The organism is Pseudomonas sp. P39-UII1, from assembly GCF_039672635.1.
GTDB lineage: Bacteria > Pseudomonadota > Gammaproteobacteria > Pseudomonadales > Pseudomonadaceae > Aquipseudomonas.
In genome coordinates, this window is record NZ_JBDFPP010000004.1 from 1 (window position 1) to 57,367 (window position 57,367).

Below are 57,367 nucleotides of genomic sequence, written 5' to 3' on the forward strand. Positions count from 1 at the left end.
GGTAGTGCAGCAATCGGGAGAGTTCATAGGCCAGAGCACTATCTCGCGCACAGGCGCCTCACGGCTACGTGCGGGCTTGTGGATGTCAGGCACTGTCTCGATCAGGCATAACCCTGTCGTGAAGGCCCTGGCAGAGCGGTTGAACAGCCGGCACAAAGCCTACAAACAGATCGTTTGCGCGGCGATGCGCAAGCTGCTGCACCTGGTTTACGGGGTGGTGAAGTCGGGGATACCGTTTGACCCCAAAATCGCTCTTGCAGGGTGAGGGTCAAGACGGTATCTACATTTGTTGCAACGTGCCATGGCCTGATAGGCCATAGTTGTCAGCCTTGTTGGCTCGACGAGATATTTCGGCTGGTACTGCTGCCGCCTCACCTGTCTTCAGTCATGCGCCAAGGCGAACAACCATGGCCTGACTGGAACGGCACGTTGCAACAAATGTAGGAGCGGCTTTAGCCGCGATGCGCCGCGCGGGCGGCGCTCGATTTCATCAGCGCCGAAGATCTCAAATCTTGAGCTAAAGTGGCGCGCCCCCAAAAAAAAGCCCAGGGTCCTCACCAGCCCCGGGCCTTTCTTCAGCCGCTAGCCACTATCAGTGGAACTGCTCTTCCTCGGTCGAACCGGTCAGGGCAGTCACCGACGAAGCGCCACCCTGGATCACGGTGGTCATGTCATCGAAGTAACCCGTGCCCACTTCCTGCTGGTGCGCCACGAAGGTGTAGCCTTTGCTGGCGTCAGCGAATTCCTGCTCTTGCAGCTTCACGTAGGCGGTCATGTCGTTGCGGGCGTAATCGTGCGCCAGGTTGAACATGCCGTGCCACATGTTGTGGATGCCCGCCAGGGTGATGAACTGGTGCTTGTAGCCCATGGCCGACAGTTCGCGCTGGAACTTGGCGATGGTCGCGTCGTCCAGGTTCTTCTTCCAGTTGAAGGAAGGCGAGCAGTTGTACGACAGGATCTGGTCCGGGTATTCCTTCTTGATCGCTTCGGCGAAGCGGCGCGCTTCGTCCAGGTCCGGCTTGGCGGTTTCGCACCAGATCAGGTCGGCGTACGGTGCGTAGGCCAGGCCACGGGAAATCGCCTGGTCAAGGCCAGCGCGCACTTTATAGAAGCCTTCACGGGTGCGCTCGCCAATCACGAACGGCTGGTCGTACGGGTCGCAGTCGCTGGTCAGCAGGTCGGCGGCGTTGGCGTCGGTACGGGCCAGGATGATGGTCGGCACGCCCGACACGTCAGCTGCCAGGCGTGCGGCAACCAGCTTCTGTACCGCTTCCTGGGTCGGTACCAGTACCTTGCCACCCATGTGGCCGCATTTTTTCACCGAGGCCAGCTGGTCCTCGAAGTGCACCCCGGCGGCGCCCGCTTCGATCATGTTCTTCATCAGTTCGTAGGCGTTCAGTACGCCCCCGAAGCCGGCTTCGGCGTCAGCCACGATGGGGGCGAAGTAGTCGATGTAGCCTTCGTCGCCTGGGTTCTTGCCGGCTTTCCACTGGATCTGGTCGGCGCGGCGGAACGAGTTGTTGATGCGCTTGACCACGGTCGGTACCGAGTCGACCGGGTACAGCGACTGGTCAGGATACATGGACTCGGCCGAGTTGTTGTCGGCGGCAACCTGCCAGCCGGACAGGTAGATGGCCTGGATACCGGCTTTTACCTGCTGCACTGCCTGGCCGCCGGTCAGGGCACCCATGCAGTTGACGAAATCTTTTTCGGGGCGGAAGGAGGGGTGGGCACCTTGGGTGACCAGCTTCCACAGTTTTTCTGCGCCCTGGCGGGCCAGGGTGTGCTCCGGCTGCAGGGAGCCACGCAGGCGAACGACATCAGCGGCGGTGTAGGTACGGGTCACGCCTTTCCAGCGCGGGTTTTCGGCCCAGTCTTTCTCGAGGGCTGCAATTTGCTGTTCGCGTGTCAGTGCCATGGAAATAAACCTCGTCGCATCGATCTTGGGGTAATTGTGCTGATGCTCGGGTACGAATCAGGGACCTGGCGGCTGTCCTGTCCGGGGGAAGGCGGCGGCGAACGCGAAGGCTCGAAGGGGGAAGGAGGTACAGGCCTGGCGCAGGAGTGCTCCGGCAGGTCGGCTCGTGGTTGCCTTGCTGCGGTGCTACGCGATTGCCAGAACTGCGGTGATGCGCTTCCGTCCCTCGGGACAACTTCTTCGTTGCAGTCGCAATCCCGTCGAACCGCCTTGTGGGCCGTATAGACACGAGGCGCCTCCAGGGGTGGGAGGAGCACGCCTCGAAGGCCCTTGCCAGGGCCCCTGATTAGCGGGAGCGAGGCCATCATGCCCTTGGTAAAAAGTGCCTGTCAAATGTTTTGTAGTGCTTTTTTTGGCTTACTACATCTTTGGTCTAATGCGACTCGGCGGTCAGTTTCAAGGCCTTGGGTCGAGGCCTTGAATTGCCTGGGATCAGTCGACAAGATCGACTTTGACACGCAATGTCATGTTTTCACCCCGTTGCGTGCTGTAGGTGTGGCTTGACGCGCTGCGGTCGGCTTGGCTCTGCTGGTTGAACCCTGCCAGGGTGATCCACTCGCCGAGCTTGCCGGTGATGGTCGTGTCGGTACTTTGCACTTTCACTACATCAGCACGTTCCTGGCTCATTCGGTCGTTATTGGTGCTTATTTGCAGACGAACCGTTTCGCCGCTAAGGCTTGGAGTTACGTAGAAACCCTGGGTCACATTGCGGTATTCGGTGTTGCTCTGGATGCGCCCATAACCATCGGTGCTACTGCTGGTGACCGGGATGCTCTGGCCAACCTGGATCAGCGCCGGCTGGCCCTCGCTGGCCTGAACCTGCTGCAGGCCGCCGTCACGGTTGCTGGTGCCGTAATGGATGACACGCGCGTTGCCGCGGTTGTCCTGGTAATTGCTGTCGTTGTTGTCGACGCTGATCAGCAGGCGCTTGGGGGCGGTGTCCAGTTGCTGCAGCAGGGCGCGAAGGTCGTCGATGCGCTCGGGGCTGGCATTGACGATCAGTTTGTTCTCGAAAGCGTTGACGCTGCCGTCCTTGCCGATGAAGGATTGCGCGGCAGGCAGCAGTTCGACGCTGCTGCGGTGCTGCAGGGGCAGCACTTCGGTAGCCGCCTGGGCGGCCAGGCTTGCAGCCAGCAGCAGTGAGGCGCAAAGGGGGCGTAGCGGCATGTCCATGATCTCCGCAGGTAGAATTTGCCATGATGTCAAAAGGGTTCAGCTTGCACTGGATGCACATCAAGGGCAGCTTTTTTATCCTGGCATTATCCGGCTAGCGACAAATTATAGTCAGCATGATGGTTGCGGATAATCGCAGGCCCGTTCCCGCAGCGCCGCGCACTCGATGGTGCTCGACATAGCCACGGGTGATTACCTCAAGCGGTGGCTGCTGTCAGACAAATTCCGTAACATCGCGCCCCTCGATTGTTGCCGTCCCTGTAGGATCTTGATGAAACCCGCTCGCCTTCGCGCCGACCTGCTTGCCGGCCTGACCACGTCCTTCGCCCTGGTGCCCGAGTGCATCGCCTTCGCCCTCGTGGCCCACCTCAACCCGCTGATGGGCCTGTATGGCGCCTTCATCATTTGTACCCTGACCGCGCTGTTCGGCGGCCGCCCGGGCATGATTTCCGGTGCCGCCGGTTCGATGGCCGTGGTGATCGTCGCGCTGGTGGTGCAGCACGGTGCGCAATACCTGCTGGCCACGGTGCTGCTGGGTGGCGGGGTGATGATCCTGTTCGGGCTGCTGCGCCTGGGCAAGCTGGTACGCCTGGTGCCTTACCCGGTGATGCTTGGCTTCGTCAACGGCCTGGCGATCGTCATCGCCCTAGCCCAGCTGGAGCACTTCAAACAGGGCGAGCACTGGCTCAGCGGCTCGCCGCTTTACCTCATGATCGGCCTGGTGGCACTGACCATGCTGGTGGTCTACGTGCTGCCGAAGCTGACCCGCGCCGTACCGCCTGCGCTGGTGGCGATCCTTGGCGTTGGCTTGCTGGTATACCTGCTCGACCTGCCGACCCGCACCCTCGGCGACATGGCGCACATCGCCGGTGGCCTGCCGGCGCTGGCCCTGCCGGATGTGCCTTGGGACCTGGAAACCCTGAAAATCGTCGCCCCCTATGCGCTGCTGATGGCCATGGTCGGGTTGCTGGAAACCCTGCTGACGCTCAACCTCACCGACGAAATCACCGAGAGCCGCGGTTACCCGGACCGTGAGTGCGTGGCCCTGGGCGCGGCCAATATGGTCTCGGGCCTGTGCGGCGGCATGGGTGGGTGCGCGATGATCGGCCAGACCGTGATCAACCTCAGTTCCAACGGTCGAGGCCGGCTCTCGGGTGTGGTGGCGGGGGTGATGATCCTGTTGTTCGTGCTGTTCCTGTCGCCGCTGATCGAGCGTATACCACTGGCGGCGTTGGTCGGGGTGATGTTCGTGGTCGCCCAACAGACGTTTGCCTGGGCGTCCCTGCGGGTGCTGCACAAGGTGCCTGCGAGCGATGTACTGGCGATCATTGCGGTCACGCTGGTTACGGTGTTTACCGACCTGGCCACGGCTGTGCTGTTCGGCATCGTCATCGCGGCGGTGAACTTTGCCTGGCAGCACGCGCGCGAGCTGTATGCCGACAGCCACGAGGATGGCGAAGGGGTCAAGCATTACCAGGTGCATGGCACGTTGTTCTTTGCGTCGGTCACACCGTTTCTCAACCAGTTCGATGCGGCAGGCGACCCGGCCAAGGTGACGCTGGACTGCAGGCACTTGAGCTTTGTCGATTACTCGGCAATTGCGGCTCTCAAGACCTTGCGCGAGCGCTATGCCAAGGCCGGCAAGCAGTTGCGGGTGGTGCACCTTTCCGAGCGCTGCAAGAAGCTGTTGAAGCGGGCGGGCGAGCAGCACTGATTTTTTTGTGGTCTGCAATGGCCCTATCGCCGGCAAGCCGGCTCTTACAGGTACAGCGCATGTTTCGAGGCATGCGCGTTAGCTGTGGGAGCCGGCTTGCCGGCGATCGAGGGCGCAGCCCTCGCTTGATCACTCCCCGCGGTTTTTCTTCACGATCCCATCGGCAATGCTCGCCGGCGCCTCGGCGTACCGGGTAAATTCCATGGTGTAGCTGGCGCGGCCCTGGGTCATGGAGCGCATTGAGGTGGCATAGCCGAACATCTCCCCCAGCGGCACTTCGGCGCGGATCACCTTGCCGGCAGGCGTCTCGTCACCATCCTGGATCATCCCGCGGCGGCGGCTCAGGTCGCCCATGATGTCGCCCTGGTACTCCTCGGGCGTGACCACCTCGACTTTCATCACCGGTTCCAGCAGCACGGCCCCCCCTTTCTGCGACAGCTGTTTGGTGGCCATTGAAGCGGCGATCTTGTAGGCCATTTCGTTGGAATCGACATCGTGGTAGGAGCCGTCGAACACCGCGGCCTTCAGGCTAATCAACGGGTAGCCGGCGAGCACGCCGTTTTTCATCTGCTCCTCGATGCCTTTCTGGATTGCCGGGATGTACTCGCGCGGCACCACGCCGCCGACAATTTCGTTGATGAACTCCAGGCCTTCCTTGCCCTCATCGCCAGGTGCGAAGCGGATCCAGCAGTGGCCGTACTGGCCGCGCCCGCCGGATTGGCGAACGAAACGGCCTTCGATTTCGCAGGTGTTGCGGATTTTTTCGCGGTAGGCCACCTGCGGCTTGCCAATGTTGGCCTCGACGTTGAATTCACGGCGCATGCGGTCGACGATGATGTCCAGGTGCAGCTCGCCCATGCCGGAGATGATGGTCTGGCCGGTTTCCTCGTCGGTGCGCACGCGGAACGATGGGTCTTCCTGGGCCAGCTTGCCCAGGGCGATGCCCATTTTCTCCTGGTCGGCTTTGGTTTTCGGCTCGACGGCTACGGAGATCACCGGGTCGGGGAAGTCCATGCGCTCGAGGATGATCGGCTTGTCGATGTCGCACAACGTGTCGCCGGTGGTGACATCCTTCATGCCGATCAGTGCGGCGATGTCGCCGGCGCACACGTCCTTGATCTCAGCGCGCTGGTTGGCGTGCATCTGCACCATGCGGCCGATGCGTTCCTTCTTGCCCTTGACCGAGTTGAGCACGGCATTGCCGGAACTGAGCACGCCGGAGTACACCCGGGCAAAGGTCAGGGTGCCGACGAACGGGTCGGTGGCAATCTTGAAAGCCAGGGCCGAGAAGGGCTCTTTGTCGTCGGCGTGGCGCTCCAGGTGCTTTTCTTCGTCGTCCGGGTGGGTGCCCTTGATAGCCGGGATTTCCGACGGCGCGGGCAGGTAGTCAATGACCGCGTCGAGCATCAGCGGTACGCCCTTGTTCTTGAACGACGAGCCGAGGATGGTCGGCACTATCTCGTTGGCGATGGTGCGCTGGCGCAGGGCGGCCTTGATTTCGTCGATGCTCAGCTCCTCGCCATCGAGAAACTTCATGGTCAGCTCATCATTGGCCTCGGCTGCAGCTTCGATCATGTGCGCGCGCCATTCATCGGCCAGCGCCTGGAGTTCGGCGGGGATCTCTTCTTCACGGTAACTGGTGCCGTTGTCGGCATCGTTCCAGTAGATGGCCTTCATCTTCACCAGGTCGATCTGGCCAATGAAGTTTTCTTCGCTGCCGATGGCCAGCTGGATGGGTACCGGGTGGTGCCCCAGGCGCTTGTCGATCTGTTTGACCACGCGCAGGAAATCGGCGCCCTGGCGGTCCATCTTGTTGATGTAGGCCAGGCGCGGCACGTGGTATTTGTTGGCCTGGCGCCACACCGTCTCAGATTGCGGCTCGACCCCGTCGGCGCCGCTGAACACCACCACCGCGCCATCGAGCACGCGCAAGGAGCGCTCCACCTCGATGGTGAAGTCGACGTGGCCGGGGGTGTCGATGATGTTGAAGCGGTACTTGTCGGCAAATTGCTTGGTGGAGCCTTGCCAGAAGGCCGTGGTCGCCGCCGAGGTGATGGTGATGCCGCGCTCCTGCTCCTGGGCCATCCAGTCCATGGTCGCGGCACCGTCGTGCACTTCGCCCATTTTGTGGTTGACGCCGGTATAGAACAGGATGCGCTCGGTGGTCGTGGTCTTGCCGGCGTCCACGTGGGCGACGATACCAATATTGCGGTACAGCTCGATGGGCGTTGTGCGGGCCATGACGGACTACCTGCGGCTGTGCGGATTCTCCCACGGTAGCAGAGCGGGAGAATCCTGCTTTACCGCCGAGCCGTCAGTCGGCCTGGGCTTGCAGCAACCACTGGTCGTCCACTTCGCGGGCCAGGCCGCTGGCCGGCAGCAGGGCCAGCAGGCGCTCGTGAAGGGTGGCATCGGTGAAGGTCTTGAGTGTGCTCAGGTCCAGCGCACCCATCAGGTTCAGGTCGGCTTTGGTGTAGGACAACCAGGCCTTTTTCAGCACCTGGGCGACATCGCTGCCGGCAGTGCTGGCGAAGCGGCGGTGCCATTGGCGCCCTTCGAACGTGAAGTTGTGCGCATGACTATAGGCACTCTGGTCGCTGCCTTCGGTGCAGCGGTGGCAACGGCACGGGCCTTCGCCGAAGGCATTGCGCAGGTAGCTGTTGAAGTCCACGACGGGCTTGAGGGTCAGGCGTTTATCGACCTCGAACAGGTCGGCGATCAGGGGTTCTTCGGCGCTCACTCGGTGTCCTCGTGTGGTGTGGCGTGCATCGGCGGGCACCCTAACAGATCGGGGCGGGGGAGGCCATGTGTTGTGGCGTGCCGCCCATAAGGCCAATAGAGACAAGTGCTGGCCGCTGCCGTACTCTACGCGCCCGCAGAACAAACCCTTCAACACCGAGGTAACCCGCTTGAGCAACAAGTACCCGTACACCGCCACCGTGACCATCAGCGCCGAAGACCGAGGCGGTGACACCGAGGCCTCGGAAAACCCCAAGATGCGCGTGGGCCTGGAAGCGGTGACCGAAACCCTGAAGAAGGTGCATTTCGTCGGTACGCTCGCGGCCCCCGAGAAATCGGCCACGCACATTTGCGTGACCCTGGAGAACGGCCTGACCTACTACGGCCCGATCGTCAACGGCCACGCCGAACTCGAAGGCGGCTGGATCGCCTTCGAGTCGGACATGCTCACCCCTGAAGAACTGGGCCTGTAAGCCTCAGTTCAACTCGGCCAGGCACTGCTCGAAGATATCCAACCCTTCTTCGAGCACCTCGGCCTCGATGGTCAGCGGTGCGAGCAGGCGGATGATGTGCCGCGCCTTGCCGCTGGGCATCAACAGCAAACCTTTGCCCCGCGCCGCGTCCATGACCTTGGCCAGGCGAGCTGGCGCCGGGCTGCCATCGGCATTGACGAACTCGACCCCGCGCATGGCACCCACGCCGGTCAGGCGGCCGATGAACGGGTATTGGCCTTGCCAGCGTTCAACACGGCTGATGATCGCCTGCTCCTGGCGTTCGCCCCAGGTGGCGACGTTTTCATCGGTCATCTGCGCCAGGCTCGCCAACGCTGCTGCACAGGCGATCGGGTTGCCCGAATAGGTGCCACCCAGGCCGCCCTTGGGCAGCGCCGCCATCAGTGCCTTGCGCCCGACCACTGCACCCAGCGGCATGCCGCCGGCAATGCTTTTTGCCAGCAGCAGCAGGTCCGGCTCGATGCCCAGCCGTGGGAAGGCGAAACGCTGGCCTGTGCGGCCGAAGCCGGACTGGATTTCATCAATGATGATCAGGATCCCACGCTCGTCACAGAAGCGGCGCAGGGCCTGGGCGAAGGCTGGGTCGAGGGCGAGGAAGCCGCCTTCGCCCTGCACGGGTTCCAAAATGAACGCCGCCACGTCCTCGACTGCCAGCTCGACGCTGAACAGGCGGTCCATGGCCTTGAGCGCCTGTTCGCAGGTCACGCCGGTATCGGCGCTGGGGTAGGGCAGGTGGTACACAGGCCCCGGCAGTTCACCCACCCGTTGCTTGTACGGGGCGACCTTGCCGTTCAGGTTCAGGGTTGCCAGGGTGCGGCCATGAAAGCCACCGTCGAAGGCGATGATCGCCCGTTTGCCGGTGGCGCCGCGGGCAACTTTCAGCGCGTTTTCCGCCGCTTCCGCACCGCTGTTGGTGAGCATGCCGGCCAGCGGGTAGCTGACCGGGACGAACTCGCTCAAGCGTTCCATCAGTTCCAGGTACGGGCCATGGGGCGCGGCGTTGAACGCGTAGTGGGTCAGGCGGGTGGCTTGAGCCTGGATCGCCTCGACCACGGCCGGGTTGCAGTGGCCCAGGTTGAGCACACCGATACCGCCGACAAAGTCAATATAACGTTTGCCATCGGTATCCCAAACTTCGGCATTACGGCCATGGGAAAGTGTTATCGGGTGAACGATGGCAATGGATTGGCTGATACTTTCCAGATTCATGGGCACGCGGACCTTGTTCGAGTTTTTTAATATCGAAGCGCGCCGACATGTTATTCCGCAAACGAATTATTCGATTGCGATCATTCCCACGATTCGTGAACTTGGTCAAATTCCCTCCGCCACCCGCTCGCGGATCCACTGCACGAAGGCCCTGACCTTCGGCACTTCGGCCGCGTGCTCGGCATGGGCGATGAAGTGCCGCCCGTTGCTAGCCACCGGGTGGTCCCAGGCCACCACCAGCTTGCCTTCGCTCAACTCCTCGGCCACCAGGTAGCGCGGAATCAAGGCGATACCGCAACCGGCGATGGCTGCGCGAATACACAGGTAAAACGTGTCGAACCGCGGGCCGTGGTAGCTGTTCTGGCTGTGCAGCCCCAGGCCCAGAAACCATTCGTGCCAGGCCTCCGGCCGCGACGCGCACTGCAGCAGGCGGTGCTCGGTAAGCGCCCCGGCACTGCCGAAGCTGTGCTTGGCCAGCAGCTGCGGGGCGCACACCGGCACCACCTCCTCACTGAACAGCTCGATGCAGGTTGCCCCAGGCCAGGTGCCTTGCCCGAAAAAGAAAGCGATGTCGGCCTTGGCCTGCACCAGGTCGAAGGGCTCCAGCTCGTTGCGGATGTCCAGGTGAATGCGCGGGTAGCGGTCGCCAAAGCCCTTGAGCCTGGGTACCAGCCAGCGGGCACCAAAGGTCGGCTGAGTGGCAATGCGCAGCACTTCGGTCTCGTCGCCGTAGCTGAGGATGTAGCGGCTGGAGATGTCGATCTGGGTGAGGATCTTGTTTACCTCGGTGAGGTACAGCGCGCCGGCCGGGGTCAGGTGCAGGCGCCGGCGAATGCGCTGGAACAGCGAGTGCGAGAGCATTTCCTCAAGTTGCGCGACCTGCTTGCTGACGGCGCTCTGGGTCAGGTGCAGCTCTTGGGCGGCCCGGGTGAAGCTCAGGTGCCGGGCGGCGGCTTCGAAGCACTGCAGGGCGGTGGTCGAGGGCATCAGGCGTTTGGACATGGCAGGCGCGTACCGAGCAAAAAAGGAAGAAGTTCATTCCATATCGGAATCATGTGCTTCGAAAAGGTCGTTTGTTGACCTCGCCCTATAGATTAATACTGACCTGAGTCAACGATTACAACCGGTACTGCGAAGAGGAGGCAAGTGCACCGCCGGCGACTTCACAACAAGAAAAAAGAGCACTACGACCTACAAGAATTCTGCTCCAACTTTCAGCCGTCCGCGCGGCGGCCGACCCATTCGAGGGTTCTCCATGGCTTCGCTAGAAAACAACAAACAGCGTTCCCTGCAGCACGGCCTGACGTCCCGTCAGGTGTCCATGATCTCCATCGCCGGCATCATCGGCGCCGGCCTGTTCATCGGTTCCTCCAACGCCATTGCCACGGCCGGCCCGGCCATTCTCATCTCCTATGCCATGACCGGCCTGCTGGTGCTGCTGGTGATGCGCATGCTCGGCGAAATGGCCATCGCCAACCCCAACAGCGGTTCGTTCTCGACTTACGCCTCCGAGGCCATCGGCCCTTGGGCCGGCTTCACCATCGGCTGGCTGTACTGGTGGTTCTGGGTGCTGATCATTCCGGTCGAAGCCATTGCCGGTGCCGACATCCTGCACGCGTATTTCCCGGGCGTACCGTCCTGGCTGTTCGCCTTCCTGATCATGCTGTTGCTGTCGTGCACCAACCTGATCAGCGTGAAGAACTTCGGTGCGTTCGAGTACTGGTTTGCCCTGGTCAAGGTCATCGCGATCGTCGCCTTCATCGCGGTCTGCAGCCTGGCCGTGTTCGGCTTCTGGCCGCTGGCCGAGGTTTCCGGGGTCAGCCGGCTGTGGAATAACGGCGGCTTCATGCCCAATGGTTTCGGCACGGTGCTGGGCGGTGTGCTGATCACCATTTTCTCGTTCTTCGGCGCCGAAATCGTCACCATCGCCGCTGATGAGACGGCCAACCCGAAAGACAAGATCCGCCGTGCTACCAACCTGGTGGTGTACCGCATTGCGATCTTCTACCTGGCGTCGATCTTCCTGGTGGTATCGCTGGTAGCCTGGAACGACCCAGGGCTGAAGGCGGTGGGTTCGTTCCAGCGTGTGCTGGAGGTGCTCAACGTGCCCGGCGCCAAGCTGCTGGTCGACCTGGTGGTGCTGGTAGCGGTCACCAGTTGCATGAACTCCGGCCTCTATACCGCCTCGCGCATGCTGTATTCGCTGGGCGCGCGTGGCCAGGCGCTGAGCATGACCAAACGCATTTCCGGCGCCGGTGTGCCCACCGTGGCAGTCATTCTCTCGACCCTGGCAGGCTTTGCGGGTTGCTTCGTCAACTACGTGTTCCCCGGCAAGGTGTTCGGCTTCCTGCTGTCGACCACTGGCGCAATCGCCTTGCTGGTGTACCTGGTGATCGCGGTATCGCAGCTGCGCATGCGTGCCCGTGCCGATCGCGAAGGGCGGCCGCTGGAGCTGAAGATGTGGCTGTTCCCCTGGCTGACCTGGCTGGTGATCGGCACCATCGTGATGGTTCTGGGCTATATGCTGTTCAGCGATGCCTACCGTTATGAAACGCTGATGACGGCCGGCGTGACCTTGTTCATCCTGCTGGTTTCGTTCACCCAGCGGCGCGGCAGGGTGGTTGCGCAGACGGCGTGAACCACGAGGGGCGCCTGGCGCCCCTTTGTCATTGGCGCTGACAAGAAGCGGCGCTACCATCACAGCTTGCATTCCTTCCCATTCCAACAAGCACAGGAAGCGTATGAACGAACAAGCTCTGTCTCTGCAGGCCTTGGCCGCACCTGATGGTATTTGTTACGGCTGCGGTTGTGCCCACCCCAGCGGGCTACATGTGCAAAGCCATTGGGACGCCGATGGTATTCACCTGCTGTGCCGGCACACGCCTGATGGCACCTTCACCGGCTGGCCCGGCCTGGTTTATGGCGGGCTGCTGGCGATGCTGGTCGACTGCCACTCCAACTGGACTGCCATGGCCTATCACTACCGGGCCGAAGGTCGCGAAGCAGGCAGCCTGCCGCGCATTGATTGCGTCACTGGCAGCCTTGGCCTGAACTACCTCAAGCCCACCCCCATGGGCGTCGAGCTTCTGCTCAAGGCGCGAGTGGAAGGCGAAGTCGGGCGCAAGACACGGGTGGTGTGCGAAGTATGGGCGGGGGATGTGCTGACTGTCAGCGCCGATTCCGTATTCGTTCGTGTGGACACCGAGAAGCTCAAGCTCAAGGCGCATGGCCAACCGGGCTGATGAAAGGCAGGTGATGGTCAGCCGCCGGGGATGTCCACTACAGTGACAGTTCCATCCATCCGGCACAGGTTGACCATGACCGATCTCAGCGCATTCCCCGTCACCCGCAAATGGCCCGCGCAACACCCCGAGCGCCTTCAGCTTTACTCGCTGCCCACGCCCAACGGCGTCAAGGTTTCGATCATGCTGGAGGAGATCGGCCTGCCCTACGAGCCGCACAAGGTCAGCTTCGACAACGATGACCAGATGAGCCCCGAGTTCATCTCGCTCAGCGCCAACAACAAGATCCCGGCGATCCTCGACCCCGATGGCCCGGGTGGCAAACCGCTGCCTTTGTTCGAGTCCGGCGCGATCCTGCAATACCTGGCGGAAAAGACCGGGCAATTGCTAAGCCAGGACCCGGCTACCCGCTACCAGACCCTTCAGTGGCTGATGTTCCAGATGGGCGGCATCGGGCCGATGTTCGGCCAGGTGGGCTTCTTCCATTTCTTTGCTGGCAAGGAATACGAAGACAAGCGCCCGCGGGATCGCTACGTCAACGAATCGAAGCGCCTGCTTGGCGTGCTCGACCGGCATCTGCAAGGCCGGCAGTGGGTGGTCGACGAGTACAGCATTGCCGACATTGCCATCTTCCCTTGGGTGCGCAACCTGGTCGAACGCTACAACGCCCGTGAGCTGGTGGGGTTCGATGAGTTCAAGGAAGTGCAGCGCGTGCTGGCCACATTCCTGGAGCGGCCAGCCGTTCAGCGTGGCCTGAAAATCCCGGGCTGACCTGATCAGAAAATCTGGTTCAGAAGCCAGTACAGACTACCCGCCAGCAGCATCGCCGCCGGCAAGGTCAGCACCCACGCCATCAGCAAGTTGATCAACGTACGCTTCTGCACCCCCGAACCGTTGGCAACCATGGTCCCGGCCACCCCTGAGCTCAGCACATGGGTGGTCGACACCGGCAGCCCGAACATGTCTGCCGCACCAATGGTGCACATCGCAACCACTTCAGCCGACGCACCCTGGGCATAGCTCAGGTGGGTCTTGCCGATCTTCTCGCCCACCGTCACCACGATGCGCCGCCAGCCGACCATGGTCCCCAGGCCCAGGGCAATCGCCACAGCCACCTTGACCCATAGCGGAATGTAGCGCGTGGCGTCGTCCAGCTGGGTCTTGAACAGCTGCACATGGCTGCGGGTGTCGGCGTCGAACGCCACCAGCTGGTGCTTCTCGATCAGGCGGATGGCTTCGCTGGTCAGGTACATGTCGTTGCGCACGTTGGCCATGGCTTCGGCCGGTACGCGCTTGAGCGAGCCATAGCCCTTGACCTCTTCACCGATCATGCCGGTGAGCGCTGCAAGGGCTGGCACCAGTTGTGGGTTGGCCTTGGGCTCGGTGATGAACAGGGTAAGCACCTGGCGAGGGTCTGCCGGTAATGGTTGCGGGTCGCTGCGTACCAGTGCCTGGCGGGTGACCTCGGCCACGGCAGAGAACTGCAGCGCCTGCTCACTGGGCATGGTCTTGTTCAACGCGTAGGCCATGGGCAGCGTACCGACCAGGATCAGCATGATCAGGCCCATGCCTTTCTGCCCATCGTTGGAACCATGGGCGAACGACACGCCGGTGCAGGTCAGGATCAGCACGGCACGGATCCACCACGGCGGGGGTGTCTGGCCTTGCGGTGCCTGGTACAGCTCTTTGCGTTTGACCAGTGCACGCAGGGCGAGCAGCAGCAAGGCTGCGCAGGCAAAGCCGATCAGCGGCGAGAACAGCAGGGCGTAGCCGACCTTGCTGGCCTGGCCCCAGTCCACCCCGCTGGTACCGTCACGCCCATGCATCAGTGCATTGGCCACGCCAACCCCGATGATCGAGCCGATCAGGGTGTGTGAGGAAGACGCTGGCAAGCCCAGCCACCAGGTGCCCAGGTTCCAGATGATTGCAGCAAGCAGCAGGGCAAAAACCATGGCAAAGCCGGCCGTGGAGCCCACTTGCAGGATCAGCTCCACCGGCAGCAAGGCAATGATGCCGAACGCCACCGCGCCACTGGAAAACAACACCCCCAGAAAATTGCACAGCCCGGACCAGACCACAGCCACCGATGCTGGTAACGAGTGGGTGTAGATCACCGTGGCCACGGCGTTGGCGGTATCGTGGAAGCCATTGACGAACTCGAAGCCCAAGGCAATCAGCAAGGCCAAGCCCAGCAGCAGAAACGGCGTGACTGTGGTGATCACGGTGCCGCTGGCGCTGACATCCTGCTTCAGGCTCCAGGCGGTGTAGGCGATGCCGGCCATGAGCAGGCTGAAGAACAGAAAGAGGGTGGCACGCCCGGGTTTGTGTGAGAGCTGCGGGCGGGCATCGCGTTGGGCCAGTTGCGGCTGGCTGGCCAGTGACGGGGTTGCCATGGGGGCTCCGATTGGCGTCGGGCGAAGGTGCCGAAGGCTGTCAGCATAGAAACAAATCGTTACTGGGACGTGACCTCGGTCAATGGATTACCTAGGCTCAAGACGAGTGGTAAAGGCAGGAGCAACCGATGATTCGCTGCAAGCGTGTCTACGACGCGGTCGACCAGTGCGATGGCCAGCGTGTGCTGGTGGACCGCCTGTGGCCGCGCAATAAACGCAAGGAAGATCTGCACGGGCAGTGGTTGCGCGAGGTCGCGCCTTCGAACGCCTTGCGCAAGGCGTTTCACCAGGGCGAGGTGGATTACATCGGCTTCGCCCAACGCTACCAGCAGGAGCTCGCGGCGCATCCCGAGCACTGGTATTCATTATTGGACCTGGCAGCCCAGGGAGACCTCACATTGCTGTATGCCAGCAAGGACATCGAGCACAACAATGCCCAGGTATTGGCCGCCTGGCTTGAAGATGAGCTTGAGCGGCGCGGGCCTGGCAGTTCGCCGGTGTGCTATGCCCATTGATCTCATCCCGGCCACCGACCACCACCGCACCTTCGCCCGTGACCTCACTCGCCGGGCGATGCTGCCGTACTACCGGGAGTTCGACCTGTTGTGGATCGAAGAAGCATTCGATCAGGCCTGGGGCTGGCGCGAGCAGTGGCTGGTGGTCGACGGCGAAAGCGTGCTGGGTTTCTGCAGCCTCAGCCAGGACCGCCAGGCGTTGTTCATTCGTGAGCTGCACCTGTTGCCCGAGCACCGTGGGCACGGTGTCGGCGGCCAGGTGTTGGAAGTGCTGGCTACCTGGGCCGCGCAACGGCGCCTGCCGTTGTTGCGCTTGATGGTGTTCAAGAGCAACCCCGCACGGCGGCTGTACCTTCGCCACGGTTTTATGGAAATGGGCGATGACGCGTGTTTTGTGCGCATGCAGCGCCAGACCGGGTGGCCGAGAGTCGCCGCTTGAGGGCGCGATGCTGGCTTGCGACGAAACCCCGCGATGGGCATAGTGACTGTGCAGTCTGCAAGTGCTCACAGGGTCGTGAGCGTTATCCGGTGACGATCAGGAAACAAGGAGAAACGTCATATGAATGGACTCGGTCCGCGTCTTAGGGAAGAGCGTGAACGCCTGGGCATGACCCAGCGGGTATTCGGTGATATCGGCGGCGTCGAACCCAATGCCCAGGGCAAGTACGAAAGTGGTGAGCGCACCCCACGGCTTGATTACCTGGCGGCCCTTGCGGGCAAGGGCGTGGATGCGCTGTATGTGCTCAGCGGTATGCGTACGCCTGCGCCGCTGGAAAGCCTGTCGGCGGAAGAAGCCGGTCTGCTTGGCGCTTTTCGGCGCTTGCCGGTGGCCGATCAGGCTGCTTTGTGGCATTTGCTGGGGCGCCTGGTGGGCGAGGGGGGTAGCCGTGAGGTGTCGCGGCCTCAGCGCTTGGAACGTCAGACGTTTCTGTCGGAAGTTTTACGCTAGGTCCACCTTGAAAAATTTTGTTAAGGTGGCGGGATCCAATCGCCCTGTTGACGAGGTGTCTGCTTGATTAGGGTCCTAGTGGTCGATGACCACGATCTGGTACGAACCGGTATTACACGCATGTTGGCCGACATCGACGGCTTGCAGGTGGTGGGTGAGGCGGATTCGGGCGAGTCGGCGCTCAAACAGGCCCGAGAGCTCAAGCCGGATGTCGTGCTGATGGACGTCAAGATGCCTGGGATCGGCGGCCTGGAGGCCACCCGCAAACTGTTGCGCAGCCACCCCGATACCAAGGTGGTTGCGGTCACCGTGTGCGAAGAAGACCCGTTCCCCACGCGCCTCATGCAGGCCGGTGCGGCCGGTTACCTGACCAAGGGCGCGGGCCTGGACGAAATGGTCCAAGCCATTCGCCTGGCGTTTGCCGGGCAGCGCTATATCAGCCCGCAGATCGCCCAGCAGCTGGCGCTCAAGTCGTTCCAGCCGCAGGGCTCGCCCTTCGACGCGCTGTCGGAGCGGGAAATCCAGATTGCCCTGATGATTGTCGGTTGCCAGAAAGTGCAGATCATCTCCGACAAGTTGTGCCTGTCTCCCAAGACCGTCAATACTTACCGGTATCGGATCTTCGAAAAACTCTCGGTCACCAGCGACGTCGAACTGACCTTGCTGGCCGTTCGCCACGGTATGGTCGACGCAAGCCTGTAAAACCTCATGTCCCAAATCTTTGATGCCAGCGCATTCCTGGCGACCTGCAGCGGTCGCCCGGGCGTTTACCGGATGTTCGACGCCGAGGCTCGGCTGCTCTATGTGGGCAAGGCCAAGAACCTCAAGAAGCGTCTGGCCAGCTATTTTCGCAAGGCCGGCCTGGCGCCGAAAACCGCTGCGCTGGTGGCGCGTATCGCCCAGGTCGAAACCACCATCACGGCTAACGAAACCGAAGCGCTGCTGCTTGAGCAGAACCTCATCAAAGAGTGGCGGCCGCCGTACAACATTCTGTTGCGCGACGACAAATCCTACCCGTATGTATTCCTGTCTGACGGCCAATTCCCACGTTTGGGCATTCACCGCGGTGCAAAAAAAGCCAAGGGCCGATACTTTGGGCCATACCCCAGCGCCGGCGCCATCCGCGAAAGCCTCAGCCTTCTGCAGAAGGCCTTCTCGGTGCGCCAGTGCGAGGACAGCTATTACGCCAACCGCACCCGGCCCTGCCTGCAGTACCAGATCAAACGCTGCAAGGGGCCGTGCGTCGACCTGGTGGCCGCCGAAGAGTACGCCGAGGACGTGCGCCACTCGGTGATGTTCCTCGAAGGCCGCAGCCAGCAGCTGGGCAACGAGCTCAACGCCGAGATGGAAAAGGCCGCCATGGCCTTGAACTTCGAGAAGGCGGCCGAACTGCGCGACCAGATCGCCCTGTTGCGCCGGGTGCAGGACCAGCAATACATGGAAGGCGGCTCTGGCGATGTCGATGTGGTTGCCGCCTTCGTCAACCCAGGTGGTGCCTGCGTGCACTTGATCAGCGTGCGCGGCGGGCGCGTACTGGGTAGCAAGAACTTCTTCCCCCAGGTGGGCATCGAGGAGGAGGTGGCCGAAGTCATGGCGGCCTTCCTGTCCCAGTACTACCTGGGCAACGCCGAGCGGGAATTGCCGGGCGAGCTGATCGTCAACGTGGTGCACGAGGACTTCGCCGCCATCAGCGAGGCGCTGCAGACCCTGCGCGGCCGCGAGCTGACCATCAGCCACCGGGTGCGCGGCACCCGTGCCCGCTGGCAGCAACTGGCTGTCACCAACGCCGAGCAAGCGCTCAATGCCCGCCTGGCCAACCGCCAGCACATGGCTGCGCGCTTCGAGGCCCTGGCCGAGGTGCTGGGCCTGGATGAAGTGCCACAGCGTCTTGAATGCTACGACATCAGCCATTCCAGCGGCGAAGCCACGGTGGCCAGTTGCGTGGTGTTCGGCCCGGAAGGCCCGCTGAAGTCCGACTACCGCCGCTTCAACATCGAAGGTGTGACCGCTGGCGACGACTATGCCGCCATGCGCCAGGCCTTGATGCGCCGTTATGGGCGCATCAAGGACGGTGAGGGCAAGTTGCCCGATGTACTGCTGGTGGACGGCGGCAAAGGCCAGTTGAACATGGCCCGCGAAGTGATGCAGGAACTGGCCTTCACCGACCTGACCCTGCTCGGCGTGGCCAAGGGCGTTACCCGCAAGGCCGGTTTCGAAACCCTGTACCTCAACGATGTGGCCCACGAGTTCACCCTCAAGGGCGACAACCCGGCGCTGCACCTGATCCAGCAGATCCGCGACGAAGCCCACCGTTTTGCCATCACCGGCCACCGCGCCCGCCGTGGCAAGGCCCGGCGCGTGTCCAGCCTGGAAGACGTTGCCGGGGTAGGGCCCAAGCGCCGCCGCGACCTGCTGAAACATTTCGGTGGCCTGCAAGAGCTCAACCGCGCCAGTATCGATGAAATCGCCAAAGCCCCCGGCATCAGTAAAAAGCTTGCCGAGTCGATTTATGCCAGCCTGCATAGCGAGTAGAATGCCGGGCTCAACCCGCAGCCAGTCGTACCGATGAATATTCCAAACCTGCTCACCGTTCTACGCGTCCTGCTCATCCCGATCTTCATCCTGCTGTTCTATGTGCCCTATCACTGGAGCTACATGGCCGCCAGCACGGTGTTCGCCATCGCCGCCGCCACCGACTGGCTGGACGGCTACCTGGCGCGTCGCCTGCAGCAGAGCACGCCGTTCGGTGCCTTCCTCGACCCCGTGGCCGACAAGCTGATGGTCGCCGTGGCGCTGGTGCTGCTGGTGCAGGTACACGCCAACTTCTGGCTGACCCTGCCGGCCGCCGTGATCATTGGCCGTGAAATCGTCGTGTCGGCGTTGCGCGAGTGGATGGCCGAGCTGGGGGCGAGGGCGCACGTCGCGGTGTCCAACCTGGGCAAGTGGAAAACCGCAGCGCAGATGCTGGCGCTGGTGATCCTGCTGGCCAACCCGCCGGCGGTGACGTTCTGGGTCATTCTCGGTTACGGCCTGCTGCTGGTGGCTGCCGCGCTGACGCTGTGGTCGATGGTGCACTACCTGCTGGCGGCCTGGCCGCACCTGCGCGAAGGTTCTGAGCAAAAATAAAACTTTTTTGAATCAAGGGGTTGACGCCGTTTTAGATGTTGCTAGAATGGCACCCATCACGACGCGGGAATAGCTCAGTTGGTAGAGCACGACCTTGCCAAGGTCGGGGTCGCGAGTTCGAGTCTCGTTTCCCGCTCCAAATTCGATCCTCAGTGCGTCGCTGGGATCACGAAAAAGAGGCCTAAGGGCCTCTTTTTTTATGCCTGCGATTTGTCAGTCAATTCAATGCATCATGCCCAACTCTGCATCATCCATCAGCGCCTTGGCCAACGCGCTCAGATAATGTGAGGCCCAGATCAACTGAGGGTTGTCGTCCATCAGGCCCGCGATGGTCAGGTCCCGCACACATCCCATCAGTTCCGACGCTTGCTCGCGGGCATCCTGGCATGGGATGCCAGGCTCGATGCAGAACAACGGTTGTGTCTTTTTCTCGCCTTGATAGAACTTGGTCTTGCCGACCGTGGTTTTGACATTGATCTCATCTGTAGGCATTGCTTGATCTCCCTGGAGACCTGAATCCTGGGCGGGCATCTTCGCGGGTAAGCACCTCACACCACCGCGCCGCTGTCACTGTGGGAGCCGGCTTGCCGGCGGTGGCGCCAGCCCAGGCAATATACGATTAACGGCTTAGTGCTGGGTGCGTGGCGCCGCTGGCATCTGCATCTGAATCAAAGCCGACTCAAGCAGCACACGCAGCGATTCAAGCTCATGCATCGTGGCCATCATCAGAACCGACGCGGGCGACTTGGGCTGCATCGAAACAGCCTGCTGCGCCACCATCTGTGCGCACAGAGCGTACTCCGTAGCTTGGATGATGGTGTCTTCGAGGGAGTGGTGGTTGTGGGGTGGATCGGGGACGATCTTAAGCATTACATAGTCCTTTCAAGGTGCGCCTCCCTTGTTGCTGTCAAACAGAAGGGTGGCAGCTGTACGTGGGTTGACAGACCGGCGGACTATGCAAAGTTCCGGCGCACGCAAGCGTGCCCGCACGTACAGCCGCCATTGAAGGCAAGCCGTTTGCATAATACCGTCGCGGCCTGTCAAAGCCGATCGCTAAAGACAGCGACCTGCCGAGACTAGAGCGCTGTTAGAGCGACCGCAACGGAAAAAAGGTGGCGGGAGTATCTTTGGGAAACGGACTACAAGGAAGAAGGCAAATCTGATTCTTTACTCGGATTGGATGTTCTTGTTCCCAGTACGCAGGCATCATGATCGACCGCTTTCGATCCGTGACTACCGTTGGCGAGAGGCAGCAATCGAACCAAAGCGGATACCGCCCCAACGCTTTGAGTCGGTACTGGCCTCATCGCCGGCAAGCCGGCTCGCACAGAGATATAACCAGTCTCCGGGCCTGCGCAGTACCTGTGGGAGCCGGGCTTGCCGGCGATGGGCCGCGGAGCGGCCCCGGCCTTCGGGTGTCCGCTATGGGCGAAATGGGTCAATGGTGACCGGCTGCTTTCGACCCATAGCGGTCAGCCAATCTGATTGCGAAAGCTGGACGGTATGTACCACGGCGCAGCGGAGTCGACTCAAAACGGCCATTGGTGTACGGCGAGGGAAATGATCAGAGCTGGCGTTTCACGTCCCCACGTTTTAGGCTACCGCCGGGCTCGAGGGGGCCCGTAACCACGCTAAACGCAATGACCGAAGGATCAAAATATGGATATCAAATTGGCTCGACTGGCTGCAGCCATGGGATTGGCCATTATTCTGGCAGCTTGCTCGGAGGAAAAAGTGCCCGAGCCGACAGCAGGCAACTGTGCTCCGGAGATATACGAAAAGAATCTGGCGAGCTTATCGAAAGAGTCGAACCGTAACGAGTTCATCGCAAACTGCAAGAGTTTCCTCGCCGCGAAGAAAATGACCGATTGGGAATTCAAGAAAAGCCCAGAAGACAATTTCTGAGAATCTAGCCTGACAAGCCACCTCGGCAAACAAGGAGCCTGCGGGCTCCTTATCCTTCGGGTCGCGCTCAGCGTACCTTTTGCCCAGAACCGCCGTTCTCGGATAGATCCAGATCGCACTTATCGATTAGATCTTCCGTCTTTTTGCCATCTGGTGGCTTCTCCCAGTACTCAGGAGTGCAATGCGCTTCTAACACTGAATAATCAGCCTCACCGACCGCCATGGCGAAACCTGAAGCAAGCGCAGCGGTGAGAAAAATTACAGATTTGGTTGTCATAGGTTCATTCCTTTGAGATGGCCGGCTGTTATAGCAAAACTCCCTCGGTTCACAAAAGCGTCTGTCCGTTACCTTGGGGGTCTGCTATGGGTCGGTTGGCGACCGTCCACCGGATCGAGTTCACCCTTGTTCTCCCCTAACGCGGAGGACAACCCATGAAAACCGGTGCTATCTACACCCATCGCCCATGGAACAAGGGAAAGCTAGTCGGGCAGAAAGCCCCGCTCCGACTCAGAGATATCTGGGCCATCCGGGTAAGGCTCCAGATCGCGGAGAAATCTCGGGATCTGGCGTTGTTCAACTTGGCAATCAACAGCAAGCTGCGAGCCTGCGACTTAACCAAGCTTCGCGTACGCGACGTTGCTCATGGGGAGCACGTGTCATCGCGAGCGATTGTGATGCAGCAGAAAACTCAACATCTAGTGCAATTTGAGATCACCGAGCAAACCCGTATGGCTTTGGAAGCCTGGATGCATCAGGCTCACCTCCGTAGCGAGGACTGTCTGTTTCCGATTCGGCTACACGGTTTGGATCATCTCTCCACCAGGCAATACGCGCGAATAGTGAAAGCCTGGGTGACAGCCATTGGCCTTGATCCAGCGCTGTACGGCACCCACACGCTGCGGCGAACGAAGGCCTCATTGATCTATCGTAGAACCAAGAATCTGAGGGCAGTCCAACTCTTGCTTGGCCATACGAAGCTTGAAAGCACCGTCAGATATCTGGGGATTGAGGTCGACGATGCCTTGGAGATGGCAGAGCAGACGGAGGTCTGACCATCTAAAGCGACGGTCGAGGGCAGACCGTCGCCAACCGACCCATAGCGGACATTGGCGACGGACAGAAATCGGCCAAAACCGATCACTTGCTAATTGAAACGGCTACTATGCAGGTATATACGACCTAACCGCTTGATGCAGTGCATTCAATGACCATGGCTTGCGCAGGAATATTGCTTGAGAAGGTAGCAAACCGTCTGTCAGGGATCGATTGCCTGACGTGAGGATGACAGGCACGCAAGGCCAACGTGACAAGGACACTCGTGCCAATTCCAGTCCATCCATACTGCCCGGCATGCAGACGTTAGTCATTACCGCGACTATTGAAGACGGCACGGTGACGGCACGGTGACCGCCCAGTACGACCCATCACGCATGGCGCAGGTTTTGTCGAATCTTATTGGCAACGCGGTACGGCACGGTAAAGTGCATCTTCCAATTAGGGTTACCCTGAACAGGGGTAACACCACCGCGTGTTTTTCTGTGCAAAGTTACGGAGAGCCTATTCCTCCTAGCGCACTCGTTTCTCTTTTTGATCCGAACAGGCGTATCTCCAAATATACCGAGCAAAGCAAGGAGTATCATCTGGCCTAGGATAAGGATTATTCATAGCGGCTCAAATTATCGAAGCGCATGGAGGAAATATAGAAGTCGAGTCGACGCTGGAGGAAGCGGCAATTTTCCGTGTGACTTTGCCCATTCGCTAATATCTATGATTCGGTTGCTCAAGAAACTAAACCATAGCGCTTATGGTGAATAGCTGTTATAGATCGAAAGCTGTCACACAAGATTGGCGCAAGTGCGCTAATGCTAGCTTCAATGCAAGCTTCCCAAATTTGAGGTCTGGGCATCAATAGAAATATCGCAGCCACTATCCTGCTTGCATTTCTGAAACCACTTGTCGGATCATTTCCATGAGTGCGTGCGCCGCCGGGGATTGGAGTGCGGCAGCCCGATAAGTAAGACCAATGGGCCTTGATGTGTGGTTCAAAACCAAAGGCACAGGAACGAGATCTTTGCTGTTGATCTCATACTGAAGTTGATGTGCAGAAACGGCTGCGAGCATGTCAGAGTTCAACAGCACTCCCCGGAGTATCGCAAGGTCACCTGTTTCCACCACGGGCGGCGGCGAGCTTATACCTATGTGGAAAAAAAATGCTGACAGCAGATCACGTGCCGGTGAGCCAGATCTTGGAAGTACCCATTTCGCAGAAGCGAGCATTTCCGGCGTAACTGGCCGGCCTGCCCATGAGTGACCACGACGCATCAAGATCACCAGATTTTCCTGCATCAGTTCTTCGCCTTGCAAGTCGGAGCCATAGGAAGATGAGCGTAAAGCACCCAAGACGAAATCCACATCGCCTGACCGTAATTCGCTAGCCAATAGATCAAACGGGCTCTCGTTCGTCACAATGGAAAGTCCGGGATGACGAGCGGTGAGGCGCACAATCGCTTGTGGAAGAATATGAGTGCGCCCCAATGGTAGCGCACCAACATGTACAGTGCCTCTCACAATACCATCCAAGAAAGTGATATCTGCGTCCAAATGACGTAGCTCATTCAACGCACGCCGGGCGTGAAGCAGAACTACGGACGCCATCCTGGTTGGCAGCAAACCTTGAGGCGTGCGCTCGAAAAGACTAACGCCACACCCTTGCTCTAGAATCTTTATCGCAGCACTTATTGCCGGTTGAGAAATACCGAGCGTCATGGCAGCGGTTTGCATGTTTTGGGTTTCGCAAAGCCGAGCGAATATCTCAAGACGCCGATTCTGGAACAAATAAAGCGGTTCTCCTGACCCTTCCTACGTCCTACCGAGAACCTGCGGGATATAAAGCAGTTCGGCCACAGCGCGTTTGGCCCGAGGGAGAATTGAAGCGCCTTGCCGAGTCAGTCGCATTCCATTCGCACTGCGCTCAAATATGGGTATGCCCAACGACGACTCAAGCGAAATGATTGATCGAGTCACAGCAGATTGAGCGCGGAACAAGGCGGCGGCTGCTTTAGAGATGCTCCCGGTCTCGACCACGTACAAGAACGCTCGAATCTGCATTAGGCTAGGAGAAACAGCGGGTGTCATGAGTTCACACTCTCAGCGCTCGTCGGGACCTCATAGAATGGCGCAACCATCCCAATAAGTAAAATGCATACCTTAAAAGGAGGAAGGCATTATCCGCTTAAGGTATACGTATGCGACGGTATGTCCCATCGATCCCTACGATGAGACGAGCCACAAATGAACACCTCACAACAAAAAACAGCCTTGATCGTCAGTGCGCATTCCGCCGATTTTGTTTGGCGCGCAGGTGGCGCCATCGCCCTTCATACCCAACAGGGATATGCCGTACACATCGTTTGCCTGTCCTACGGCGAACGCGGTGAGTCTGCCAAATTGTGGCGTAAGGGTGAGATGACTGAAGAGAGGGTGAAAGCGGCTCGTCGCGAGGAAGCTCAAGCTGCCGCTGAAATCCTGGGCGCCAGCGTCGAGTTTTTCGATATTGGTGACTATCCGATGCGCGCAGACAAGGAAACCCTGTTTCGCCTCGCCGACGTCTTTCGACGAGTTCAACCGGAGTTTGTACTGAGCCATTCAATCAGGGATCCGTACAACTACGACCACCCACTCGCAATGAACCTCACACAGGAGGCCCGCATTATCGCTCAGGCTGAGGGCTACAAGCCTGGCGAAAAGATCGTCGGCGCTCCCCCTGTCTATAGCTTTGAGCCACACCAGCCTGAGCAGTGTGAGTGGAGGCCTGACGTGCTGTTGGACATCACTGAGGTGTGGGACAAAAAGTACGCGGCGATTCAGTGCATGGCAGGTCAGGAACACCTCTGGGAGTACTACACTCGCGTGGCTCTGCAACGAGGTGTGCAAGCCAAGCGCAACGTCGGCATCTCCTCTTCGCGAAACATTGTCTACGCAGAGGGCTATGAAAGCCTCTTCCCTCGCGTTACGGAGAACCTGGGATGAGCAGCCTCATTGGAAAGACAGGAATTGTGATCCGCAATATTTCCCGAGCTGACGGTGGCCTAATAGACGCGCTTAACGAGTTCGGCGTCGCAACCGTACACGAGGCCCAAGGCCGGAAGGGGCTGCTCGATAAAGCGATCCGTCCCATTCAACAGAATCAGGGTATCAGTGGTTCCGCAGTGACGGCACTGGTTGCCCCCGGCGACAACTGGATGTTTCACGTCGCGGTAGAACAGTGTCAGCCGGGAGATATCTTGGTCGTGGGGACATCCTCCCCATGCACTGATGGCTACTTCGGTGATCTGCTCGCAACTTCCTTACAAGCACGGGGAGTGAGAGGTCTGGTCATTGATGCGGGCGTACGGGATACACGAACGCTCAGGGAAATGGGTTTCAAGGTCTGGTCACGTACAGTGCATGCCCAGGGAACGGTGAAAGAGACAATTGGCTCGGTGAATACTCCGATAGTCTGCGCTGGCCAGTTAGTTGAGCCTGGAGACGTGGTGGTTGCAGATGATGACGGCGTCGTGATCGTCAGACGTCAAGACGTCAGGGAAGTGGTCGATACCAGCCTCAAACGTGCTGAGCTGGAGGAGCAAAAGCGATTGCGTCTCGCCGCAGGTGAGTTGGGCCTCGATATTTACAACATGCGCCAAAAGCTGGCTGATCGCGGTTTGGTCTACTACGACTCGCTCAGCGATCTAGATGGGTGACGCCATGAGCCAGACTCGAATTCCTTGTCTGTTGGTTCGCGGCGGCACCTCTAAAGGCGCGTTCTTCCTCGCTAGTGAGTTGCCCCCCGAAGGTGAGGCGCGAGACCGGGTATTACTTGCTGCCATGGGCTCCCCTGATCCACGCCAGATTGATGGAATTGGTGGCGCGAACTCGCTCACTAGCAAGGTAGCGATTATCAGCCCTTCAAATCGTCCCGACGCTGATGTGGACTACTTGTTCGCTCAGGTTTCAGTTGAAGAAGCCAAGGTAGATTACGGCCAAAACTGCGGAAATATCCTGGCAGGTGTAGGCCCGTTCGCCATCGAGCGGGGCTTGATAACAGCGCATGATTCGATCACGCCCGTACGCATCTTCATGGCTAATACGGGCCAAACCGCAATCGCTCAAGTCCAGACGGTTGAGGGTCGAGTTAAGTATGACGGAGAGGCTAGAATCGATGGTGTTCCGGGATCCAGTGCTCCTCTGATCGTCGAATTCCAGGACATCGCTGGTTCCAGCTGTGGGGCTCTACTTCCGACAGGTAACGCAGTTGACCAAGTCGATGGCATAGAGGTGACATGCATTGATAACGGCATGCCCGTAGTCCTGATAAGGGCAGCCGATTTGGGCCGCACAGGATACGAAAGCCCTGAGGAACTCGATGGTGATACCGAGCTTAAATCGAAGCTTGAGTCCATCAGACTAAAAGCCGGGAAGCTGATGAATCTCGGTGACGTTAGCAGCCGAACCGTACCCAAGTTGTCTTTGATCGCGGCTGCGCGTGATGGCGGCGCGATCAGCAGCCGCACATTCATTCCCCACCGCTGCCACACATCCATCGGTGTATTCGGCGCGGTCAGTGTCGCAACAGCCTGTCGCCTTGAGGGCACGGTTGCTTCAAGCGTCGCTAGGGTCGAGCCCCATGATCACGTGAGAATATCCGTAGAACATCCATCTGGAGAATTCTCCGTTGAGCTTCGCATGCGAGAAGACAAGATCGTAGGCTGTGGACTAGTGCGTACGGCTCGATTGCTCTTTGACGGAAATGTGCTAATCCCTGCTTCAATTTGGCCATCGGTAACTACAAAATGATCAAAACCCTTACCTTGATCGGCTTCGGTGAAGCTGGTGGCATCCTAGGGCAAGACCTTGCTGCCGCTGGCATAGAAATTTTCACCTATGATCGATTGCACGATGACCCGAAAAAACGACCAGCCCTGCTCGACAAAGGGCGACGCTGCGGCGTGACCGTCTGCGATAGCGCTGCCCTTGCCCTATCGCGCGGGGAGTGGGTCATTTCTGCCGTGACCGCCGACAATGCCCTCAGGGTCGCACAGGATGCGGCTCCACTGATGCTGAAGGGGCAGTTGTTCATAGATATCAACTCCATTGCTCCTGCAACCAAGCGGGTGGCAGAAGCCGTTATGGCCCAATATGGAATTGATTACGTAGACGCCGCCGTCGTGGCGCCCGTTCCTCCGCAACGACTTCTCACACCCATACTGCTGGGCGGCACACGGTCCGATGAGGTCTGCTCTAAACTGAACGCTCTTGGCATGAACACCCGCGTGGTCGCCAACACAATTGGCGTGGCCTCAGCAATCAAGATGTGTCGAAGCATCATGATTAAGGGCTTAGAGGCTCTTACGACGGAATGCTTAAGTGCTGCTCGCCAGTACGATGCGGAGGATGAGGTTCTCACATCGCTGCACAAAAGCTTTCCAAGTATGGGATGGAACAGTGACCTCCCTCACTATCTGATCAGTCGGGTGGCAGAGCACGGGTTACGGCGATCAGAGGAGATGAAAGAGGTTGAAAAGACAGTCAACGATGTAGGGGTTACCGCTTACATGAGTAGAGCGACAGCGAGCGCTCAGCGAGGGCTTATAGACTCCATGGCTGAAGCGGGCATCGAATATTCGACGCTGGAACCCTTCAGTTGGAGTGCATTTGTCGACACCCTCTATGGCAGCTCAGCCGCCAAGCAAAGTGAAGCCCTCGAAAAAGGGTAAGATAAGGTCTTTGAGTGAGCCCCATGGATCTCAAGCAACTGGAATGCTTTGTACGGGTGGCGGAATTTGGCAGTTTCACCAAAGCCGCAGCTGTCTTAAACATCTCGCAGTCTGTCGTGAGTCGACAGGTTCGCCAGCTTGAGGTCGAACTCCAGGAGCATCTACTGATGCGTAATGGGCGTGGGGTATTACTAACCGGTTCTGGCCAGCGACTCTTCGAACACGGTAAGGGCATTCTCAGACAGGTTCAGGTAGCGCGAGAAGACCTACGGGAACAGCGCGATACCCTGTCCGGCAAAGTCGTCATTGGCCTCCCGCCCAGCATTTCTCGGCGCCATACCGTGGCGTTAGTAACGGCATTTCGCAAGCGCTTCCCTAATTGCATCCTAGGCATCAAAGAGGGCCTTACTCACTCGGTGCGCGAGTGGCTGCTCTTGGGGCGGCTGGATTTTGCGCTGCTTTTCAACCCTGGACAGAAGGCGCAGCTGCAATACGAGCACCTACATTCTGAGCCATTGATGCTCATCGGGAGCCAGCATTCCGATCTCCCAGCCACAGTCCCGATGAAAGATTTGGGCAAGTTTCCGCTCATTACCCCGAGTGAGCCTCATTCAATTCGGCGCTTGATCGAGACTGAAGCTACACGCCACGAGGTTCAGCTCGACATATCTCTGGAGATAGACAGCATCCCGTCCCTTCTGGAGCTGATTGATCTCGATATGGGTTATGGAGTGCTGTTTCGTTCCGCGCTGGTTAACGGCAACGGCCAATTGGAAGGTCTCAAAGCCGCACAGATAGTCGATCCCACAATTCAGACCCATCTTTTTGTTGCCACATTCGAGCAGAGACCTCTCTCCCGTCTCGCAGAACAAACGATGGCGCTCGTGCGTGAGATTTGCATACCTTAGCCTAACGCATGCAAAAACTGCATAACTGCTAGAACTTGGGTCGAGTTGTTGAGAGGCCGGAAGACGCCCACCATCGGGTTATCGATTCCACTAACAACGACTAATAGGATACGAGATGAAATCCTGCCTCGCTCCAGATCCACACCCCACCATCCCGCTGCAAAAGCTGCCAGAAGGCGCATGGGACGCACATTGCCATGTGTTTGGGCCAGCCTCGGTTTTCCCTTACGCAGAAGACCGCAGCTATACGCCTCCAGATGCCCCTTTCGAAACTTTGCGGTCTTTGCACGATCACCTCGGTTTCAGCCGTGGCGTAATCGTCCAGGCCAGCTGCCACGGTACCGACAATCGCGCCATGCTCGACACGATTGCTCGCAGTGAGGGGCGCTATCGGGGTGTAGCCATCGTGAATGGCACCGAATCTGATGAACAACTGGCAGCCCTTGATGCCGGCGGTGTTCGTGGGGTTCGTTTCAACTTCGTAGCTCACCTGGGCGGAGCCCCCGATCTCGATGTTTTCGACAGCACCGTAGATCGTCTTGCAGATCTTGGATGGCACGTGGTTCTGCACCTCGACGCCCAAGACATCCTCACCTACGCAGATCGGCTTGCGCGGATCCCGGTACCTTTCATCATAGACCACATGGGCCGAGTCAAAGCCCAGGATGGCATCGACCAGACACCATTCCACGCGCTCCAACAACTGATGGAAAACCCATTGGCCTGGGTGAAGGTCTGCGGCGCCGAACGTGTCTCCGCAGGTCGTCGACCTTTCGAGGATGCGATCCCTTTTGCACAGCGGCTTATTGAGATCGCTCCGGATAGAGTGCTGTGGGGTACTGACTGGCCACATCCAAACATCTCCAAGGACATGCCAAACGACGGCGGACTGGTGGATCTGATGTTCAGATTCTGTACGGATCCAGAGAAGCGCCAGAAGCTGTTGGTAGAAAATCCCCTGAAACTATACGGACGCTAAGCAACAACGCTAGACCATTCCTCCAACAATAAGATTTCAGTGAGAATAGCTATGAACTCCAGCCCTGCGTCTGCTCAGGCCGAAGCTACATCACCCTCCGTGGTGAAAGCCAAACCGCCCTTCTACAAAGCGATGTACTTCCAGGTTCTACTTGGAATCATTGCTGGCGTCGTGGTCGGTCACTTCTGGCCTACATTCGCCGCTGACCTAAAACCTCTGGGCGATGCCTTCATCAAGCTGATCAAGATGATTATCGGCCCCGTCGTTTTCTGCACGGTGGTAAGCGGTATCGCTGGGATGCGAGATCTGAAGAAAGTGGGTCGCGTTGGTGGCAAGGCCCTGCTCTACTTTGAAGTCATCTCCACGGTGTCCCTCATCATCGGCTTGATTGGGGGCCACCTTTTCAACCCCGGTGGAGGCTTCAACGTAGATGTGAACTCTCTGGACGCCTCAGCTGTAACTGGGTTCGCCGAACAGGCTCAACACATGCACATGGTTGAGTTTCTGATGGGGATTATTCCCTCAACATTTGTCCAAGCTTTCGCCGAAGGGAATGTGCTCTGCATCCTGCTGGTGTCTGTCCTTTTTGGATGCGCACTCTCGGCGATGGGTGCAAAGGGAAAGCCGGTCTACGACATCATCGAAGGTTTGTCAGGGGTTTTCTTCCGGATCGTCCACATCATCGCCAAGCTCTCTGCCGTAGGTGCGTTTGGTGCGATTGCTTTCACCGTAGGCACCTATGGGGTTGGCGCCTTGCTGCCTCTCATGAAGCTGGTCGGCAGTTTCTACATCCTGTGCGCGCTTTTCGTAATCGTCATTCTCGGTGCAGTGGCCAAGGTTTGCGGATTTAGCATTCTGCGATTCATCGCTTACATCAAGGAAGAGCTACTGGTGGTGCTCGGCACCAGTTCCTCAGAAGTGGTACTGCCTCAAATCATGGAAAAAATGGAGCGTTTGGGCTGTTCCAAACCAGTCGTAGGACTGGTCATCCCGACGGGGTACTCGTTCAACCTGGATGGCACCAATATATACCTGACGATGGCAGTCCTTTTCATTGCTCAAGCCCTGAATATCGAGCTGTCCCTCAGCCAGCAATTGACGCTGGTGGTGGTGGCAATGCTGACATCGAAAGGCGCCAGTGGCGTATCGGGCGCTGCGTTCGTGATGCTGACCAGCACACTCATGGTCGTGCCGGTTGTTCCTGTAGCAGGCATGGTACTTATCCTTGGTATCCACCGTTTCATGGGGACTGGCCTTGCCATGACCAACCTGGTTGGCAACGGTGTGGCAGCGCTGGTCGTCTCCGCATGGGAGAAAGAACTGGATCGCGAAAAGCTTGCACAAGAACTCAGCATCAAGAAATAAGGCCTCAAACTAATACAATAAAATATGCCCCTGTTCGGCCTTAGGCCGAGCAGCGGGCCTTTGCGTCAGGATAATAATAAAAATGAATCGTACTCTCTCATGCTCAATTGTCATTCCTTTGATTCTCGCGACCAGCAACACTTTTGCGGAAGGTTTTATTGAGGGCAGCAAAATCCGATTGGAGGCCCGAAACTTTTATTACAATGGAGACTTCCGGGAAGGCACCGGGGTATCGAAAAGAGAAGAGTGGGCTCAAGGGCTTTTACTTAACTATGAGTCTGGTTATACATCAGGCCCGGTTGGCTTCGGGGCGGACGCATTGATCTTTGCAGGGTACAGACTGGACTCTAGCCCTGATCGTTCAGGTAGTGGGTTGCTTCCAAGAAACGATTCTGGCGAAGCAGTAGACGAGTATTCAAAGGCTGGGTACGGCGTGAAAACCAAAGTATTCGACACCACTGTTCGATACGGCATGTCACTGCCCAAATATCCTGTTCTCCAGTACAACAATAGTAGATTGACGCCGCAGACATTTCAGGGGTTCCAAGTCACCTCGACAGATATTGATCGATTGACTCTCAACCTCGCGCAGTTCGACCAGACCATTACCCCAGACTCTACGGACTTGAAGGACATCACCCTCGCCGTGAAAGATGGCCGCTATCGTGCAACTGGGATCGGTGATTTTTATCGACTCGGGGGAGCCACTTATAAAATCACGCCTCAGCTGAGCGCCAGTTATTTCTACGGAGAGCTGGATGACGTTTATCGTCAACAATATGTTGGCTTGGTTCACAGTATGCCACTAGGAAACGGTAACCTCACTACCGATCTGCGTGCTTTTGCGAGCAGCAACATCGGTGCCGCCAAGGCTGGTGATGTCGATAACCGAGCCTATGCGGCCTCGTTCAACTACTCAATGAATAATGGCCACAGCGTGATGGCGACGTACCAGGTCATGCAGGGATCGACTGGGTTTGCTTACATCAATAACCCCTACCTTCCCAACTATGTGCAGTATCACGACTTCGGGAGCGCAGGAGAGCGTAGCTGGCAGTTTCGCTATGGCTATGACTTTGCTGCACTCGGGGTTCCGGGACTGAGTTTCTTCACGGCCTATATTCATGGAGACGGATTGAAGAAGGTTGGTGCCGACAAAGAATGGGAGCGTGACGTGGAATTGAACTATGCGTTTCAAGGGAAGCTAAAAGGATTTTCTCTAAGGCTGCGCAATGCAACATTTCGCAGCGATGATCTGCGCGACATCGATGAGACACGGTTGATCGCAAGCTACCTTTTCACATCATTCTGACACAGAGACCCCAGCCCAAAGGTAGGTAGGATTGCCTGTCGCGTTCGAGGACGGTGCTGCCAGGTTCGGCAAGAACGGGCGTTAAAATCTGGCAGTTTTAGACGGGGATGATAAGGCTAATCTCAAATGCTTTAAAAAGTAGATGATTATGGATTGCTAGCAGGTCGCCTTGAACCCGGCTTGATCAACTGATTGCGAACAGCATGAATGCTGTATCCTAGAATCACCGCAAAGCTACTGCTATTGGCCAGTGGCGGCCCTTCGCGATAGGCAGCTTTGGGTCGACAGCTGCCGGTCGTAAATGACCGCAAACGCCCCATGGCAGACACCGTGCCAACGCCCTGTAGTCAGTACCGGCCTCATCGCCGGCAAGCCGGCTCCCACAGGGTATGCGGCGCGCTCGAGGGCTTTGTTCTATGCGCGACAGCGCAGCCCGATGGGCTGGGAATCTCCCACAGAAATACAACCAGCCTCCGGGCCTGCGCAGTACCTGTGGGAGCCGCGCTTGCCGGCGATGGGCCGCGTAGCGGTAGCGGCCCCGGCCTTCATGTAGTCAGTAGTTGCCTCATCGCCGGCAAGCCGGCTTCCACAGGATATGCGGCGCGCTCGCGGGCTTTGTTCTCTGCGCGACAGCGCAGCCCGATGGGCTGGGAATCTCCCACAGAAATACAACCGGCCTCCTGGCCTGCGCAGTACCTGTGGGAGCCGCGCTTGCCGGCGATGGGCCGCGAAGCGGCCCCGGCCTTCAGACGCCACGTCATGTAGCTGTCACGTGCGCTTGCTAGCGTGCGGGTCCCTTCTCCAGCACAAGGTGTGCGACACGGTGTACGCCAGCACAACCCGCAACACGTTCATGCTCCGGTCCGACAACATGCGCAGCGACGATTTCGCTGCGCTGTTCACGCAATTGCACGGCAACCTGTATGCCGACATGCCGCCGCTGGGGGAGGCCATCGCCATTGGCGGTGTGTATGGCCGCTTCGAGGGCATGAGCGTGCGGCGCATGCACTACCAGGGCGACTTCACCATCGCCTTGCCCACGCCGCAGGATGAGATCACCTTTGTGCTGCCCACGGCGGGCAAGATCATTTTCGATCACCGTGGCGAGTCGATCGGCGGGGCGCAGGTTGGCCTGGCGGTCGACAAGCTGGACATCCGTTCGGTGCGCTTCGCCGAGGGCCATGCCCAATGCGGGATGTCGATTCGCCGTGGGTTGTTTGCCGAACGGCTTTCGGCGTTGCTGGGCCGGCCACTGGCCGCGCCAGTTCGGTTTGCCCCGGTGGTGGACCTGAATGTGGCGGCGTTCAAAGGCATCCGTGCGTTGCTGGAAATGGCCACCGGCGCTGAGTTCGATCAACTGATCAGCAGCGGCCTGCTGATGCCGGTGCGGCTGCAGGAGATGCTGGTCGATGCAGTGCTGGAAACCTGGCCGCACAATTACAGCGAGGCCTTGCGCAGCCCGATGCCTTCGATTGCGCCCAGGCATGTGAAGTTGGCCATGGAATATATTCACGAGCAGCCGCTGAGCCTGCTCACTGGCAGCGACCTGGCGGGGCGGGTGAATGTGAGTTTGCGTGCGCTGCAGGATGGCTTTAAGCGGTTTGCCGGTACTTCGATTGTCGGTTACCAACGGCAGGTGCGGCTGGAGCAGGCGCGGCGGGTGCTGGCGAGCGGGCAGGGTGGCTCGGTGGCGCAGGTGGCCTTACAGCATGGGTTCAGCAATGCCGGGCGGTTTGCGCAGTATTTTCAGCAGGCGTTTGGAGTGAGCCCTGCGCAGGTCAGGGGGCGCTAGCCCCCACCCTGCATGTGGATCAGGCAAGCGCCATCTTTTCTGTGGTTGAGCACGAACGCAGTCGCTGCAACTGCTCGAAATGATCGGCGATAGCAGCGATCAATTCGGCGTCCGCAGACGCGTCCATACCGGGGTAGGGCTTGCCGTTGTAGTCACCGTCATGGGTCAGCACAGCCTCGAGGCTCTCGCCGTTAGCCTGGTACAGCCGTTTCATCAGCTGCGCTTCCTGGTCCTTGCTGTCAGCGCAACGCAGCGCATAGTGCACGGCAAGGGCTGCGCCGAATGTCAGGCTGGGCGTTGCAATGCCATGCTTGCGGGCAAGGTCGATGCTACTGAGGATGCGCTCGTTGCGCTGCAGCTTGCGCAGCGGGTCGCGGCCTACCCGGGTGCAGGGGTCTTTGAACGAGGTTTTGCAGCGCTCCAGAAAGGTTTGCGCAAAACTGCGGATCACGTCTGCCATGTGTGGGTGCTCGGCCGTCAGCGCGGGCGCGACTTCCTGGTTGATCAGGCGCTCTGCCAGCGCACTCACCCGCGCATCGCCCATGCCCTGGCCTACCCAGTCATACCCCAGCACGCTGGCGTACCAGGCAATGATGGCGTGCGGGCCGTTCCACAGGCGGTTCTTGATGAGCTGGATCAAGCCGATGTCGGCGACGGTCTTGACTTGGCGCAAGCGCTCCAGCAGGTCACTGCCGCGCTCGACGTACAGGGGCATGTCCGGCTCGCTGTTGAACAGGATCAGGTGCAGCTGGCTCATCACGCTGCTGGACTGGGCGAAGGGCCGGAAGCGGCCGAGCAGCCGTTCGTATTCAGGTAGCGGCGTGGTGGGTTTGCCGGCTTGCGCAGGCTCGTCTTCCAGGCTGTTCTGGAACATCTGCGATTTGATGCGCAGTTGCCGCACCAGTGCGTCATTGCTGATCTTGGAAACAATGCGGCTGACCACGGTTTCGGCAAAATGGGTCTTTTCCAGCACCTGCTGGCTGATGGCGGGTGGGCACAGCAGTTCAAGCTCTGCCTGAACGTGCAGCCGCACGAATGCGGCGCCGCCGATCTTGTTCAGCACGGTCAGAATGGTGAGCGCGCGGCCGCGGCGTTCGAAGCGTTGCAGCAGCCCTTTGGCGATGACCCTGGCCTGTTTGCGAATGGCCTGCTCTGGCAGGCTGAGGCCGATGATTTCTGCTGCGGTGTACATCGCGACCACGGCGTCTTCATCGCCCATGTCGATCATGCGCACGTTGTCGATGGCCTGGTCGAACGAGGTGGCGCCGTAGCGCACGCTGTAATTGCCGAACGCGCTGACGGTTTCGCGCAGCATGCGCGAGCGGGTGGCGGCGATGATTTCGCATGGCCGGGTATAGCCGTCCCAGTGGGAGAACACCTGGGTCAGGTAACCGCCGCCGATGGCCCCGAAACCATGGATGCCGACGCGGAACTGGTTCAGTGAGGCGGGAAACGGCTCGTGCAGTGCCGGCGTGCCCAGGTGCGGAACGCACTCGCTCAGGTCGGCGAGGAATTCATGCATGCTGCGGTAGGCTTTGAACGCGCCCGCCTTGACCTCGGGGGCCGGGGGTTTGATGTCCTCGATCAGGATGGCCTGCCCTTCGGCGCGAATGGCCGACAGCAGGCCGTTCTCGGAGTCTTCGAGCATCAGGCACTGGCCCGGCTCGCAGTTGAGCGCACTGGCAGCGCGCAGGAAAATTTCCGGGTGGGGTTTGCCCTGGCCCACTTCGTCGCCACACACGGTGACGTCGAAATACTTGAGCACGTTGGCGTTGATCAGGTACTCCTCGGCAATGGCCCGGCGGCTGGACGTGGCCACCGCCATGGTCAGGCCAGACTTGCGCAGCCGTTCGAGCACTTCCAGCAGGCCGGGCTTGATCGGCACGCCGTGGTTGCGCACGTGCTCCAGTTCAAGTTCATCGGCGCGTTGGCGAATGTGCGCATACGGGAAGTCTTCACCGTTGTGCGCCTTGGCCAGTGCCTCGGCTTTTTTGGCGCTCAGGCCCAGCGAGCCGATCAGCGTCTGCTCGCTCAGCGCCTTGCCGAAGATCTCCAGCGAAGCTTGCTTGAGCGTTTTGAAGCGCAAGCGCTCGGTGTCGAACATGGTGCCGTCCATGTCGAAGATGGCGCTGAAAATACGTTTGCCCTGAAAAAAAATCATGGATGTGTTCCCTGTTTTGACGAATGAACCTTGCCGCTCTGCCAACGGGCACAAGCGACGACGACACAAATCTGCAATCAGCTTCGTCAGGTGGGAGGCACACGGTCGACAGGGGGGCGCTCAGGGGTGACGCAGAGGTAGGGCGGGACGGAGCGGGGTTTACACAGGAGGTCTACAAGCTTTGAGGTGCGACGGGCGCGCTGTTTGACTTTGACTTCACGCCCACTGGCTGCAGTTCGGTTTGCAGGCAGTGAGCGCAAGTAGCGATGGATACGTGTGATTCCAAACATTGGGTGATGAGCTTCCTGTTCAGTGACGGGTATTCCTTTTTCAGCCTTGCATGTATCGGCGATCACATGCAAGGCTTCGGTTTTTGCTCAGAAGGCGTAGCTGGCCTTGAGGCTGCCGCTGGCGCCATGGCTGTCGCCGCCGCTCAAGGCCGCCACTTCGGCGCCGACACTCAGGGCGCCGAGGTGGGCCATCAGGTTCACCCCGGCGTTGAACTGGTCGCGGTTGTCGAAGGCCGCGCGCTGCTGAATGTCCAGCCCCAACAGGTGCCCTTCGCTGTCGACCTGGTGGTCGCCCAAGGCATGCTCGTAGCCCACCTCGACCCCCGGCACCAACTGCCAGCTGCCCAGGGTGAGCGGGGTGAAGGAGGCCTTGAGGTTGGCGACTGCGCTGCGACGGGTGTCCTGCAAGTCGTCCACCTGCAGCGCCAGTTCGCTGCCTTTTTCGGTGAAACCGGCCAGGTCGACGCGGCTCACCCGCACACCCAGGCTAGGCTCCAGCACCACACCTGCGGTGTTCAGGCGATAGCCCAGCGCCAGGCTGGCACCGGCCAGGGTACCGTGGCTGTCACCCTTGGCGGTGCCCAGGCCGCCGCCGAGTTCGCGTTTGCTGGAATAGTCGAGGTAGCCGGCGCTGGCATCGGCGTCGATGAACAGGCCTTGTTCCAGGCCGCCCGGGGCGAAGCGCGCGCCAAGGCTGAGGAAGGCCAGGTCGGTGTCTGCTTCGCCGCCTGCGCCGCCGACGTTGCCGTTGCTGTAGCCGACGCCTGCGTGGGCGCTGAGCTGTTCCGAGAAGCGCTGGGTCATGCCGAACATCAAGCCTTGGCTGTGCTCGTTGCTGCTGGCGGCGTGGGCCGAACCGTCGGTGCCCAGGTAGCCGGCCAGCGCGGTACTCCACACGCGCGACTGGCCAACCTTCAGGTCGCTGCCGTCGGCGAAGGGCGAAGCGGCGCGGTCGATCATCGCGCCCTGGCGCAGCAGGTAGCTGGCGGCATCGGCGTGTACCTGGCCACCCACGGTCGCTTCCACGCCGCCCAGGGTGCCGGCGTCGATGGCTGACTGCAGGTAGTAGTTGTAGGCGCTGTAGGTGCCCGACAGCGGCGTGTCCTGCAGTTGCCCCAGCAGTTGCGCGCCAGCGGCAGCGTTGCCCAGCAAGCCCGCTTCGCCCGGCAGTGTGGCGTAGCGCACCATCTTGCCGCGCAGCACGTAGATGGTTTCCTGGCTCAGCCCCAGGCCTTGCTTGAGGTAATTGTCCATGCTGCCGTATTCGGCCCTGACCTCGTCCAGGCCGGCCTGCAGGTAGCTGGCCTCGACACCCAGCAGTGGCGCATACACCTGCGCCATGCTCGCTGGCATGGCCGCCAGGGTCGCGGCCACGCGGGCGGCGGTGTAGTCGTTGGTGGCCAGGTAGTTGCTCATGATCGTCGTGTCGTCGACACCGGCAATGCTCAGCAGCACGGCGGTGGTCCAGCCGGTGCGGTCCTTGCCGGCGGTGCAGTGGAACAGTGCGGCGCCGTCGGCACTGGCCAGCTCGTTGAACAGCACCGAAAACTGCCCACGCATGCCGGCATCACTGACGAAGGCGCGGTTGGTTTCCTGCATCATGGCCCGCGCCTGGTCGGCGCTGGTGAACGAGATGTTGGTGATGTTGGCGCCCGAGGTGGTGCTGCCGATGATGTCGATGTTGGTGTAGGTGGCACCGGCGGGCAGGGTGTCGGGCGTAGCGGCGATTTCACTGGGGGTGCGCAGGTCGTAGACATCGCTGATACCCAGGCCATTGAGCACGGCCTGGTCGGCGGCGGTTGGGGTGAGGGCATTGGCGCGGTAGAACACCCCGGCACGCATCACGCCATCGTGGCTTGTGGTGTAGGCCGAAGTGGTGCCGGCGATGTCGCGGAAGTTGTCCATGCCGGCCAGGCGCGGGGTGTCGAGCGCATCGGCAGCGTGGGCGGCGCAGACGCCAAGGGTGAGCAGGGACAGGGAGCAGAACAGACGTTGCAACACGGGTAAGAGCCTCGGTTGAGTGCGTGGTTGCGCTACTCTCCGGGGGCAAGATGAAACTGAATGTTACAAGTTGAGTCGCGATGCGGAAGCCTGCGTGATCTGTCCGCTGGCTGCGTTTTCTGTCCGGGCCGAGCCGCGTTGCGGCTATTTGAAAAACTGGCTGGGTGTGGTGCCGAACTGGCGCTTGAACATGCTGGCGAAGGCGCTGGGGCTGTCATAGCCCAGCGTGCCGGCCACGTCGATGATGCGCTCGCCCAGGGCGATGCGTTCCAGCGCCTGCATCAGCCGCGCCTGCTGGCGCCACTGGCCGAAGGTCATGCCGGTTTCCTTGCGGAACAGGCGCTGTATGGTCTTCTCGTCGACGCCCAGGTGCAGCCCCCAGTCAGCCACGGTGGACGGGTCGTCCGGGCGTTGCTGCAGGGCAGAACAGATCGCCAGCAAGCGCGGGTCGCTGGGGTGCAGCAGCTTCAGCGGCAGGGTTGGCAGCACGCTGATCTCGTCGAGGATCAGGCGCATCATGCGCGCCTCGCGCGAGTCCTCGGCGAACGGCCCGCGCAAGTTCACCGAGGCCTTGATCAGCTCGCTGAGCAGGGGCGAAATGCTGATCGCCTTGCTCTGGCGGGGCAGGCTCGCCGCAGCATCCGGGCGCACGAACACACTGCGCATCTTCACATCGCCTACGCAGCGAATGGCATGCTCCTGGCCGCAGGGCATCCAGATGCCGCGGCTGGTCGGCACGGTCCAGCGCTCGGCCTGCGACTCGACGATCATCAGGCCCTTGATGGCATAAATCAGCTGATGCTTGGCGTGCGAGTGCCGTGCGATGTACCAGTCCGGCGGGTAGTCGGTAGCGCGGCTACCGACCTCCCAGGTCCATTCATCCACCTCTACCAGCATGTCTTTCAGTGGCTTGAGCATGGTCCCCTCATGTTGCCGTATTTCAGCGTGGCCATCTTAGCAGCAGGTCTTCGGGCGCGCTTTGGAGCGGGTCGCAGGCAGCAACGCGGTGGCCACACCCAGCAGCGGCAGGAACGAGATCACTTGGTACACCCACTCGATGCCGTGCAGGTCAGCCAGCTCGCCCAAGCCCGCGGCGCCGATGCCGCTGATGCCGAACATCAGCCCGAACATCACGCCCGACACCATGCCCACGCGGCCTGGCACGGCTTCCTGGGCATACACCACCAGCGCGGCAAACGCCGACGACATCACCAGGCCGATGACCACCGCCAGTACCGCCGTCCAGAACAGGTCGGCGTAGGGCAGGGCAAGGGCGAACGGCGCAACCCCCAGGAAGGAAACCCAGATCACCGCCTTGCGCCCGATGCGGTCGCCCACCGGCCCACCCGCGAAGGTGCCCAATGCCACGGCAGCGAGGAACACGAACAGGTACAGCTGGCTTTGCTGCACGCTAAGGCCGAAGTGCTCGATCAGGTAGAAGGTGAAGTAGTTGGTAAACGAAGCGATGTACACGAACTTGGCAAACATCAGTACGCAAATGACGCTAACTGCGCGCCACATGGCGCCCTTTGAAAGCCCCGGTGCCTGTTGCCCGGCAAAGCTCTTGAGGTGGGTCTGGCCGTGGCGGACGGTCCACCCAGTGACCCGCAGCAGCACGCAGACCGCCAGCGCCGCTGCCAACATGAACCAGGCAATGGCTGACTGGCCGTAGGGGATGATGATGGCTGCGGTCAGCAGGGGGCCGATGGCCGACCCGGTGTTGCCGCCCACCTGAAAGGTCGATTGCGCGGTGCCGAAGCGCCCGCCCGAGGCCATGCGCGCGACCCGTGAGGCTTCGGGGTGGAAGGTCGCGGAGCCGACGCCAACCACCGCTGCCGCCACCAGCAGCATTTCGTAACTGCCGGCGAAGGCCAGCAGGGCGATGCCGACCAGGGTTACCAGCATGCCGGCCGGCAGCAGGTATGGTTGCGGGTGTTTGTCGGTGTACATGCCCACCCAGGGCTGCAGCAGCGAGGCGGTCACCTGGTAGATCAGGGCGATCCAACCGATCTGCGCGAAGCTCAGCGAGAAATCGCTTTTGAGCATCGGGTAGATAGACGGCAGCACGGCCTGGATCAGGTCATTGAGCAAGTGGGCGAATGCAGCGGCGCCGACAATGCGCACCAGAAACCCCTGGGGTTGGTCGGCGGCGTGCGTGGTTGGCGAGGCCAAGGTGGCGGCAGAAGTCGTCATAAGCGAGGCTCTTTTTTCGAGTGATGGCAAGGCATTGCCGCTGGAGGATATCCAGCGGTGCTTTTGCCTGTCTCACGTCGAACAGGCACTCACTAGCGCGTTTCGGACATGGTGTGGTCAGGGTGCCTTGCTCTCCCTGGCCATCCACCTGAGCAGCGTGGCGGAACCTTGTCGAGAACGCCGTCAAGTATGGACGCGAGCCGCAGGTTCAGCTGGAGGTTGATGATGAACAGCTGGTCATGCGTGTGCTTGACCGCGGCCCAGGCATCGCGGAGCCACTGCAGGCGCGTGTTTTCGTACCGTTTTTCCGCATTGAAGGGTCGCGTAACAAGGACACCGGCGGGGTCGGCCTGGGCTTGCCGGCGGCGCGTGCCATCGTGCTCGAGCAGGGCGGCAGCGTGACGTTGAGCAACCGCAAAGGGGGCGGGCTGGAGGTCACCGTCACGCTGCCTGTCGGTTGATCAGAGGCCCAGCTCACTGAGCCCAGGGTGATCGTCCGGGCGGCGGCCCAAGGGCCAGTGGAACTTGCGGTCGGCTTCGGCGATGGGTTGCTCGTTGATGCTCGAATGGCGGTTCTGCATCAGGCCATCCTCGGCAAACTCCCAGTTTTCGTTGCCATGGGCGCGGAACCACTGGCCACTGTCGTCGTGGTATTCGTAGGCGTAACGCACGGCAATGCGGTTGCCCGTAAACGCCCACAGTTCCTTGATCAGGCGGTATTCCAGTTCATGGTTCCACTTGCGGGTCAGGAACGCCTGCACTTCGGCACGGCCACGGGGAAACTCGACGCGGTTGCGCCATACGGTATCCTCGGTGTAGGCCAGCGCAACCTTGGCAGCGTCGCGGCTGTTCCAGCCATCTTCGGCAAGGCGGACTTTTTCGATGGCGCTTTCGCGGGTGAAGGGCGGAAGTGGAGGGCGGGACATGGGTATCTCCTCAGGCGTGGTGGGCATGAAGGAGCGTAGTACGCTGACGGCCTCGATGAGAATGGGTACTGCAGGCACTTCATAGTTGCAGCCAGCGGAACAATGCTGCTGCGAGCGCAGCTCTCGGCGCTGTCGGCGCGGTGTTCAGGGTTCGACTTCATCCACATACGACTCGAAGAACCAGTCGGGGATATCCTCTGTTCGGTACTCAAGCTGGGTACCTTCGGTGATTTCCGCAAGCCAGACGGCACTCTTGCCCGAGTTGTCGAAAACATAAGCTTGGTTGCTGACGGCAATGGCGTCAGGCAGGAGATCCAATGCTCTTGAGTAGCGTTTACGCACCAGGTCTGGCCTGACCGGGTGCCCACCTTCTTGAACTCGGATCGCTACGCGATCAATGTTGATTGCCGGGTTTTCTGTCGAAACGAAATAGAGGTAGGTACGGTAGCCACGGGCTTGAGCCTGGTGCATGAATTCGACTTTGCTTGGGTGTGACATCACCGTTTCAAAACTGAAGCTGGTGCGCCTTTCCAGCAAGTGCTGACGTATGTAGTCCGAAATGACCGATGCAAAATAAGAGTCGATGTCCAGGCCTCTGTAATCGACGCTGTTGCCTTGCAGCCTCAGTTTTTTTGCTGGCTCGATAAGGTTTTTTTGTCTGATCAGGTAATGGCTGACGTGGAAATTGACCAGTTCGGGAAGTGTGGATTCGATTCCGAACGGCAACAGGTCGATGAAGCCTGTCGCTTTCGCTTCTTTCTCCAGCTCGTCTGCATTGACAAAAACCCGTGTCAGAGCCGGTGGAACGTCGGCTTTGATGGTGCTTTTGCCGGAGCCATTCGGGCCTGCGAAAACGCGCAGCCTAGGCACCTTCACCGGCCGATTTCCCCTTGACCTTGCGCACGGTGATCACCTCGCCAACCTTGACTTTACGGCGCGGTTTGGCCCTGGCTACGATAATTTTGACACCGTCAGGTGAGGCGCGGACAAGATTGCCGTCGTCAGTACGAAGGACGCCCTGTTCACTCACCAGCAGGGCACGCAGGTAGGCGGAGTGAGTCGCTTCACTCGCCAGGCGAGGGACCTCCTGCTCCAGCGCATCAATGTCAGTTTCAGCGCTGTGCTCAAGCTTTTTAGCCATGGATGAATACCTCCGCATATCCTGTAACAGGTTACAAGGATTGGGGGCATCATAGCGCCGACAGGTTGAAAAGACATCAGAGAGATACATTGAGACCGTCCTGTAAAATGGTTCGCGGAACAGTCTCGCACAAAGACAGAAGCATGGTTTCGCCATGCCCTGTAGTCCATTTCTGACTTTCCGCCCTCTACACTGAGATCTGCGGCGGTTGAGGTGCTGGGGCTGTTTTCAGCCCCAGTGAGCCTGCCCTCAGGCGGCATTGCCCAAGGCTTTGTCCACTGCCTTGCCACGCCCGCCCAGCCAGACCAGCAGCAAGCCTGCCGCCGCCAGCACACCGCCAGCCATCGGCACTGCGGCGTAGCCCAGGTCGAGGCTGATCACCGCGCCCCCCAGGGCCGCGCCCACGGCGTTGCCAAGGTTGAACGCGCCAACGTTGATCGACGATGCCAGCCCCGGCGCTTCGGCGGCGGCGGTCATCACGCGCATTTGCAGCGGCGGCACCACGGCGAAGGTGAACATGCCCCAGACCAGCAGCGCGATGGCGGCGCCGATGTGGCTGCCGAGCACCAGCGGCATCAGCAGCATGATCAGCGCCAGCACGCCGAGGAAGATCCGCGCGGCACCGTCCAGCGACCAGTCGGCCAGGCGGCCGCCGAGGCTGTTGCCAAGGGTGAAGCCGACGCCGATCAGCACCAGGCCCAGGGTGACGAAACTGCCCGAGGCGCCGGTCAGTTCGGCCAGCACCGGCGCCACATAGGTGTACAAGGTAAACATCGCACCGGCGCCCAGCACAGTGGTGGCCATCGCCAGCAGCACGCTGGGGCGGGCGATCACGGCCAGCTCCTTGCGCACATGCGGCACGCTGCCGCGCTCACCCTTGGGCAACGCGTACCACAAGGCGGCCATGGCCAGCAGGCCAAGCACTGCAGTACCGGCGAACGCCATGCGCCAGCCGACCTGCTGGCCGACCCAGGTGGCGGCAGGTACGCCGCCAATGTTGGCGATGGTCAGGCCCATGAACATGGTGGCCACGGCACTCGCTTGTCTGTCCTTGGGCACCACGCTGGCGGCCACCACTGCGCCCAGGCCGAAGAAGGCGCCGTGGTTGAGGCTGGTGACCAGCCGCGAAGCGAGCAGGGTGTAGTAGTCCGGCGACAGCGCCGAGAGCAGGTTGCCCAAGGTGAAGATCGCCATCAGCGCCATCAGCGCGGCGCGCTTGCCGAAGCGGCTGAACAGCAGCGTCATGATCGGTGCGCCGACCATGACGCCGATGGCGTAGGCGGTAATCAGCATGCCGGCGCTGGGGATACTTACGTCCACGCCCTGGGCGATCACCGGCAGCAGGCCCATGGGGGTAAATTCGGTGGTGCCGATACCGAAGGCGCCGATGGCCAGGGCGAACAGGACCCGTTTTGGGGAAAGCGTGCTCATCAGGAGCTCCGGTTACAAAGGGGAACAAGCAGCCAGTAGCGGCCGCAAGAGGGCCGCTACCGATTCACGGGGAATCAGTCCCAAACTGGCGCCAAGCCGTCCGGGCTGACTTCGCGGCCATTGCGCTCCAGCGTGGCAATGCGTGCCATGTCGTCGGCATCCAGGTGCAGGTCGCGGGCGAGCAGGTTGCTGGCCAGGTTCTCACGCTTGGTCGAGGATGGGATCACCGCGTAGCCCAGTTGCAGGGCCCAGGCCAGGGCTACTTGAGCAACGGTGGCCTTGTGCTTGGCGGCAATTTCGGCCAGCACCGGGTCCTTCAGGACCTTGCCATAGGCCAGGGTCATGTAGGAGGTGACGGTGATGCCCTGTTCCTTGAGGAAGGCCGTCAGCTTGCTGTTTTGCAGGTACGGGCTGAGTTCGATCTGGTTGGTGGCGATCTCACCCTTGCCGACCACGTCGATGGCCTGGCGGGTCAGCTCGATATTGAAGTTGGAGATGCCGATCTGACGGGTCAGCCCCAGTTTCTTTGCTTCGGCCAGGGCCGCCATGTACTCCGGTAGCTCGACGCCATTACCCGGTGCCGGCCAGTGAATCAGCAGCAGGTCAACGTAGTCGGTGCGCAGTTTGTTGAGGCTTTCGCGCAGGCTGGGGACCAGTTTGTCGGCAGCGTAGTTGTCGACCCAGATCTTGGTGGTGATGAACAGCTCGCTGCGCGGTACACCGCTCTCGGCGATGGCCTGGCCGACGTCGGCCTCGTTCTTGTAGATCTGCGCGGTGTCGATGGCCCGGTAGCCCAATGCCAGGGCTGACTTGACCGAATCGATGACGACTTGGCCGCTGAGGCGGAAGGTGCCCAGGCCGAAAGATGGAATGCTCATGCGTCTGCTCCTGCTGATTGAGAGGTGGACAAGCGCTTGGTTGCGCTCGCCCCACGTTCGTTCGAGTGGCAGGCAGTGTGCGGGTTTCGCGGGCTTTGATTAAGGCAGGGTGGGGTCAAGGACCTTTGACCTGAAATCACGAGTCCAGGCGTGGCTCGTGATTTCAGGCGTGCAATAGGTATCAGGCCGCGATTTGCCCCGGGGCGGATTGCAGCAGCCACAGGTGACGCAGCCCTGCCAACTGGTCTTCCAGGGTGGAAGCCGCACCGGTGCGGCGGGCGGCGCGGTCCTGATCCAGCAGCGCATCAAGCATGTGCAGCAGGTCGCGGGACTGGTCCGCCGATGCGCGGTTGGTCTCGTCAGACTGCAGCGTGCCCTTCTGGTAGGTCCGCACACGTTCCTGCTGGCTGGCTTCCTGGGTAGCGCTTGCTTCCACCAACGAATTGTTGGAGAAGCCCAAGCGGGTGGTGCTGCGCGACTGGTCGTCGACCTCGCGGTAGCGGTAGTTCTGCGATTCGTTGTCACGGCTCAACACCAGGTCGACCAAGGGGTTGAGGCCCTGATGCCAGGCCGCCTTGAGGTTGGCCTGCTGGTCCTGCTGCACGGTCAGGTTCGCCGCATTGCCCTGGCGCTGGGTCGACTGCGAGACCTTGTAGTCGAAGTGGTCCACTTCCTCGGGCCGCATCGGGTTGATTTTCTGCTCGGTCTGGCTGATCGAGGCATCGAAATCGGCCAGGCCGCTCAACAGCAGGCGGCTGGCCTTGTTCAGCGCGACATCATGGTTGGCGGGGCGTGGGCTGGCATCGTCGACACTGTTGAGCTGGCTGAAGGCATCCTTGAACAGTGCCATCAACTGCGCGTCACCGTTACCGCGCTTCTGCGCGGCATCGAACTGGGTCAGGTAATTGGCCACCGCAGCCTGGCGTTGCGCCTGGCTGCCGAGCAGGGCGCCGCCCTGGGTGTCGAAGTTCATCTTCACTTCGCCACTGGGGCCTTGCAGTTTCAGGCTGCGGGTATCCTCGTTCAGCTGCAGGTCGAAGGTTTGCTGTGCGCCGCTGGCAGTCTCCAGCTTGGCGTTCATCTGCAGGCCGGTGAACAGGCTGGGGTCGAGCTTGACCAGGGCGCCCAGTTGAAGCTGGGGTGGCTCCTTCGTCAGGCCGTTGAGCGCCGACTGGAAACTGCCCGCCAACGCCGCCAGGCCCTTGAGCTCGTCGCTGGTCAAGGTACCGCCTTGCACATCGGCATCCACCGCGAGGCCGTCGGCGCTGCTGTACAGCCCCAGCGTCACAGTGGCGCCCGAGGCACTGGTGAGGTTGAAGGTGACGGTGTTGGTCGCGTATTCGCGCAACCGGGCCTGCTGCAGGCCCAGCAGCAAGGGCTCGGTGGCGGTGCTGTCATTGACCGCCAGCCCCGACTGGGCGATGCGCTGGCCACCGTTGGCCGCCAGTTGTTCCAGCAGAGCGGCGCCAAGGCCTTGGAAGCGCGCGGCGGTGGACGACGACTGGACCGCGCTCGCCATGTACATGCTGAGCTTGTCGAGGCCGCTGCGCTCCCACACATACTGGCTCTGCGCCTCTCGCGTGGTGCCTTTGGCGGTGTAGGTCTGGGTATCCACGTCGGTGATCTGCTGGCCAAGGCTGACCACAGTGCTGGGGCGCACGGTTGCAGCCTGGGGCATGCTGGTGCTGACGAACTGGGCCGGGCGGGCCGCGATTTGAGCGACGGGCGTCAAGCGTACCGCTGAGTTGATGGTGGTCATCGCCAGCTTCCTTACTGGTCTGGAGGTGTAATCCTTGATATCGGCAGGCCAGCATGAAACCTGAATGCGGATTCAATGTGACGGCCGGCGCATGCAGGCAGAGTGGGCGCTGGCAGGGGAGGAGGCGAGGTGCAAGCTGGCGGGAAAGGGTAAACGGGAGAAAGGTGAAGAGCAGCCCATGGCCCACGTGCAAGTGGGCCATGGGACTACGGCATCAGCGGCGGCGGAACAGCGGCAGCGGCTGGTCGGTGGCAGCCTGGTAGGTCACCGAAAAGTCCTGCAGGCCTTGCAAGGCGTCTTCAGGGTCCTTGTCGGCACGGATGGCGAATGCGTCGAAGCCGCAGCGGGCCATGAAGAACAGCTGGTCGCGCAGCACGTCGCCAATGGCGCGCAGCTCACCCTTGAACTGGTAGCGGTCCCGCAGCAGGCGTGCATTGGAATAGCTGCGGCCGTCGGTAAAGGCCGGGAAGTTCAGGGCGATGACCTGGAAGTGTTGCACGTCTTCGCCGATCTCTTCCGCTTCCTGGTCGCTGTCCAGCCACACACCCAAGCCACCATCGCGAGCCTTGAGCACGTGGGCATGGTCGCGCCACATCTGCAGGGGGACGATGTAGTCGTCGCAGTTGGTCAGCTCGTCGAACGAGGTTTCCTTGGGCAGCAGGTGCCAGGTTTCGTCGACGATCTGGTTGTTCTTAATGATTCGCTGCATAGACGCGTTCCTTGAAGGGGTCGATGCCGATACGCTGGTAGGTGTCGATGAAGCGCTCTTCCTCGGTACGCTGTTCAACGTACACGGCGATCAGCTTTTCGATCACATCGGCCATGGCGTCCTGGGCGAAGGACGGGCCGAGGATCTTGCCCAGGCTCGCGTCGCGCGCGGCGTTGCCGCCCAGGGATACCTGGTAGAACTCCTCGCCCTTCTTGTCCACGCCGAGAATGCCGATGTGGCCGACGTGGTGGTGGCCGCAAGCGTTCATGCAGCCGGAGATGTTCAGGTCGATCTCGCCGATGTCGAACAGGTAGTCCAGGTCGTCGAAGCGGCGCTGGATGGATTCGGCGATCGGGATCGACTTGGCATTTGCCAGCGAGCAATAGTCACCGCCCGGGCAGCAGATGATGTCGGTCAGCAGGCCGATGTTCGGCGTGGCGAAGCCGCTTTCGCGCAGTTCCAGCCACAAGGCGTGCAGCTGGCGCTGCTCGACGTCGGCGAGAATGATGTTCTGCTCGTGCGAGGTGCGCAGGAAACCGAAGCTGTAGCGCTCGGAAAGGTCTGCCACGGCGTCCAGCTGCTTGTCGGTCAGGTCGCCCGGGGCAACGCCGGTGGGCTTGAGCGACAGCGTCACGGCAACGTAGCCAGGGCGTTTGTGGGCCCGGGTATTGCGCGAGCGCCAGCGGGCGAAACCTGGGTTTTCGGCGTCCAGGGCACTGTAGTCGACATTGTCGAGGGCCAGGTACTCCGGGTCGACGAAGTGGCGCGAAACGCGTTGCACTTCCTCTTCGGTCAAGGTGGTGCTGCCGCCACGCAGGTGGACCATTTCGGCCTCGACCTTCTCGGCGAACACTTCCGGGGTCAGTGCCTTGACCAGGATCTTGATCCGCGCCTTGTACTTGTTGTCACGGCGACCGTAACGGTTGTACACGCGCAGGATGGCGTCCAGGTAGCTGATCAGGTCCTGCCATGGCAGGAACTCGTTGATGAACGAGCCGACTACCGGGGTGCGGCCCAGGCCGCCGCCGACCAGCACCCGGAAGCCCAGCTCGCCAGCCGCGTTACGCACCGGCTCCAGGCCGATGTCGTGCACTTCGATGGCGGCGCGGTCTTCTTTCGAGCCGTTCACGGCGATCTTGAACTTGCGCGGCAGGTAGGCGAATTCCGGGTGGAAGGTGGTCCACTGGCGGACGATCTCGCACCACGGGCGCGGGTCGATGATTTCATCCGCGGCAACACCGGCGAACTGGTCGGTGGTGGTGTTGCGCAGGCAGTTGCCGCTGGTCTGGATCGCGTGCATCTGCACGGTGGCCAGTTCGGCAAGGATGTCCGGAATGTCTTCCAGCGCCGGCCAGTTGTACTGCACGTTCTGGCGGGTGGAAATGTGGGCATAGCCCTTGTCGTAGTCGCGAGCGATCTTGGCCAGTGTGCGGACCTGGCGGGCGTTCAGCTGGCCATAAGGCACAGCGACGCGCAGCATCGGCGCGAAACGTTGGATATACAGGCCGTTCTGCAGGCGCAGAGGGCGGAATTCTTCTTCGCTCAGCTCACCGGCCAGGTAGCGGCGGGTCTGATCACGGAACTGCTTGACGCGGTCCTCGATGATCCGCTGATCGTACTCGTCGTATACGTACATAAAAGTCCTGTCTCAGGCTGCATGCAGCTATTCGCGCGCACGGCCGCGCACTCCGGTTCGGAGCCGGGAAACGATATCAGGTTGCGTTTATGCGCTAAAGTGATGTTTTTGCATATGAAAAGAACCAAACGGACTAAGTGAGACTGACTGGCATTTGTTCGCCATCCAGAGCACAGGTTTGTCCCTGCGGGTTTGTTGCGCAGGTCTAACTGCACGCTCAAGGGCTGCGCCACGCGTCACCCGTCGATTGGCGAAAAACCCTGCTTGAGGAAAGGGCATTGCTCATCTTAACTGCTGGTGTGAAGTGCATTCCCATAACCACTACAAGAGGCAATGCAATGGGAAACTCAACCAAGGTCCGCAAAGCTGACAGCAGTGTCGATGCCTGGGCGATCCTCTGCCTGATCGTCCTGGTGGTGGTCACCGCCGTGTATTGGGTCAGCCATCAGTAGACGTGTCTTCAGACCGTGAGCCAGCCACGACGCCTGGGGGGTGGATGCCCGCAGGCGTTTTCGTGTGGCTAATGCGCAGTCAGGTGCATGGCCAGTTGCACCAGGCCCAGCAGCACCAGAATGAACACCAGCGTGAACACCGTACCCAACGCGATGAAGTGGCTGGCCTTGCCGTGGGTGAAGTCGCGCGCACGGTTCTTGCCGCTCTGCACGCCGAACGCGGCGGCGAGGATGCTGTGCAGCATTTGCCAGAAGGTGGGGGGCTTGCCTTGGCTTGAGTCGTCCATGGTGGCTCCTGAGGAAATCAGAGGCAATCAGAGACAGTGTAGGTGAATGTACCGGCCCCATCGCCGGCGTGCCGGTGATGGGGCTGCACACGCTTTTAGTTGTCGTACCCCAGGTTAGGCGCCAGCCAGCGCTCAGTCACGCTGATGTCTTGGCCTTTACGCGCGCTGTAGCTGTCGATCTGGTCCTTGTCGACCTTGCCCACGGCAAAGTACTGCGCCTGCGGATGGGCAAAGTACCAGCCACTGACCGCGGCCGCCGGGAACATCGCAAAGTGCTCGGTCAGGAACACGCCGCTTGGTCCGGTCTCGCCAATGGCCGTGCCATCAAGCAGGCGGAACAGGGTTTCTTTCTCAGTGTGATCCGGGCACGCCGGGTAGCCTGGGGCAGGGCGGATACCGCTGTACTGCTCCTTGATCAGCGCCTCGTTGTCCAGGTGCTCGTCGCGGGCATAACCCCAATGCTCTTTACGCACCTGTTCGTGCAGCCACTCGGCGCAGGCTTCGGCCAGTCGGTCGGCAAGGGCCTTGACCATGATCGAGCTGTAGTCGTCGCCCTTGTCCTGATAAGCCTTGGCCACTTCCTCGGCACCGATGCCGGCGGTGGTGATGAAGCCACCCACGTAATCGGTGACGCCGCTGTCTTTCGGCGCGACGAAGTCGGCCAGGGAGAAGTTCGGCTTGCCGTCGGGCTTGATGGTCTGCTGGCGCAGGTGGTGCAGGGTGGCCAGCGGCTGGCCGTTGCCTGCGTAGACTTCGATGTCGTCATCGGCGACCTGGTTGGCTGGCCAGAAGCCGAACACGGCGCGCGCACTGATCAGCTTCTCGTCGATCAGCTTGTCGAGCATCTCGCGGGCATCTTTGTATAGCGAGGTGGCCGCCTCGCCGACGACTTCGTCGGTAAGAATGCGCGGGAACTTGCCGGCCAGGTCCCAGGAAATGAAGAACGGGGTCCAGTCGATGTACTCGGCCAGGGTGCGCAGGTCGATGTTATCCAGCACCTTGACGCCGGTGAAGGAGGGCACCGCTGGCTGGTAGCCGGCCCAGTCGTACTTGGGCTTGGTCGCCACCGCCTGGGCATAGCTCAGGCGCTCGGTGCGGGCGCTGCGGTTGGCGGTGCGCTCGCGCACTTCGACGTAGTCCTGGCGGGTTTTCTCGACGAAGCCAGGTTTGAGCTCTTTGGACAGCAGCTGGGTGGCTACACCCACCGCACGCGAGGCGTCGGTCACGTAGATCACCGCGTCGTTGCTGTACTTCGGCTCGATCTTGACCGCGGTGTGCGCCTTGGAGGTGGTGGCGCCACCGATCATCAGCGGCAGCTCGAAGCCCTGGCGCTGCATTTCGCGGGCAACGTGAACCATCTCGTCCAGCGACGGGGTGATCAGGCCGGACAGGCCAATGATGTCGCACTTCTCATCGCGGGCGGTCTGCAGGATCTTCTCCGCCGGCACCATCACGCCGAGGTCGACGATGTCGTAGCCGTTACAGCCCAACACCACGCCGACGATGTTCTTGCCGATGTCGTGCACGTCGCCCTTGACCGTGGCCATGAGGATCTTGCCCTTGGCTTCCGGCTTGTCGCCTTTTTCCGCTTCGATGAACGGGATCAGGTGAGCAACGGCCTGCTTCATCACCCGCGCCGACTTGACCACCTGGGGCAGGAACATCTTGCCCGCGCCGAACAGGTCGCCAACCACGTTCATGCCGCTCATCAGCGGCCCTTCGATGACCTCGATGGGGCGCGCACATTGCTGGCGGCACTCCTCGGTGTCCTCGACGATGTGTGCGGTGATGCCCTTGACCAGGGCGTGCTCAAGGCGTTTGCCTACCGGCAGCGACCGCCAGGCTTCGTTCTCGACTTCCTTGGTAGCGCCGCCGCCTTTGTAGTCGTCGGCAATGGCCAGCAATGCGTCGGTGCCTTCCGGGGTGCGGTTGAGCACCACGTCCTCGACCTTCTCGCGCAGTGCCGCCGGGATCTCGTCGTAGATCTCCAGCTGCCCGGCGTTGACGATGCCCATGGTCAGGCCGTTGCGGATGGCGTGGAACAGGAATACCGAGTGGATCGCCTCGCGCACCGGGTTGTTGCCACGGAACGAGAACGACACGTTGGACACACCGCCGGAGGTCAGCGCGTGCGGCAGGTGGTCACGGATGTAGGCACAGGCCTCGATGAAATCGACGGCGTAGTTGTTGTGCTCTTCGATGCCGGTGGCAACGGCGAAGATGTTCGGGTCGAAGATGATGTCTTCCGGCGGGAAGCCGACTTCGTTGACCAGAATGTCGTAGCTGCGCTTGCAGATTTCCTTCTTGCGCGCGGCGGTGTCGGCCTGGCCAACCTCGTCGAACGCCATCACCACCACCGCGGCGCCATAGCGCTTGCACAGGCGGGCGTGGTGCTTGAACTGCTCGACGCCTTCCTTCATGGAGATCGAGTTGACGATGCCCTTGCCCTGGATGCACTTGAGGCCCGCTTCGATCACGTCCCACTTGGAGGAGTCGATCATGATCGGCACGCGGGAAATGTCTGGCTCACCGGCGATCATGTTGAGGAAACGGACCATGGCGGCCTGGGAGTCGAGCATCCCTTCGTCCATGTTGATGTCGATCACCTGGGCGCCAGCCTCGACCTGCTGCAGGGCGACTTCCAGGGCCTCGGTGTAGTTCTCTTCGCGGATCAGCCGGGCGAACTTGGCGGAGCCGGTGATGTTGGTACGCTCGCCGACGTTGACGAACAACGACTGGCGGTCGATGGTGAACGGCTCCAGGCCGGACAGGCGGCAGGCCTTGGCGATTTCCGGAATTTCACGCGGCTTGTACTTGGCCACGGCCTCGGCAATGGCCTGGATGTGACCAGGGGTGGTACCGCAGCAACCGCCGATGATGTTGAGGAAGCCGCTGGCAGCGAACTCCTCGACCACTGCAGCCATTTCGGCCGGGGTTTCGTCATATTCACCGAAGGCGTTCGGCAGGCCGGCGTTGGGGTGCGCCGAGACATGGGTGTCGGCCTTGGTCGACAGCTCTTCAAGGTACGGGCGCAGGTCCTTGGCGCCAAGTGCGCAGTTCAGGCCCACGGAAATCGGCTTGGCGTGGCGCACCGAGTTCCAGAACGCTTCGGTGGTCTGGCCCGACAGGGTGCGGCCCGAGGCATCGGTGATGGTGCCGGAGATCATGATCGGCAGTTCGATACCGTCGTCCTCGAACACCTGCTGCACGGCGAAGATCGCCGCCTTGGCGTTGAGGGTGTCGAAGATGGTCTCGATCAGGATCAGGTCGGCGCCGCCCTCGATCAGGCCGCGGGTGGCCTCGATGTAGTTGACCACCAACTCGTCGAAGGTGACGTTGCGGTAGCCGGGGTCGTTGACGTCCGGGGAAATCGAGCAGGTACGGCTGGTCGGGCCGAGCACGCCGGCGACGAAGCGCGGCTTGTCCGGCGTTTCGAGGGTCTTGGCATCGGCGACCTGGCGGGCGATGCGCGCGCCTTCGACGTTCAGCTCGTAGACCAGCGACTCCATGCCGTAGTCGGCCTGGGAAATCTGCGTGGCGTTGAAGGTGTTGGTTTCGAGGATATCGGCGCCGGCGTCCAGGTATGCCTTCTCGATCGCGGCGATCACATCGGGGCGGCTGAGCAGCAGCAAATCGTTGTTACCCTTGACGTCGCTTGGCCAATCGGCAAAGCGCGTGCCACGATAGTCGTGTTCCTCGAGGCGATAACTTTGGATCATAGTACCCATGCCGCCGTCGAGGATCAGAATGCGCTCTTTGAGTGCGTGCTGGAGTGCTTGGTAACGAGCGCTGCGGTCGGACATAGGAACTACCTGGTCGGGCGAATATCAGAAGGTGCGGAATCATAACAAAGCTGCGCGGTTTTTAGGCGCATCGGCCATTTGCATGAAATCTGTTCATGTTGAGCCATCAGCACCCACGGACGACCAGGCAATCGTGATGGCTTTCAGGAACCAGGACTTTCGGCACATGGTGCATCGTTTTATAGCTGCTGCCTTCGCCTTGCTGATCAGCAGCGTGGCATTCGGGCAGGCCCCCCCATCGAGCCCGGCAATCTCCTACACCCGGGATATTCAACCGATCTTCACCGAGAAGTGCGTGGCCTGCCATGCCTGCAACGACGCGGCCTGCCAGCTCAAGCTGGAAAGCCCGGAGGGCGCGGTACGCGGCGCCACCAAGGTGCCGGTTTATCAAGGCGAGCGAAGCAAGGCGGTCCCGACGACGCGGCTGTTCTACGACGCTCACAGTGAAGAGGCCTGGCGTAACAAGGGCTTTTATTCGGTGCTGGACAACCAGGGGAGCCAGGCTGCGCTGATGGCGCGCATGCTCGAACTGGGGCACAAGACGCCGCTCACGCCCAACGCCAAGTTGCCGGAGGAGATCGTTCTGGGGCTCAACCGCACCAATATGTGCCCGTTGCCCCATGAGTTCGATGCCTACGCCGGCGCTCACCCCAAGGAGGGCATGCCGCTGGCGGTCACCGGCCTGACCGACCAGGAGTACCAGACCCTGCAGCGCTGGTTGGCTGCGGGCGCGCCGGTCGAGTACCAGCCGATCAAGCCCAGCGCGGTCGAGGCCAAGCAGATCGCCGATTGGGAAGAACTGCTCAACCGCCCGGGTTCCACCGAGGCACTGGTTGGTCGCTGGCTGTACGAACACCTGTTCCTGGCGCACATCCATTTTGTCGGCGGCGAGCAGGGCCACTTCTTCCAGTGGGTGCGCTCGCGTACCCCAAGCGGCCAGCCGGCCGACATCATTGCCACGCGCCGCCCCAACGACCCGCCCGGGACCGACTTCTATTACCGCCTGATCCCGGTGCAGGGCGTGATCGTGCACAAAACGCACATCACCTACCCGATGGGGCCGCAGAAGCTAAAACGCGTGAAGCAGCTGTTCTACGCCGGCGACTGGCACGCCACCGCGCTGCCGGGCTACGGCCCACGCCACCGCGCCAACCCGTTCGAAACCTTCGAGGCGATCCCGGCGGTGGCGCGGTACCAGTTCATGCTGGATAACGCCGAATACTTCGTGCGCACCTTCATACGCGGCCCGGTGTGCCGCGGCCAGATCGCCACCGACGTGATCCGCGACAACTTCTGGGCACTGTTCCAGGAGCCCGCCCACGACCGCTACATCACCGACGCCAAGTACCGGGGCGAGGCCACGCCGTTGCTGGCCATGCCGGGGCAGATCGACGATGTGGGCAGCGTGCTTTCGCTGTGGCACGCCTACCGCGACAAACGCAACGAGTACGAAAAACTGCGCCGCGACGCCTATGCCGACATGCCTGCGCCAGGCTGGTCGACGCTGTGGGCCGGTAACGACAACGCGCTGCTGAGCATCTTCCGCCACTTCGACAGTGCCGCCGTGACCAAAGGCCTGGTGGGCGATGTGCCGCTGACCATGTGGCTGTTCGACTACCCACTGTTCGAGCGCACCTACTACCAGTTGGCGGTCAACTTCGATGTGTTCGGCAATGTCTCGCACCAGCTGCAGACGCGTTTGTACTTTGACCTGATCCGCAATGGCGCCGAGGTCAACTTCCTGCGCCTGATGCCGGCCGACCAGCGTGGCGCGATTCTCAGCAGTTGGTACCAGAACAGCGGCAAGGTGAAGATGTGGCTCGACTACGAAGACATCGACACCGACACGCCGAGCGGCATCTCGCTCGACGCGCGCGATGCCAAGCGCGACTTCGGCCTCAAGCTGCTGCAGCGTACCGGTAGCCTGAACGCTGCGCCCGACCCGATCAACCGTTGCCAGGGCGCCTACTGCTCGCGGCCACAGATGAGCGAGGAATTTCGCAACGTCGAGCAGTCGCTCAGCCGCCTGGTGTCACGCCCGGCCGCAGGCCTGAAGGTAATCAACCAGTTGCCCGAGGCGACCATGCTGCGCATCGAAGGGCAGGGCGGCCAGCGTCAGGTCTACAGCCTGCTGCGCAACCGTGCACACAGCAACGTTGCCTTCCTGCTCGGCGAAAGCGCTCGGTATCAGCCGGGCCTGGATACCCTGACCCTGTACCCCGGGGTACTCAGCAGCTACCCGAACTTCATCTTCAATATCCCGGCGGCGGACGTGCCGGAGTTTGTCGAGGACCTGGAGTACGCGCGCGACGACGCCGCCAAGTTCGAGCGTATCGTCATGCGCTGGGGCGTGCGCCGCAGCCACCCGGAGTTCTGGCGCTACTTCCATGACCTGAGCACGTTCATCCAGGAAACCGAACCTGTGGAGGCGGGGGTGCTGGACATGAACCGCTACGAGAACCTCTGATCGGTTGAGCTGACCTTTCCGCCATCACTGCGGTCGGAATCGGTGGGTGGCCCTTGCGAGCAAGCAGCGCTTGCAAGGGCCTCAATGCACCGGCAATCGCAGGTATTCCATGCTGTATTCGCTTCAGGCACTGCGGGCGTTCGCCGCCTGGGTGGTGGTCTGCCACCATTTCATGCAGATCTTCTTCGACTTCCATGCCACAGGCCCCGTGGGCCAGTTCCTTACCGATCGCGGCGCCGTGGGCGTGGATATCTTCTTTGTCATCAGCGGGCTGGTGATCTACCTCTCGACCCGTGACAAGGCCATCGAGCCGCGCCGCTTCCTGCTCAACCGCGCCCTGCGTATCGTCCCTGCCTACTGGTTCTATACCGCGTTGATGGCAGCGCTGCTGCTGGCCTTCAGCCAATGGATGCCACACCAGGAATTCGACTGGCGTCACCTGCTGCTGTCGCTGCTGTTCATCCCGGCAGAGAACCCCGGCGGCTACGGCCTGTACCCGACCTTGAACGTGGGCTGGACGCTGAACTTCGAGATGTTCTTCTACCTCCTCTTTGGCCTTGCGTTCCTGGTGCGCCAGCGTCACCACCTGCTGCTGGTAACGGCTGCACTGTTGCTGGTCAGTGAAGTATTGAGCCGCCTTGGCGTACTCAGCCACTTCTACAACAA

49 protein-coding genes, 1 tRNA gene and 2 pseudogenes (1 of these 52 cut by a window edge) are annotated in these 57,367 nt (G+C 60.7%); 27 read left to right on the top strand and 25 right to left on the bottom strand.

From position 1 onward, the window contains the following. The coding region (locus ABEH27_RS07035) for a transposase (RefSeq protein WP_346612864.1) at positions 1-265 on the top strand (265 nt) is incomplete at its 5' end. Positions 266-592: 327 nt separating this feature from the next. Here the strand turns inward: ABEH27_RS07035 and aceA are convergent. Next, complete coding sequence (gene aceA, locus ABEH27_RS07040; protein ID WP_012273289.1) at positions 593-1,918, bottom strand: isocitrate lyase; 1,326 nt, start codon at positions 1,916-1,918, stop codon at positions 593-595. A gap of 492 nt (positions 1,919-2,410) precedes the next feature. Further along, positions 2,411-3,145 (bottom strand): secretin N-terminal domain-containing protein, encoded by a 735-nt coding sequence (locus ABEH27_RS07045; protein WP_346612865.1) that lies wholly within the window; start codon positions 3,143-3,145, stop codon positions 2,411-2,413. 277 nt (positions 3,146-3,422) lie between these two features. Between ABEH27_RS07045 and ABEH27_RS07050 the strand changes: the two genes are divergently transcribed. Next, positions 3,423-4,865, top strand: a complete 1,443-nt coding sequence (locus ABEH27_RS07050; RefSeq protein ID WP_346612866.1) for a SulP family inorganic anion transporter — start codon at positions 3,423-3,425, stop codon at positions 4,863-4,865. Between the two features lie 129 nt (positions 4,866-4,994). Here ABEH27_RS07050 and fusA read toward each other — a convergent pair whose 3' ends face one another. Together fusA and ABEH27_RS07060 are read right to left on the bottom strand one after the other, a co-directional pair. After that, positions 4,995-7,106: an elongation factor G gene (gene fusA, locus ABEH27_RS07055; protein WP_346612867.1), complete on the bottom strand. Its 2,112-nt coding sequence runs from the start codon at positions 7,104-7,106 to the stop codon at positions 4,995-4,997. Between the two features lie 73 nt (positions 7,107-7,179). Continuing rightward, on the bottom strand, positions 7,180-7,605 hold the full coding sequence (locus ABEH27_RS07060) for a hypothetical protein (RefSeq protein ID WP_346612868.1): 426 nt from the start codon (positions 7,603-7,605) through the stop codon (positions 7,180-7,182). A 169-nt stretch (positions 7,606-7,774) separates the two neighbouring features. Here ABEH27_RS07060 and ABEH27_RS07065 point away from each other — a divergent pair, with 169 nt between their 5' ends. Then, complete coding sequence (locus ABEH27_RS07065) at positions 7,775-8,077, top strand: hypothetical protein (protein ID WP_346613193.1); 303 nt, start codon at positions 7,775-7,777, stop codon at positions 8,075-8,077. 3 nt (positions 8,078-8,080) lie between these two features. Here ABEH27_RS07065 and ABEH27_RS07070 read toward each other — a convergent pair whose 3' ends face one another. Both ABEH27_RS07070 and ABEH27_RS07075 read right to left on the bottom strand, forming a co-directional pair. Continuing rightward, entirely contained in the window at positions 8,081-9,325 is a 1,245-nt protein-coding gene (locus ABEH27_RS07070) for an aspartate aminotransferase family protein (protein ID WP_346612869.1), read from the bottom strand. Between the two features lie 105 nt (positions 9,326-9,430). Then, complete coding sequence (locus ABEH27_RS07075; RefSeq protein ID WP_346612870.1) at positions 9,431-10,327, bottom strand: LysR substrate-binding domain-containing protein; 897 nt, start codon at positions 10,325-10,327, stop codon at positions 9,431-9,433. 253 nt (positions 10,328-10,580) lie between these two features. Here ABEH27_RS07075 and ABEH27_RS07080 point away from each other — a divergent pair, with 253 nt between their 5' ends. The 3 genes from ABEH27_RS07080 to ABEH27_RS07090 all read left to right on the top strand — a co-directional run bounded on the left by ABEH27_RS07080 (position 10,581) and on the right by ABEH27_RS07090 (position 13,338). Next, the gene (locus ABEH27_RS07080; RefSeq protein WP_346612871.1) at positions 10,581-11,963 is read left to right on the top strand and encodes an amino acid permease; all 1,383 of its coding nucleotides are present in this window, start codon (positions 10,581-10,583) and stop codon (positions 11,961-11,963) included. Between the two features lie 103 nt (positions 11,964-12,066). Beyond that, entirely contained in the window at positions 12,067-12,567 is a 501-nt protein-coding gene (locus ABEH27_RS07085; RefSeq protein ID WP_346612872.1) for a PaaI family thioesterase, read from the top strand. Between the two features lie 75 nt (positions 12,568-12,642). Further along, on the top strand, positions 12,643-13,338 hold the full coding sequence (locus ABEH27_RS07090; protein ID WP_346612873.1) for a glutathione S-transferase N-terminal domain-containing protein: 696 nt from the start codon (positions 12,643-12,645) through the stop codon (positions 13,336-13,338). Between the two features lie 5 nt (positions 13,339-13,343). Here ABEH27_RS07090 and ABEH27_RS07095 read toward each other — a convergent pair whose 3' ends face one another. Continuing rightward, complete coding sequence (locus tag ABEH27_RS07095) at positions 13,344-14,960, bottom strand: inorganic phosphate transporter (protein WP_346612874.1); 1,617 nt, start codon at positions 14,958-14,960, stop codon at positions 13,344-13,346. Positions 14,961-15,088: 128 nt separating this feature from the next. Here ABEH27_RS07095 and ABEH27_RS07100 point away from each other — a divergent pair, with 128 nt between their 5' ends. From ABEH27_RS07100 to ABEH27_RS07130, 7 genes are all read left to right on the top strand, one after another. Next, positions 15,089-15,475: a DUF488 family protein gene (locus ABEH27_RS07100; protein WP_346612875.1), complete on the top strand. Its 387-nt coding sequence runs from the start codon at positions 15,089-15,091 to the stop codon at positions 15,473-15,475. Beyond that, a complete protein-coding gene (locus ABEH27_RS07105; RefSeq protein WP_346612876.1) occupies positions 15,465-15,914 on the top strand; it encodes a GNAT family N-acetyltransferase in 450 nt (149 codons plus the stop codon). The genes ABEH27_RS07100 and ABEH27_RS07105 overlap by 11 nt, the downstream gene beginning before the upstream one ends. A gap of 120 nt (positions 15,915-16,034) precedes the next feature. Continuing rightward, complete coding sequence (locus tag ABEH27_RS07110; RefSeq protein ID WP_346612877.1) at positions 16,035-16,424, top strand: helix-turn-helix domain-containing protein; 390 nt, start codon at positions 16,035-16,037, stop codon at positions 16,422-16,424. A 63-nt stretch (positions 16,425-16,487) separates the two neighbouring features. Further along, positions 16,488-17,126, top strand: coding sequence for a UvrY/SirA/GacA family response regulator transcription factor (uvrY, locus tag ABEH27_RS07115; protein WP_346612878.1), 639 nt, complete (start codon positions 16,488-16,490; stop codon positions 17,124-17,126). A 6-nt stretch (positions 17,127-17,132) separates the two neighbouring features. Continuing rightward, positions 17,133-18,956 carry an excinuclease ABC subunit UvrC gene (uvrC, locus tag ABEH27_RS07120; RefSeq protein WP_346612879.1) on the top strand — a complete coding sequence of 608 codons (1,824 nt, stop codon included), beginning with the start codon at positions 17,133-17,135 and terminating at the stop codon, positions 18,954-18,956. Between the two features lie 33 nt (positions 18,957-18,989). Then, positions 18,990-19,550, top strand: coding sequence for a CDP-diacylglycerol--glycerol-3-phosphate 3-phosphatidyltransferase (pgsA, locus tag ABEH27_RS07125; RefSeq protein ID WP_346612880.1), 561 nt, complete (start codon positions 18,990-18,992; stop codon positions 19,548-19,550). A 63-nt stretch (positions 19,551-19,613) separates the two neighbouring features. After that, a tRNA-Gly gene (locus ABEH27_RS07130) sits at positions 19,614-19,689 on the top strand. An 83-nt stretch (positions 19,690-19,772) separates the two neighbouring features. Here ABEH27_RS07130 and ABEH27_RS07135 read toward each other — a convergent pair. Both ABEH27_RS07135 and ABEH27_RS07140 read right to left on the bottom strand, forming a co-directional pair. Beyond that, the gene (locus tag ABEH27_RS07135; RefSeq protein WP_346612881.1) at positions 19,773-20,042 is read right to left on the bottom strand and encodes a DUF3077 domain-containing protein; all 270 of its coding nucleotides are present in this window, start codon (positions 20,040-20,042) and stop codon (positions 19,773-19,775) included. A 135-nt stretch (positions 20,043-20,177) separates the two neighbouring features. After that, positions 20,178-20,420 carry a hypothetical protein gene (locus tag ABEH27_RS07140; protein ID WP_346612882.1) on the bottom strand — a complete coding sequence of 81 codons (243 nt, stop codon included), beginning with the start codon at positions 20,418-20,420 and terminating at the stop codon, positions 20,178-20,180. A 789-nt stretch (positions 20,421-21,209) separates the two neighbouring features. Between ABEH27_RS07140 and trbK the strand changes: the two genes are divergently transcribed. Then, complete coding sequence (gene trbK / locus ABEH27_RS07145; protein ID WP_346612883.1) at positions 21,210-21,455, top strand: entry exclusion lipoprotein TrbK; 246 nt, start codon at positions 21,210-21,212, stop codon at positions 21,453-21,455. Positions 21,456-21,522: 67 nt separating this feature from the next. On the opposite strand, the gene ABEH27_RS07150 is transcribed toward trbK, so the two are convergent. Continuing rightward, complete coding sequence (locus ABEH27_RS07150; RefSeq protein WP_346612884.1) at positions 21,523-21,732, bottom strand: hypothetical protein; 210 nt, start codon at positions 21,730-21,732, stop codon at positions 21,523-21,525. Positions 21,733-21,887: 155 nt separating this feature from the next. Between ABEH27_RS07150 and ABEH27_RS07155 the strand changes: the two genes are divergently transcribed. Beyond that, a complete protein-coding gene (locus tag ABEH27_RS07155) occupies positions 21,888-22,508 on the top strand; it encodes a tyrosine-type recombinase/integrase (RefSeq protein ID WP_346612885.1) in 621 nt (206 codons plus the stop codon). Positions 22,509-23,382: 874 nt separating this feature from the next. Here the strand turns inward: ABEH27_RS07155 and ABEH27_RS07160 are convergent. After that, positions 23,383-24,591, bottom strand: a pseudogene (locus ABEH27_RS07160) (LysR family transcriptional regulator). Between the two features lie 156 nt (positions 24,592-24,747). Here ABEH27_RS07160 and galB point away from each other — a divergent pair. From galB to ABEH27_RS07205, 9 genes are all read left to right on the top strand, one after another. After that, positions 24,748-25,485 carry a 4-oxalmesaconate hydratase gene (gene galB / locus ABEH27_RS07165; RefSeq protein WP_346612886.1) on the top strand — a complete coding sequence of 246 codons (738 nt, stop codon included), beginning with the start codon at positions 24,748-24,750 and terminating at the stop codon, positions 25,483-25,485. Next, the gene (locus ABEH27_RS07170; protein ID WP_186666347.1) at positions 25,482-26,198 is read left to right on the top strand and encodes a 4-carboxy-4-hydroxy-2-oxoadipate aldolase/oxaloacetate decarboxylase; all 717 of its coding nucleotides are present in this window, start codon (positions 25,482-25,484) and stop codon (positions 26,196-26,198) included. The genes galB and ABEH27_RS07170 overlap by 4 nt, the downstream gene beginning before the upstream one ends. A 4-nt stretch (positions 26,199-26,202) precedes the next feature. Beyond that, complete coding sequence (locus tag ABEH27_RS07175; protein ID WP_346612887.1) at positions 26,203-27,291, top strand: 4-oxalomesaconate tautomerase; 1,089 nt, start codon at positions 26,203-26,205, stop codon at positions 27,289-27,291. Then, positions 27,288-28,211 carry a DUF1932 domain-containing protein gene (locus ABEH27_RS07180; RefSeq protein WP_346612888.1) on the top strand — a complete coding sequence of 308 codons (924 nt, stop codon included), beginning with the start codon at positions 27,288-27,290 and terminating at the stop codon, positions 28,209-28,211. Before ABEH27_RS07175 ends, ABEH27_RS07180 begins: the two co-directional genes overlap by 4 nt. A gap of 23 nt (positions 28,212-28,234) precedes the next feature. Then, a complete protein-coding gene (locus ABEH27_RS07185) occupies positions 28,235-29,119 on the top strand; it encodes a LysR substrate-binding domain-containing protein (protein WP_186666371.1) in 885 nt (294 codons plus the stop codon). A gap of 115 nt (positions 29,120-29,234) precedes the next feature. Further along, the gene (locus tag ABEH27_RS07190) at positions 29,235-30,098 is read left to right on the top strand and encodes an amidohydrolase family protein (protein ID WP_346612889.1); all 864 of its coding nucleotides are present in this window, start codon (positions 29,235-29,237) and stop codon (positions 30,096-30,098) included. Between the two features lie 51 nt (positions 30,099-30,149). Next, the gene (locus tag ABEH27_RS07195; protein ID WP_346612890.1) at positions 30,150-31,463 is read left to right on the top strand and encodes a dicarboxylate/amino acid:cation symporter; all 1,314 of its coding nucleotides are present in this window, start codon (positions 30,150-30,152) and stop codon (positions 31,461-31,463) included. 82 nt (positions 31,464-31,545) lie between these two features. Beyond that, the gene (locus tag ABEH27_RS07200) at positions 31,546-32,775 is read left to right on the top strand and encodes an OprD family porin (protein ID WP_346612891.1); all 1,230 of its coding nucleotides are present in this window, start codon (positions 31,546-31,548) and stop codon (positions 32,773-32,775) included. A gap of 871 nt (positions 32,776-33,646) precedes the next feature. After that, complete coding sequence (locus ABEH27_RS07205) at positions 33,647-34,567, top strand: AraC family transcriptional regulator (protein WP_346612892.1); 921 nt, start codon at positions 33,647-33,649, stop codon at positions 34,565-34,567. 19 nt (positions 34,568-34,586) lie between these two features. On the opposite strand, the gene ABEH27_RS07210 is transcribed toward ABEH27_RS07205, so the two are convergent. The 4 genes from ABEH27_RS07210 to ABEH27_RS07225 form a co-directional block, all read right to left on the bottom strand. Beyond that, positions 34,587-36,728: an HAD-IA family hydrolase gene (locus ABEH27_RS07210; protein WP_346612893.1), complete on the bottom strand. Its 2,142-nt coding sequence runs from the start codon at positions 36,726-36,728 to the stop codon at positions 34,587-34,589. Between the two features lie 377 nt (positions 36,729-37,105). Then, on the bottom strand, positions 37,106-39,019 hold the full coding sequence (locus ABEH27_RS07215) for a tyrosine-protein phosphatase (RefSeq protein ID WP_346612894.1): 1,914 nt from the start codon (positions 39,017-39,019) through the stop codon (positions 37,106-37,108). Between the two features lie 144 nt (positions 39,020-39,163). Beyond that, positions 39,164-39,937, bottom strand: a complete 774-nt coding sequence (locus ABEH27_RS07220) for a helix-turn-helix transcriptional regulator (protein ID WP_346612895.1) — start codon at positions 39,935-39,937, stop codon at positions 39,164-39,166. 36 nt (positions 39,938-39,973) lie between these two features. Beyond that, a complete protein-coding gene (locus tag ABEH27_RS07225; RefSeq protein ID WP_346612896.1) occupies positions 39,974-41,212 on the bottom strand; it encodes an MFS transporter in 1,239 nt (412 codons plus the stop codon). 164 nt (positions 41,213-41,376) lie between these two features. On the opposite strand from ABEH27_RS07225, the pseudogene ABEH27_RS07230 reads away from it, so the two are divergent. Next, positions 41,377-41,673: pseudogene (locus ABEH27_RS07230) on the top strand (ATP-binding protein); the annotation flags it as partial. Here ABEH27_RS07230 and ABEH27_RS07235 read toward each other — a convergent pair. The 10 genes from ABEH27_RS07235 to metH form a co-directional block, all read right to left on the bottom strand. Then, positions 41,674-42,138, bottom strand: coding sequence for a DUF1348 family protein (locus ABEH27_RS07235; RefSeq protein WP_346612897.1), 465 nt, complete (start codon positions 42,136-42,138; stop codon positions 41,674-41,676). Between the two features lie 144 nt (positions 42,139-42,282). Further along, positions 42,283-43,014: a zeta toxin family protein gene (locus tag ABEH27_RS07240; protein WP_346612898.1), complete on the bottom strand. Its 732-nt coding sequence runs from the start codon at positions 43,012-43,014 to the stop codon at positions 42,283-42,285. Continuing rightward, positions 43,001-43,279, bottom strand: a complete 279-nt coding sequence (locus ABEH27_RS07245) for a hypothetical protein (RefSeq protein ID WP_346612899.1) — start codon at positions 43,277-43,279, stop codon at positions 43,001-43,003. Before ABEH27_RS07245 ends, ABEH27_RS07240 begins: the two co-directional genes overlap by 14 nt. Before the next feature lie 249 nt (positions 43,280-43,528). Next, positions 43,529-44,710, bottom strand: coding sequence for an MFS transporter (locus tag ABEH27_RS07250; RefSeq protein ID WP_346612900.1), 1,182 nt, complete (start codon positions 44,708-44,710; stop codon positions 43,529-43,531). Positions 44,711-44,784: 74 nt separating this feature from the next. Next, entirely contained in the window at positions 44,785-45,588 is an 804-nt protein-coding gene (gene dkgB, locus ABEH27_RS07255) for a 2,5-didehydrogluconate reductase DkgB (protein WP_346612901.1), read from the bottom strand. Between the two features lie 181 nt (positions 45,589-45,769). Next, positions 45,770-47,347, bottom strand: coding sequence for a hypothetical protein (locus ABEH27_RS07260; protein ID WP_346612902.1), 1,578 nt, complete (start codon positions 47,345-47,347; stop codon positions 45,770-45,772). 214 nt (positions 47,348-47,561) lie between these two features. Further along, on the bottom strand, positions 47,562-48,056 hold the full coding sequence (locus ABEH27_RS07265; protein ID WP_346612903.1) for a DUF934 domain-containing protein: 495 nt from the start codon (positions 48,054-48,056) through the stop codon (positions 47,562-47,564). Then, positions 48,040-49,692, bottom strand: a complete 1,653-nt coding sequence (locus tag ABEH27_RS07270; RefSeq protein WP_346612904.1) for a nitrite/sulfite reductase — start codon at positions 49,690-49,692, stop codon at positions 48,040-48,042. The genes ABEH27_RS07265 and ABEH27_RS07270 overlap by 17 nt, the downstream gene beginning before the upstream one ends. Positions 49,693-50,212: 520 nt before the next feature. Continuing rightward, positions 50,213-50,431, bottom strand: coding sequence for a DUF2970 domain-containing protein (locus ABEH27_RS07275; RefSeq protein ID WP_346612905.1), 219 nt, complete (start codon positions 50,429-50,431; stop codon positions 50,213-50,215). Positions 50,432-50,526: 95 nt separating this feature from the next. Next, positions 50,527-54,234, bottom strand: a complete 3,708-nt coding sequence (metH, locus tag ABEH27_RS07280; protein WP_346612906.1) for a methionine synthase — start codon at positions 54,232-54,234, stop codon at positions 50,527-50,529. A gap of 166 nt (positions 54,235-54,400) precedes the next feature. Here metH and ABEH27_RS07285 point away from each other — a divergent pair, with 166 nt between their 5' ends. Both ABEH27_RS07285 and ABEH27_RS07290 read left to right on the top strand, forming a co-directional pair. Next, entirely contained in the window at positions 54,401-56,701 is a 2,301-nt protein-coding gene (locus ABEH27_RS07285; protein WP_346612907.1) for a fatty acid cis/trans isomerase, read from the top strand. Between the two features lie 109 nt (positions 56,702-56,810). Then, a protein-coding gene (locus tag ABEH27_RS07290) for an acyltransferase (protein ID WP_346612908.1) crosses the window boundary here: on the top strand, positions 56,811-57,367 show its 5' portion. Its footprint extends 478 nt past the window's final position; the window shows 557 of its 1,035 coding nt (coding positions 1-557); its start codon is at positions 56,811-56,813; its stop codon lies beyond the right edge, outside the window.

Bases quoted from the DNA above. Each gene is read 5' to 3' on its own strand.
- aceA (WP_012273289.1), bottom strand. From the start codon at position 1,918: ATGGCACTGACACGCGAACAGCAAATTGCAGCCCTCGAGAAAGACTGG.
- ABEH27_RS07045 (WP_346612865.1), bottom strand. From the start codon at position 3,145: ATGCCGCTACGCCCCCTTTGCGCCTCACTGCTGCTGGCTGCAAGCCTG.
- ABEH27_RS07050 (WP_346612866.1), top strand. From the start codon at position 3,423: ATGAAACCCGCTCGCCTTCGCGCCGACCTGCTTGCCGGCCTGACCACG.
- fusA (WP_346612867.1), bottom strand. From the start codon at position 7,106: ATGGCCCGCACAACGCCCATCGAGCTGTACCGCAATATTGGTATCGTC.
- ABEH27_RS07070 (WP_346612869.1), bottom strand. From the start codon at position 9,325: ATGAATCTGGAAAGTATCAGCCAATCCATTGCCATCGTTCACCCGATA.
- ABEH27_RS07075 (WP_346612870.1), bottom strand. From the start codon at position 10,327: ATGTCCAAACGCCTGATGCCCTCGACCACCGCCCTGCAGTGCTTCGAA.
- ABEH27_RS07080 (WP_346612871.1), top strand. From the start codon at position 10,581: ATGGCTTCGCTAGAAAACAACAAACAGCGTTCCCTGCAGCACGGCCTG.
- ABEH27_RS07085 (WP_346612872.1), top strand. From the start codon at position 12,067: ATGAACGAACAAGCTCTGTCTCTGCAGGCCTTGGCCGCACCTGATGGT.
- ABEH27_RS07090 (WP_346612873.1), top strand. From the start codon at position 12,643: ATGACCGATCTCAGCGCATTCCCCGTCACCCGCAAATGGCCCGCGCAA.
- ABEH27_RS07095 (WP_346612874.1), bottom strand. From the start codon at position 14,960: ATGGCAACCCCGTCACTGGCCAGCCAGCCGCAACTGGCCCAACGCGAT.
- ABEH27_RS07100 (WP_346612875.1), top strand. From the start codon at position 15,089: ATGATTCGCTGCAAGCGTGTCTACGACGCGGTCGACCAGTGCGATGGC.
- ABEH27_RS07105 (WP_346612876.1), top strand. From the start codon at position 15,465: ATGCCCATTGATCTCATCCCGGCCACCGACCACCACCGCACCTTCGCC.
- ABEH27_RS07110 (WP_346612877.1), top strand. From the start codon at position 16,035: ATGAATGGACTCGGTCCGCGTCTTAGGGAAGAGCGTGAACGCCTGGGC.
- uvrC (WP_346612879.1), top strand. From the start codon at position 17,133: ATGTCCCAAATCTTTGATGCCAGCGCATTCCTGGCGACCTGCAGCGGT.
- pgsA (WP_346612880.1), top strand. From the start codon at position 18,990: ATGAATATTCCAAACCTGCTCACCGTTCTACGCGTCCTGCTCATCCCG.
- ABEH27_RS07135 (WP_346612881.1), bottom strand. From the start codon at position 20,042: ATGCCTACAGATGAGATCAATGTCAAAACCACGGTCGGCAAGACCAAG.
- ABEH27_RS07140 (WP_346612882.1), bottom strand. From the start codon at position 20,420: ATGCTTAAGATCGTCCCCGATCCACCCCACAACCACCACTCCCTCGAA.
- trbK (WP_346612883.1), top strand. From the start codon at position 21,210: ATGGATATCAAATTGGCTCGACTGGCTGCAGCCATGGGATTGGCCATT.
- ABEH27_RS07150 (WP_346612884.1), bottom strand. From the start codon at position 21,732: ATGACAACCAAATCTGTAATTTTTCTCACCGCTGCGCTTGCTTCAGGT.
- ABEH27_RS07155 (WP_346612885.1), top strand. From the start codon at position 21,888: ATGAAAACCGGTGCTATCTACACCCATCGCCCATGGAACAAGGGAAAG.
- galB (WP_346612886.1), top strand. From the start codon at position 24,748: ATGAACACCTCACAACAAAAAACAGCCTTGATCGTCAGTGCGCATTCC.
- ABEH27_RS07170 (WP_186666347.1), top strand. From the start codon at position 25,482: ATGAGCAGCCTCATTGGAAAGACAGGAATTGTGATCCGCAATATTTCC.
- ABEH27_RS07175 (WP_346612887.1), top strand. From the start codon at position 26,203: ATGAGCCAGACTCGAATTCCTTGTCTGTTGGTTCGCGGCGGCACCTCT.
- ABEH27_RS07180 (WP_346612888.1), top strand. From the start codon at position 27,288: ATGATCAAAACCCTTACCTTGATCGGCTTCGGTGAAGCTGGTGGCATC.
- ABEH27_RS07185 (WP_186666371.1), top strand. From the start codon at position 28,235: ATGGATCTCAAGCAACTGGAATGCTTTGTACGGGTGGCGGAATTTGGC.
- ABEH27_RS07190 (WP_346612889.1), top strand. From the start codon at position 29,235: ATGAAATCCTGCCTCGCTCCAGATCCACACCCCACCATCCCGCTGCAA.
- ABEH27_RS07195 (WP_346612890.1), top strand. From the start codon at position 30,150: ATGAACTCCAGCCCTGCGTCTGCTCAGGCCGAAGCTACATCACCCTCC.
- ABEH27_RS07200 (WP_346612891.1), top strand. From the start codon at position 31,546: ATGAATCGTACTCTCTCATGCTCAATTGTCATTCCTTTGATTCTCGCG.
- ABEH27_RS07205 (WP_346612892.1), top strand. From the start codon at position 33,647: ATGCGCAGCGACGATTTCGCTGCGCTGTTCACGCAATTGCACGGCAAC.
- ABEH27_RS07210 (WP_346612893.1), bottom strand. From the start codon at position 36,728: ATGATTTTTTTTCAGGGCAAACGTATTTTCAGCGCCATCTTCGACATG.
- ABEH27_RS07220 (WP_346612895.1), bottom strand. From the start codon at position 39,937: ATGCTCAAGCCACTGAAAGACATGCTGGTAGAGGTGGATGAATGGACC.
- ABEH27_RS07225 (WP_346612896.1), bottom strand. From the start codon at position 41,212: ATGACGACTTCTGCCGCCACCTTGGCCTCGCCAACCACGCACGCCGCC.
- ABEH27_RS07235 (WP_346612897.1), bottom strand. From the start codon at position 42,138: ATGTCCCGCCCTCCACTTCCGCCCTTCACCCGCGAAAGCGCCATCGAA.
- ABEH27_RS07245 (WP_346612899.1), bottom strand. From the start codon at position 43,279: ATGGCTAAAAAGCTTGAGCACAGCGCTGAAACTGACATTGATGCGCTG.
- ABEH27_RS07250 (WP_346612900.1), bottom strand. From the start codon at position 44,710: ATGAGCACGCTTTCCCCAAAACGGGTCCTGTTCGCCCTGGCCATCGGC.
- dkgB (WP_346612901.1), bottom strand. From the start codon at position 45,588: ATGAGCATTCCATCTTTCGGCCTGGGCACCTTCCGCCTCAGCGGCCAA.
- ABEH27_RS07260 (WP_346612902.1), bottom strand. From the start codon at position 47,347: ATGACCACCATCAACTCAGCGGTACGCTTGACGCCCGTCGCTCAAATC.
- ABEH27_RS07265 (WP_346612903.1), bottom strand. From the start codon at position 48,056: ATGCAGCGAATCATTAAGAACAACCAGATCGTCGACGAAACCTGGCAC.
- ABEH27_RS07270 (WP_346612904.1), bottom strand. From the start codon at position 49,692: ATGTACGTATACGACGAGTACGATCAGCGGATCATCGAGGACCGCGTC.
- ABEH27_RS07275 (WP_346612905.1), bottom strand. From the start codon at position 50,431: ATGGACGACTCAAGCCAAGGCAAGCCCCCCACCTTCTGGCAAATGCTG.
- metH (WP_346612906.1), bottom strand. From the start codon at position 54,234: ATGTCCGACCGCAGCGCTCGTTACCAAGCACTCCAGCACGCACTCAAA.
- ABEH27_RS07285 (WP_346612907.1), top strand. From the start codon at position 54,401: ATGGTGCATCGTTTTATAGCTGCTGCCTTCGCCTTGCTGATCAGCAGC.